The 55,558-nt window shown below is 76.0% G+C and carries 56 protein-coding genes (1 of these 56 cut by a window edge); 28 read left to right on the forward strand and 28 right to left on the reverse strand.

From position 1 onward, the window contains the following. The first annotated feature begins 305 nt into the window (after nt 1–305). Nucleotides 306–974: a 50S ribosomal protein L11 methyltransferase gene (locus ABZ793_RS08170; protein ID WP_350684270.1), complete on the forward strand. Its 669-nt coding sequence runs from the start codon at nt 306–308 to the stop codon at nt 972–974. Between the two features lie 9 nt (nt 975–983). Beyond that, nucleotides 984–2,147, forward strand: coding sequence for a cytochrome P450 (locus tag ABZ793_RS08175; protein WP_357453763.1), 1,164 nt, complete (start codon nt 984–986; stop codon nt 2,145–2,147). A 96-nt stretch (nt 2,148–2,243) separates the two neighbouring features. On the opposite strand, the gene ABZ793_RS08180 is transcribed toward ABZ793_RS08175, so the two are convergent. The 4 genes from ABZ793_RS08180 to ABZ793_RS08195 form a co-directional block, all read right to left on the reverse strand. After that, nucleotides 2,244–2,921, reverse strand: a complete 678-nt coding sequence (locus ABZ793_RS08180; protein ID WP_357453766.1) for a response regulator transcription factor — start codon at nt 2,919–2,921, stop codon at nt 2,244–2,246. Then, complete coding sequence (locus ABZ793_RS08185) at nt 2,921–4,507, reverse strand: histidine kinase (RefSeq protein ID WP_357453769.1); 1,587 nt, start codon at nt 4,505–4,507, stop codon at nt 2,921–2,923. Before ABZ793_RS08185 ends, ABZ793_RS08180 begins: the two co-directional genes overlap by 1 nt. 54 nt (nt 4,508–4,561) lie before the next feature. Next, complete coding sequence (bioD, locus tag ABZ793_RS08190) at nt 4,562–5,266, reverse strand: dethiobiotin synthase (protein ID WP_357454259.1); 705 nt, start codon at nt 5,264–5,266, stop codon at nt 4,562–4,564. A gap of 259 nt (nt 5,267–5,525) precedes the next feature. Further along, a complete protein-coding gene (locus tag ABZ793_RS08195) occupies nt 5,526–6,662 on the reverse strand; it encodes an 8-amino-7-oxononanoate synthase (protein ID WP_357453772.1) in 1,137 nt (378 codons plus the stop codon). A gap of 155 nt (nt 6,663–6,817) precedes the next feature. On the opposite strand from ABZ793_RS08195, the gene bioB reads away from it, so the two are divergent. Genes bioB through ABZ793_RS08210 form a run of 3 tightly spaced genes read left to right on the forward strand, consistent with a single transcriptional unit; the run spans nt 6,818 to nt 8,560 of the window. After that, nucleotides 6,818–7,813 (forward strand): biotin synthase BioB, encoded by a 996-nt coding sequence (gene bioB, locus ABZ793_RS08200; RefSeq protein ID WP_350711677.1) that lies wholly within the window; start codon nt 6,818–6,820, stop codon nt 7,811–7,813. A gap of 7 nt (nt 7,814–7,820) precedes the next feature. After that, nucleotides 7,821–8,048, forward strand: coding sequence for a hypothetical protein (locus tag ABZ793_RS08205; RefSeq protein ID WP_357453775.1), 228 nt, complete (start codon nt 7,821–7,823; stop codon nt 8,046–8,048). A gap of 5 nt (nt 8,049–8,053) precedes the next feature. Then, entirely contained in the window at nt 8,054–8,560 is a 507-nt protein-coding gene (locus ABZ793_RS08210) for a GNAT family protein (RefSeq protein ID WP_350711675.1), read from the forward strand. On the opposite strand, the gene ABZ793_RS08215 is transcribed toward ABZ793_RS08210, so the two are convergent. Further along, on the reverse strand, nt 8,550–8,846 hold the full coding sequence (locus tag ABZ793_RS08215; RefSeq protein ID WP_357453778.1) for a hypothetical protein: 297 nt from the start codon (nt 8,844–8,846) through the stop codon (nt 8,550–8,552). The genes ABZ793_RS08210 and ABZ793_RS08215 overlap by 11 nt on opposite strands. 66 nt (nt 8,847–8,912) lie before the next feature. After that, nucleotides 8,913–9,437, reverse strand: coding sequence for a DUF488 domain-containing protein (locus ABZ793_RS08220; protein WP_357453781.1), 525 nt, complete (start codon nt 9,435–9,437; stop codon nt 8,913–8,915). A 126-nt stretch (nt 9,438–9,563) separates the two neighbouring features. Here ABZ793_RS08220 and ABZ793_RS08225 point away from each other — a divergent pair, with 126 nt between their 5' ends. From ABZ793_RS08225 to ABZ793_RS08235, 3 genes are all read left to right on the forward strand, one after another. Continuing rightward, complete coding sequence (locus tag ABZ793_RS08225) at nt 9,564–10,523, forward strand: hypothetical protein (protein ID WP_357453784.1); 960 nt, start codon at nt 9,564–9,566, stop codon at nt 10,521–10,523. 385 nt (nt 10,524–10,908) lie between these two features. Beyond that, nucleotides 10,909–11,694, forward strand: a complete 786-nt coding sequence (locus tag ABZ793_RS08230; protein ID WP_357453787.1) for an LPXTG cell wall anchor domain-containing protein — start codon at nt 10,909–10,911, stop codon at nt 11,692–11,694. Nucleotides 11,695–12,124: 430 nt separating this feature from the next. Next, the gene (locus tag ABZ793_RS08235; RefSeq protein ID WP_357453790.1) at nt 12,125–13,690 is read left to right on the forward strand and encodes an aldehyde dehydrogenase family protein; all 1,566 of its coding nucleotides are present in this window, start codon (nt 12,125–12,127) and stop codon (nt 13,688–13,690) included. A gap of 57 nt (nt 13,691–13,747) precedes the next feature. Here the strand turns inward: ABZ793_RS08235 and ABZ793_RS08240 are convergent, their stop codons facing one another. Further along, entirely contained in the window at nt 13,748–14,809 is a 1,062-nt protein-coding gene (locus ABZ793_RS08240) for a GNAT family N-acetyltransferase (RefSeq protein ID WP_357453793.1), read from the reverse strand. A 119-nt stretch (nt 14,810–14,928) separates the two neighbouring features. Beyond that, entirely contained in the window at nt 14,929–15,633 is a 705-nt protein-coding gene (locus ABZ793_RS08245) for an amino acid-binding protein (RefSeq protein ID WP_357453796.1), read from the reverse strand. 150 nt (nt 15,634–15,783) lie between these two features. Here ABZ793_RS08245 and ABZ793_RS08250 point away from each other — a divergent pair, with 150 nt between their 5' ends. Both ABZ793_RS08250 and ABZ793_RS08255 read left to right on the forward strand, forming a co-directional pair. Next, the gene (locus tag ABZ793_RS08250) at nt 15,784–16,872 is read left to right on the forward strand and encodes a phosphotransferase family protein (protein WP_357453799.1); all 1,089 of its coding nucleotides are present in this window, start codon (nt 15,784–15,786) and stop codon (nt 16,870–16,872) included. Beyond that, nucleotides 16,872–18,095, forward strand: a complete 1,224-nt coding sequence (locus tag ABZ793_RS08255) for an acyl-CoA dehydrogenase family protein (protein ID WP_357453802.1) — start codon at nt 16,872–16,874, stop codon at nt 18,093–18,095. The genes ABZ793_RS08250 and ABZ793_RS08255 overlap by 1 nt, the downstream gene beginning before the upstream one ends. A 132-nt stretch (nt 18,096–18,227) precedes the next feature. Here the strand turns inward: ABZ793_RS08255 and ABZ793_RS08260 are convergent, their stop codons facing one another. The 3 genes from ABZ793_RS08260 to ABZ793_RS08270 all read right to left on the reverse strand — a co-directional run bounded on the left by ABZ793_RS08260 (nt 18,228) and on the right by ABZ793_RS08270 (nt 21,517). Then, nucleotides 18,228–19,274, reverse strand: coding sequence for a LacI family DNA-binding transcriptional regulator (locus ABZ793_RS08260; protein ID WP_357453805.1), 1,047 nt, complete (start codon nt 19,272–19,274; stop codon nt 18,228–18,230). A gap of 79 nt (nt 19,275–19,353) precedes the next feature. After that, the gene (locus ABZ793_RS08265) at nt 19,354–20,787 is read right to left on the reverse strand and encodes a GH1 family beta-glucosidase (protein ID WP_357453808.1); all 1,434 of its coding nucleotides are present in this window, start codon (nt 20,785–20,787) and stop codon (nt 19,354–19,356) included. 184 nt (nt 20,788–20,971) lie between these two features. Then, a complete protein-coding gene (locus ABZ793_RS08270) occupies nt 20,972–21,517 on the reverse strand; it encodes a plasmid pRiA4b ORF-3 family protein (RefSeq protein ID WP_357453811.1) in 546 nt (181 codons plus the stop codon). A gap of 150 nt (nt 21,518–21,667) precedes the next feature. Here ABZ793_RS08270 and ABZ793_RS08275 point away from each other — a divergent pair, with 150 nt between their 5' ends. From ABZ793_RS08275 to ABZ793_RS08305, 7 genes are all read left to right on the forward strand, one after another. After that, entirely contained in the window at nt 21,668–22,414 is a 747-nt protein-coding gene (locus ABZ793_RS08275; RefSeq protein WP_357453814.1) for a pyrimidine reductase family protein, read from the forward strand. A 143-nt stretch (nt 22,415–22,557) separates the two neighbouring features. Further along, nucleotides 22,558–24,312 (forward strand): ATP-binding protein, encoded by a 1,755-nt coding sequence (locus tag ABZ793_RS08280; RefSeq protein ID WP_357453817.1) that lies wholly within the window; start codon nt 22,558–22,560, stop codon nt 24,310–24,312. Nucleotides 24,313–24,323: 11 nt separating this feature from the next. Further along, a complete protein-coding gene (locus tag ABZ793_RS08285) occupies nt 24,324–25,472 on the forward strand; it encodes an exonuclease SbcCD subunit D (RefSeq protein ID WP_357453820.1) in 1,149 nt (382 codons plus the stop codon). Continuing rightward, nucleotides 25,472–27,946 carry an SMC family ATPase gene (locus tag ABZ793_RS08290; RefSeq protein ID WP_357453823.1) on the forward strand — a complete coding sequence of 825 codons (2,475 nt, stop codon included), beginning with the start codon at nt 25,472–25,474 and terminating at the stop codon, nt 27,944–27,946. The genes ABZ793_RS08285 and ABZ793_RS08290 overlap by 1 nt, the downstream gene beginning before the upstream one ends. Nucleotides 27,947–27,995: 49 nt before the next feature. Then, nucleotides 27,996–28,955 carry a hypothetical protein gene (locus ABZ793_RS08295; protein WP_350711640.1) on the forward strand — a complete coding sequence of 320 codons (960 nt, stop codon included), beginning with the start codon at nt 27,996–27,998 and terminating at the stop codon, nt 28,953–28,955. Beyond that, nucleotides 28,955–29,812 carry a fused MFS/spermidine synthase gene (locus tag ABZ793_RS08300; RefSeq protein ID WP_357453827.1) on the forward strand — a complete coding sequence of 286 codons (858 nt, stop codon included), beginning with the start codon at nt 28,955–28,957 and terminating at the stop codon, nt 29,810–29,812. Before ABZ793_RS08295 ends, ABZ793_RS08300 begins: the two co-directional genes overlap by 1 nt. 103 nt (nt 29,813–29,915) lie before the next feature. Next, nucleotides 29,916–30,836, forward strand: a complete 921-nt coding sequence (locus tag ABZ793_RS08305) for a DNA-3-methyladenine glycosylase 2 family protein (protein WP_357453830.1) — start codon at nt 29,916–29,918, stop codon at nt 30,834–30,836. 61 nt (nt 30,837–30,897) lie between these two features. On the opposite strand, the gene ABZ793_RS08310 is transcribed toward ABZ793_RS08305, so the two are convergent. Then, the gene (locus tag ABZ793_RS08310; RefSeq protein WP_357453833.1) at nt 30,898–31,401 is read right to left on the reverse strand and encodes a DUF1990 domain-containing protein; all 504 of its coding nucleotides are present in this window, start codon (nt 31,399–31,401) and stop codon (nt 30,898–30,900) included. A gap of 77 nt (nt 31,402–31,478) precedes the next feature. Here ABZ793_RS08310 and ABZ793_RS08315 point away from each other — a divergent pair, with 77 nt between their 5' ends. Continuing rightward, nucleotides 31,479–31,970, forward strand: coding sequence for a GNAT family N-acetyltransferase (locus ABZ793_RS08315; RefSeq protein ID WP_357453836.1), 492 nt, complete (start codon nt 31,479–31,481; stop codon nt 31,968–31,970). Here the strand turns inward: ABZ793_RS08315 and ABZ793_RS08320 are convergent. Beyond that, nucleotides 31,945–32,367 (reverse strand): SRPBCC family protein, encoded by a 423-nt coding sequence (locus tag ABZ793_RS08320; RefSeq protein WP_357453839.1) that lies wholly within the window; start codon nt 32,365–32,367, stop codon nt 31,945–31,947. The two genes, ABZ793_RS08315 and ABZ793_RS08320, sit on opposite strands and share 26 nt — an antisense overlap. Before the next feature lie 139 nt (nt 32,368–32,506). Beyond that, entirely contained in the window at nt 32,507–32,719 is a 213-nt protein-coding gene (locus ABZ793_RS08325; RefSeq protein WP_357453842.1) for a hypothetical protein, read from the reverse strand. Nucleotides 32,720–32,855: 136 nt separating this feature from the next. Here ABZ793_RS08325 and ABZ793_RS08330 point away from each other — a divergent pair, with 136 nt between their 5' ends. Next, a complete protein-coding gene (locus ABZ793_RS08330; protein WP_357453845.1) occupies nt 32,856–33,968 on the forward strand; it encodes an ATP-dependent DNA ligase in 1,113 nt (370 codons plus the stop codon). 55 nt (nt 33,969–34,023) lie between these two features. Further along, a complete protein-coding gene (locus ABZ793_RS08335; protein WP_357454262.1) occupies nt 34,024–35,586 on the forward strand; it encodes an alpha/beta hydrolase in 1,563 nt (520 codons plus the stop codon). Here the strand turns inward: ABZ793_RS08335 and ABZ793_RS08340 are convergent. Then, a complete protein-coding gene (locus tag ABZ793_RS08340) occupies nt 35,513–36,025 on the reverse strand; it encodes a potassium channel family protein (protein WP_357453849.1) in 513 nt (170 codons plus the stop codon). The two genes, ABZ793_RS08335 and ABZ793_RS08340, sit on opposite strands and share 74 nt — an antisense overlap. A 73-nt stretch (nt 36,026–36,098) precedes the next feature. Between ABZ793_RS08340 and ABZ793_RS08345 the strand changes: the two genes are divergently transcribed. Both ABZ793_RS08345 and ABZ793_RS08350 read left to right on the forward strand, forming a co-directional pair. Further along, nucleotides 36,099–36,551 (forward strand): GNAT family N-acetyltransferase, encoded by a 453-nt coding sequence (locus tag ABZ793_RS08345; protein WP_357453852.1) that lies wholly within the window; start codon nt 36,099–36,101, stop codon nt 36,549–36,551. Between the two features lie 164 nt (nt 36,552–36,715). Continuing rightward, nucleotides 36,716–37,252, forward strand: a complete 537-nt coding sequence (locus tag ABZ793_RS08350) for a hypothetical protein (RefSeq protein WP_357453855.1) — start codon at nt 36,716–36,718, stop codon at nt 37,250–37,252. 120 nt (nt 37,253–37,372) lie between these two features. On the opposite strand, the gene ABZ793_RS08355 is transcribed toward ABZ793_RS08350, so the two are convergent. The 4 genes from ABZ793_RS08355 to ABZ793_RS08370 all read right to left on the reverse strand — a co-directional run bounded on the left by ABZ793_RS08355 (nt 37,373) and on the right by ABZ793_RS08370 (nt 45,211). Next, a complete protein-coding gene (locus ABZ793_RS08355) occupies nt 37,373–38,191 on the reverse strand; it encodes an ABC transporter ATP-binding protein (protein ID WP_357453858.1) in 819 nt (272 codons plus the stop codon). Between the two features lie 70 nt (nt 38,192–38,261). After that, on the reverse strand, nt 38,262–39,260 hold the full coding sequence (locus ABZ793_RS08360; RefSeq protein WP_357453861.1) for an ABC transporter ATP-binding protein: 999 nt from the start codon (nt 39,258–39,260) through the stop codon (nt 38,262–38,264). Between the two features lies 1 nt (nt 39,261). Continuing rightward, complete coding sequence (locus tag ABZ793_RS08365; RefSeq protein ID WP_357453864.1) at nt 39,262–42,012, reverse strand: FtsX-like permease family protein; 2,751 nt, start codon at nt 42,010–42,012, stop codon at nt 39,262–39,264. Nucleotides 42,013–42,016: 4 nt separating this feature from the next. Next, nucleotides 42,017–45,211 (reverse strand): FtsX-like permease family protein, encoded by a 3,195-nt coding sequence (locus ABZ793_RS08370; RefSeq protein ID WP_357453867.1) that lies wholly within the window; start codon nt 45,209–45,211, stop codon nt 42,017–42,019. 158 nt (nt 45,212–45,369) lie between these two features. Between ABZ793_RS08370 and ABZ793_RS08375 the strand changes: the two genes are divergently transcribed. Next, a complete protein-coding gene (locus ABZ793_RS08375) occupies nt 45,370–45,663 on the forward strand; it encodes a hypothetical protein (protein WP_357453870.1) in 294 nt (97 codons plus the stop codon). Between the two features lie 36 nt (nt 45,664–45,699). Here the strand turns inward: ABZ793_RS08375 and ligD are convergent, their stop codons facing one another. Beyond that, complete coding sequence (gene ligD / locus ABZ793_RS08380) at nt 45,700–46,725, reverse strand: non-homologous end-joining DNA ligase (protein WP_357453873.1); 1,026 nt, start codon at nt 46,723–46,725, stop codon at nt 45,700–45,702. A 47-nt stretch (nt 46,726–46,772) separates the two neighbouring features. Between ligD and msrB the strand changes: the two genes are divergently transcribed. Further along, nucleotides 46,773–47,186, forward strand: a complete 414-nt coding sequence (gene msrB, locus ABZ793_RS08385) for a peptide-methionine (R)-S-oxide reductase MsrB (RefSeq protein WP_357453876.1) — start codon at nt 46,773–46,775, stop codon at nt 47,184–47,186. A 55-nt stretch (nt 47,187–47,241) separates the two neighbouring features. On the opposite strand, the gene ABZ793_RS08390 is transcribed toward msrB, so the two are convergent. The 3 genes from ABZ793_RS08390 to ABZ793_RS08400 form a co-directional block, all read right to left on the reverse strand. Further along, nucleotides 47,242–47,808, reverse strand: a complete 567-nt coding sequence (locus ABZ793_RS08390) for a DUF305 domain-containing protein (protein WP_357453879.1) — start codon at nt 47,806–47,808, stop codon at nt 47,242–47,244. Between the two features lie 66 nt (nt 47,809–47,874). Then, nucleotides 47,875–48,621, reverse strand: a complete 747-nt coding sequence (locus tag ABZ793_RS08395) for a lytic polysaccharide monooxygenase (protein WP_357453882.1) — start codon at nt 48,619–48,621, stop codon at nt 47,875–47,877. Between the two features lie 115 nt (nt 48,622–48,736). Then, nucleotides 48,737–49,012: an isoamylase early set domain-containing protein gene (locus ABZ793_RS08400; RefSeq protein WP_357453885.1), complete on the reverse strand. Its 276-nt coding sequence runs from the start codon at nt 49,010–49,012 to the stop codon at nt 48,737–48,739. 158 nt (nt 49,013–49,170) lie between these two features. On the opposite strand from ABZ793_RS08400, the gene ABZ793_RS08405 reads away from it, so the two are divergent. Beyond that, on the forward strand, nt 49,171–49,431 hold the full coding sequence (locus ABZ793_RS08405) for a Prokaryotic metallothionein (RefSeq protein WP_091096395.1): 261 nt from the start codon (nt 49,171–49,173) through the stop codon (nt 49,429–49,431). Nucleotides 49,432–49,439: 8 nt separating this feature from the next. Here the strand turns inward: ABZ793_RS08405 and ABZ793_RS08410 are convergent, their stop codons facing one another. Further along, the gene (locus ABZ793_RS08410; protein ID WP_357453888.1) at nt 49,440–50,342 is read right to left on the reverse strand and encodes an EamA family transporter; all 903 of its coding nucleotides are present in this window, start codon (nt 50,340–50,342) and stop codon (nt 49,440–49,442) included. Between the two features lie 89 nt (nt 50,343–50,431). Here ABZ793_RS08410 and ABZ793_RS08415 point away from each other — a divergent pair, with 89 nt between their 5' ends. Both ABZ793_RS08415 and ABZ793_RS08420 read left to right on the forward strand, forming a co-directional pair. Beyond that, nucleotides 50,432–50,932 (forward strand): MarR family transcriptional regulator, encoded by a 501-nt coding sequence (locus tag ABZ793_RS08415; protein WP_357453891.1) that lies wholly within the window; start codon nt 50,432–50,434, stop codon nt 50,930–50,932. Nucleotides 50,933–50,951: 19 nt separating this feature from the next. Continuing rightward, nucleotides 50,952–51,413, forward strand: a complete 462-nt coding sequence (locus tag ABZ793_RS08420) for a GNAT family N-acetyltransferase (protein WP_357453894.1) — start codon at nt 50,952–50,954, stop codon at nt 51,411–51,413. Between the two features lie 123 nt (nt 51,414–51,536). On the opposite strand, the gene hemQ is transcribed toward ABZ793_RS08420, so the two are convergent. From hemQ to hemE, 3 genes are read right to left on the reverse strand one after another with little or no spacing between them, the layout of a single operon-like run. After that, entirely contained in the window at nt 51,537–52,238 is a 702-nt protein-coding gene (gene hemQ / locus ABZ793_RS08425; protein ID WP_357453897.1) for a hydrogen peroxide-dependent heme synthase, read from the reverse strand. Then, nucleotides 52,235–53,644, reverse strand: coding sequence for a protoporphyrinogen oxidase (gene hemG / locus ABZ793_RS08430; RefSeq protein ID WP_357453900.1), 1,410 nt, complete (start codon nt 53,642–53,644; stop codon nt 52,235–52,237). The genes hemQ and hemG overlap by 4 nt, the downstream gene beginning before the upstream one ends. A 5-nt stretch (nt 53,645–53,649) precedes the next feature. Then, complete coding sequence (hemE, locus tag ABZ793_RS08435) at nt 53,650–54,747, reverse strand: uroporphyrinogen decarboxylase (protein ID WP_357453903.1); 1,098 nt, start codon at nt 54,745–54,747, stop codon at nt 53,650–53,652. A 196-nt stretch (nt 54,748–54,943) separates the two neighbouring features. Here hemE and ABZ793_RS08440 point away from each other — a divergent pair, with 196 nt between their 5' ends. Continuing rightward, on the forward strand, nt 54,944–55,516 hold the full coding sequence (locus ABZ793_RS08440; protein WP_357453906.1) for a DUF3000 domain-containing protein: 573 nt from the start codon (nt 54,944–54,946) through the stop codon (nt 55,514–55,516). Between the two features lie 18 nt (nt 55,517–55,534). Here ABZ793_RS08440 and ABZ793_RS08445 read toward each other — a convergent pair whose 3' ends face one another. Next, nucleotides 55,535–55,558, reverse strand: the end of a protein-coding gene (locus ABZ793_RS08445) for a hypothetical protein (protein WP_357453908.1). The gene runs 885 nt beyond the window's last position; only the last 24 of its 909 coding nucleotides appear in the window; the start codon falls outside the window, past its right edge; its stop codon occupies nt 55,535–55,537.

Raw genomic sequence — 55,558 nt, forward strand, 5'->3', positions numbered from 1 at the left:
CCTCCACCGCGGTGTCCCTTTGGGTTCCGTGTTGTCCGTGCTGCGCCAGTCCCCCGCGGGCCCCCCCCCCCCCCGGGCGCTCCGGCTGGGGGTCTCGGCGTTGTCCCTGGCGTTCCCCACGGCCCGGCCCGGGGGGCCGGGCCGCCCCCCCGCCCGCCCCCGACGGAAGCACCGCGGGCCGGCCGGCAGACGGGAGTGTCCGCACCAGATCGCCAAGCGCGGGAGCGGATTTCACCGACCGTGGTGAACCGGTCACCGCCGCCCCGCGGCACGCCGGGGCGGGGCGGCGGGAGACAATCGGCGGCGTGTCCGACCTCTCCACCGCCTTCGTCCGGCTGCACGCCCGCCTCGCCCCGGTCGCCTTCGTCCCCGAGGTGCGGCTGCACCAGGCCGACGACGCCATCGGGCTGTGGGAGCTGACCGAGGGCGAGTTCCGCAGCGCGCAGCCGCCGCCGTTCTGGGCCTTCGCCTGGGCCGGCGGGCAGGCGCTCGCCAGGTACGTCAGCGACCATCCCGAGCTGGTCGCCGGCCGTCGGGTGCTCGACCTCGCCGCCGGCTCCGGCCTGGTCGCCATCGCCGCCGCACGGGCCGGCGCCGCCGCCGTCCGCGCCGTGGAGATCGACGAGCTGGCCGTCGCGGCCGTGGCGGTCAACGCCGAGGCCAACGGGGTACGCGTCGACGCGGAGCTCGGCGACATCCTCGACGGCGACGCCGGCGGGGCCGAGGTGGTGTTCGCCGGGGACGTGTTCTACAGCGAGGCGATGGCCAACCGGGTGCTGCGTTTCCTGCTCCGGGCCGCCCGCGCCGGGGCGGACGTGCTGGTCGGCGATCCCGGCCGGGCGTTCCTGCCCCGCGACCGCTTCGACGAGCTGGCCGCGTACGACGTGCCGGTGCCCGAGACGCTGGAGAGCGTACGGGTGAAGCGCACCACGGTGTGGCAGTTGCGGGCCGGGCTGCCGGGAGCCGCCCGATAGCGTGTCGACGTGCTGTTCCGGAGCTGGGCGCAGACCACCGACGCGCACTGGCCGGACGTGGCCCGGGTGGCCGACCACGCGGGTGTCGAACACCTGGTGGTGACCCGGCACGCGCTGGTGCGGGAGGTGCTGACCGACCCGGTCACGTACCGGCCCGACAACGCGCTGGACGCGGTGACCCCGATCCCGGTGGCCGCCCTGCGGGTGCTGGCCGGGCACCGGTTCCGGCTGCCGCCGACCCTGGCGAACAACGGCGGCGCCAGCCACCCGCAGATCCGGGCGATCGTCGCCGAGGCCCTGCACCCGACCCGGGTCGCCGCGCAGCGACCCTGGCTGACCGGACTGGTCCGGGAACGCCTCACCACGATCGACGCCGCCCTGGACGCGGGCGCACCGGTCGACCTCTACGCCGAACTCGCCGCCGACCTGCCGCTGCTGGTGCTGGCCCGGCTGGTCGAGCTGCCCGACGCGCCGGTCGGGGCCGTGAAGGAGTTCGCCCGCGCGGCGCTGGAGCTGTTCTGGGCGCCGCTGGACGCCGACCGCCAGGCGGCGCTCGCGGCCGAGGTGGGCCGGTTCCACCGGGTGCTGCGGGAGTTCGCCGAGACCGGGGGCGGGCTCGCGGGGTCGTTGCGGGCCGCCGGGCACCCGCCCGACGTGGTGGTCGGCGCGCTGTTCTTCCTGCTCGTCGCCGGCCAGGAGACCACGTCGCAGTTCCTCACCCTGCTGCTGCACCGGCTGGCCGGCGAGCCGGCCGTGCTGGCCGGCCTGCGGGCCGGCACCGTCGCGGTCGCCGACGTGGTCGAGGAGGGGCTCCGGCTGGAGCCGCCGATCGTCACCTGGCGACGGGTGGCCGCCGTGGACGCCACGCTGGGCGGGGCGGCGGTGCCGGCGGGCACCAGCATCGTGCTGTGGTTGGCCCGCGCCGGCCGGGACCCGGCCACCGTGGAAGCGCCCGACGAGTTCCGGCCCGGACAGCGCGGATCCCGCCGGCACCTGGCCTTCGGGGCAGGCGCGCACCGCTGCGTCGGCGACCAGCTCGCCCGGATGGAGGCGGCGGTGGTGGTCGGCGAGACGGCGCCACTGCTGGACGGGGTCGCCGTCGTCCGCGAGCCGTGGTGCCCCGACAACCTCACGTTCCGGATGCCCGACGCCTTCGTCGTCCGACGCGGCTGAGCCGCCGGGGTGGCGGCGGGTGGTCGGGTGCCGGGTGGCGACCGGGAGGTGCCGCGCCCGGTGGCGCCACCCTGGGCGCGTGCGGGCCCGGGCGGGTCAGCCGCCGGGCTCGACCAGCCCCGCCTCGTACGCGAGGATCGCCGCCTGCACCCGGTTGCGCACCTCCAGGCGGGTGAAGATGCTGGTCAGGTAGCTCTTCACGGTCCCCTCGACCAGGTACAGCCGGCGGGCGATCTCGGCGTTGGACAGTCCCGCCCCGACCAGTGCGAGCACCTCCCGCTCCCGCTCGGTCAGCCCGGCGAGCCGGTCCCGCGCCACCGGCCGGCGGGCCACCCGGTCCCCGCCCAGCTCGATCACCCGGCGGGCCACCCGCGGCGACAGGTACGCGCCGCCGTCGGCGACGGCGTGCACCCCGGCGATCAGCTCGCGCGGGTCGCCGGCCTTGAGCAGGAACCCGCTGGCCCCGTGCCCGAGCGCCCGGGCCACGTGGTCGTCCTCGCCGAAGGTGGTCAGCATGACCGTCGCCGTCTCCGGCACGAGGCGACGGATCTCGGCGGCCGCGCTGAGCCCGTCCAGCCTCGGCATCCGGATGTCCAGCAGCGCCACCCGGGGCCGGTGCGCCCGGACGAGGTCCACGGCGGCCCGGCCGTCGGCAGCCTCGCCGATCACCTCGATCCCCGGATCGGTGGCCAGGATGGCCCGGACACCGGCCCGGATCATCGCCTCGTCGTCGGCGAGAACGACCCGCACCGGGCCACCCGTGTCGGCGTTCATCACTCGATCCGCTCCTTGCTGACCAGCCGGCCGTCGGCGAAGCAGAGCCGCCAGGTCGGCTCGGCCAGGGGGAAGTTCCCGTCGGTGTAGTACTCGCAGCCGGGCCCCGCCGGCTCGGCGGGCGGGTCGAGCTGGCGCCGGGGCAGCCCGGTCAGCGCGGCGCGCTCCGCGCCGAGGGGCATCCGCGCGAAGGCCTCCGCGTGAAGCACCGTACCGGCGGTGGCGACCGGGTAGTAGACCAGCGACAGGACGAGGGCGAGGCCCACCGGGGCGCCGAGCGCCGTCAGCAGGCTACGCCGGACCCGCCGGCGGGCGGCGCGCAGCCGCCGCTCGGCCTCGGCCGGCCGAGGGCCGCCGGCAGGGTCTGGGCCGCCGGCGGGGCCTGAGGCGTCGCCGGGCGGGAGGACGGCGTCGGCGCCGGAAACGCCGCCCAGCGGCAGCCGGGCGCGGACGGCGAAGCCGCCACCGTCCAGGGGGCCGGCCGTCAGGGCACCGCCGGCGAGGCGGACCCGCTCGGCGAGGGCGAGCAGGCCGGAGCCGCTGGACGGCGGGCCGGGCAGCGGTCCGGCTGGCGGCGGCGCGTTGACGACCGACACCTCGACCCGGTCTCCGTCGTGGGCCAGGGCGACGGTGACCGCCGCGCCGGGCGCGTACCGGGCGGCGTTGGTGAGCGCCTCCCGGACAACCCGGTGCAGGGTGCGCGCGGTGGCCCCCGGCAGGTCCGGCAGCCCGCCCGGCGGGTCCACGTCGACCGCCATGCCGGCCTCCCGGGCCCCGTCGACCAGGTCCGCGACGGTCTCGTCGGCCGGCCGGGTGGTGGCCGTTCCGCCCTCGTCCCGGAGCACCCCGATGATCCCGTGCAGCCGTTCGGTGGCGGCCGCGACGCTGGCTCGCAGTTCGCCGGCGGCGGCCCGGTGCGCCGGGGCGAGGTCGTCGGTGACCTCCAGGGTGGCCGCGCGCAGGGCGATCAGGCTCAGGTCGTGCCCGAGCGAGTCGTGCATCTCCTGGGCGATGCGGGCCCGTTCCCGCAGCCGGATCCGCTCCGCGGCGCCCCGCTGCTCGCGGTCCCGGGCCTCGGCGTGCCGCCGGCTGGCGTCGGCCAGGGCGGCCTGCTGGCGCCGGTACCGGCCGACGAGCCACGGGAACACCCCGGCGAAGAGCAGCACCGAGGCGAGCAGGAACCAGGTGGCCGCGCCGGTGCCGAGCAGCCCCAGGTTGAGCGCGGTGCCGCCGGCTGCGATCGCGGCGAAGGCGAGAGCAGCCGGCACGGCGGTGGCGCTGCGGCGGCCGGCCAGGTAGCTGAACACCGGGATCGCGAAGAGGAAGTTGCCGTCCAGCAACGAGCCGAGCACCGCCGCGACCAGGGCGGCCACCGGCCACCGCCGGCTCACCGCGACCGCCGCGGTGAGCAGCAGCAGCGCGCCGGCCGTCACGGCGACGGCCCGCCCGGAGTGCGGCGGCGTGACGCCCGCGTACGCGATCGGGGCGGCGGTCACCAGCCACAGGAGCAGGTCACCGGTCCACCGCCGGACGCCCGCCCGGGCCGCCCGTCCACCGCCCGCGAGCGCGGCCCACCAGCTCTCCACGGCGGCCAGGCTACCCACGCCCGACCCGGGCGGGCACCGACGAAAGTCAGGTGCTCAGCTGATCTCCTCGGCCCAGGCACGCCAGTCGTCGAGCACCCCGTAGAGCGCCGGGGTGAGCCAGCCGGGCGCGGACCGCCGGAACACCCCCGGGTCCATCGCGCCGGCACCCGCCGGCAGAGCGCCCAGCAGGTGCGGCACCAGCTCGGTGAGGTTGGCCCAGTGCACCAGCTCCGGGTCGGCCGGCCACGCGCCGATCACCACGCCGGCCGGCACCGCCCGGCGTTCCAGTGCCTCCAGGGTGAGCGCCGTGTGGTTCAGGGTGCCCAGCCCGGCCCGGGCCACCACCACGGCCGGGGATCCCAGCGAGACCGCCAGGTCGGCCACCGTCCAGGGCTCGCCCGACGGCCGCAGCCCCATCGGTACGAGCAGCCCGCCGGCGCCCTCCACCAGCACCAGGTCGTGCTTCTCGGCCTCCTCGCGGATTGCGTCGACGGCGGTGTAGAGCTCCAGCGGCTCCAGCTCGGCGACCCGGGCCGCGGCCAACGGGGCGAGCGGGTCCGGGAAGCTGGCCAGGGTGCGGCCGGTCAGCGGGGCGGCCAGCCGGGTGACGGAGTCGACGTCGCCGGGCTCGCCGGTGGCCGTACCCGTCTGGCCGGGCTTGACCACCGCGACGCGCAGGCCGGCGGCCTGCGCCGCGGCCGCGATCGCGGCGGTCACCACGGTCTTGCCGACCTCGGTGTCGGTGCCGGTCACCAGCACCGGCCCCCGCCACGGCTTGGTCACTGTGCCACCTCAGTTCGCGACTGCGGGACTCGCAACACCGGCTCACTCCTCGCGCTCACGAGTGCCACCTCAGTTCGCGACTGCGGGGCTCGCAACACCGGCTCACTCCTCGCGCTCACGAGTGCCACCTCAGTTCGCGACTGCGGGGCTCGCAACACCGGCTCACTCCTCGCGCTCACGAGTGCCACCTCAGTTCGCGACTGCGGGGCTCGCAACACCGGCTCACTCCTCGCGCTCACGGTGCACACTCCACGATGACCTCCAGGGCCCGCTCGAAGTCCCGCCGGGGCACCCCCGCGCTGATGGTGAGGCGCAGCCGGGACCGGCTGTCCGGGGTGGACGGGGGGCGGAAGCAGCCGACGGCCACCCCGCGGTCGCGGCAGTCGGCCGCCCACGCGGTCGCCGCCTCGGGCCCCGGCGCGGTGACCGAGACGACCGCGCCGTCGGGGTCGGAGACGGCCAGGCCGGCGGCGGTCAGCCGGCGTACCGCGAGGGCGGCCCGCTCGGCCAGCTCGGCGCGGAGGTCGTCGCCGGCGCGGGCCAGCCCGACGGCGGCGTGGACGCCGGCGGCGACCGCCGGGGGCAGCGCGGTGTCGAAGATGAACGTCCGCCCGGTCTCGACCACGTGCCGGACGAGCGCGGCCGGCCCGGCGACCAGGCCGCCCGCGCCGCCGAGCGCCTTGGACAGGGTCGCGGTGACCACCACGTCGGGCTGGCCGGCGAGACCGGCGGCGGCGACGCCCCCGGCGCCCGCCGGGCCGGTCACCCCGAGGGCGTGCGCGTCGTCGACGAGCAGTATCGCGCCGTGCTCCCGGGCGACGGCGTGCAGTCGGGCCAGCGGGGCGAGGTCGCCGTCGACGGAGAAGACCGACTCGGTGACGACCACCGCCGGCCGGCCCGGCGCGGCGGCGAGCGCGGCGGCCACCGCCGCCACGTCGGCGTGCGGCGTCACCACGGTCTCCGCGCCGGAGATCCGGCAGCCGTCGATCAGCGACGCGTGGTTGTGGGCGTCGGAGACCAGGAGCGTACGCGGTCGCACGAGCGCCCGGACCGCCCCGAGGTTGGCCAGGTAGCCGGACGAGAAGACCAGCGCCCGGTCGGTGCCGAGCCAGTCGGCGAGGGCGTCCTCGAGCGCGTGGTGGGCGTCGGTGGAGCCACGCACCAGCCGCGACCCGGTGGCCCCCAGCCCGTACGCGGACAGCGCCCGCGCCGCCGCGGCGGTGACCTCGGGGTGGGTGGCCAGGCCGAGGTAGTCGTTGCCGGCCAGGTCGACCACGGCGTCGCCGGCGGCCCGGGGCAGCAGCGTGCGGGTCAGCCCCGCCTTCGCGCGCAGCTCGGCGCGGCGGTCGAGCGCCGCCAGCCAGTCCGCCACCGTCACCCCCACGCCGCCCGGGCCGCTCGTCGTCGGCTGCTTCCGCCGGGCGAAATTACCACCCGCCGGACCTGGCCCGGCGCGTCCACCCCGGCGCCGCCGGCCCGGCACGCTGGCCGTTTCTCCCGGCCGGGCGGCCTTGTAGGGTACGAGCCATGCCAGAGATCCTCGACCAGGCCCGAACCCAGGTGCTGGAGAACGGCGTCGGTCTCGACGAGGCCGGCGTCCTCGCCGTGCTGAACCTGCCCGACGAGCACCTGCCCGCCGCGCTCCAGCTCGCCCACGAGGTGCGGATGCGCTGGTGCGGCCCCGAGGTGGAGGTCGAGGGGATCGTCTCGCTGAAGACCGGCGGCTGCCCGGAGGACTGCCACTTCTGCTCGCAGTCCGGCCTGTTCACCTCGCCGGTGCGCTCGGTCTGGCTGGACATCCCGTCGCTGGTCGAGGCGGCCAGGCAGACGGCCGCGACCGGGGCGACGGAGTTCTGCATCGTGGCCGCCGTGCGCGGCCCGGACGCCCGGCTGATGAAGCAGATGCGCGAGGGCGTCGCCGCGATCAAGGCCGAGGTCGACATCCAGGTGGCCGCGTCCCTGGGCATGCTCAGCCAGGAGCAGGTCGACGAGCTGGTCGACATGGGCGTGCACCGCTACAACCACAACCTGGAGACCTGCCGCTCCTACTTCCCGAACGTGGTCACCACGCACTCCTGGGAGGAGCGCTGGGAGACGCTGCGGATGGTCCGCGAGTCCGGCATGGAGGTCTGCTGCGGCGGCATCCTCGGCCTCGGCGAGACGGTGGAGCAGCGGGCCGAGTTCGCCGCGCAGCTCGCCGAGCTGGACCCGCACGAGGTCCCGCTGAACTTCCTCAACCCCCGGCCCGGCACCCCGCTCGGCGACCGGCCGGTGGTGGAGGGCAAGGACGCGCTGCGCGCCATCGCCGCCTTCCGGCTCGCGATGCCGCGCACCATCCTGCGGTACGCGGGCGGCCGCGAGATCACCCTCGGTGACCTGGGCACGCGCGACGGCCTGCTGGGCGGCATCAACGCGGTGATCGTCGGCAACTACCTGACCACCCTGGGCCGGCCGGCGACCGCGGATCTCGAGCTGCTCGACGACCTGAAGATGCCGGTCAAGGCGCTCTCCGCGACGCTGTGAGCGCCCGGTGACGACGAGCGACGCGGTGCCGGCGGCGGGCGGCGGGGTGACCGCCGACCCGTGGTGCGACCGGTGCGGCGAGCCGGCCGACGCCGGTGCCCACGCGGCCTGCCTGGCGGCGCGCGAGCTGGAGCCACCGCGGTACTGCGCGCGCTGCCGCCGCCGGATGAAGGTGCAGGTGCTGCCGGTCGGCTGGGCGGCGGTCTGCGTCGAGCACGGCGAGATCCGGGGCTGAGGGGAATGCTGCGGGGCAAGGCGGTCACGCTGCGTCCGGCCACCGCGGCCGACGTGCCGGCGCTCGCCGCGATCCGCGCCACCCCGCAGGTCCGGCGCTGGTGGCGCGGCGGCGACGACCTCGCCGCGGCCGTGCGGGCCGACCTGGCCGACGATGACCTGTCGGTGTACGCGATCGAGCACGACGGCCGGGTGGTCGGCGCCATCCAGTGGTACGCCGAGGACGACCCCGACTACCGGCACGCCAGCCTGGACGTCTTCCTCGACCCGTCGGTGCACGGCCGGGGGCTCGGGCCGGACGCGATCCGCACCCTGGTCCGGCACCTGGTCGAGGCGCACGGGCACCACCGGTTCACCATCGACCCGGCGGCGGCGAACACCCCGGCCGTGCGCAGCTACGCCAGGGTCGGCTTCCGTCCCGTGGGCGTGCTGCGCCGCTACGAGCGCGGCGAGGACGGCCGCTGGCACGACGGGCTGCTGATGGACCTGCTCGCCGACGAGCTCACCGACTGACCGCCCGGCGCCGGCGCCACCACCGCACCGCCCCGGCGACCCCGCCGACCACCAGCAGCACCGGCACGGCCGGCAGCAGGACGAGCGGCCGGGCCGGGAACGGACGCGGGTCGGGGGCCGTGGCACCGAACCGGCCTGCCTCCATCAGGTGGCGCGCCACGTCCATCGCCCGCACGCCGTCGGGCGGGTCGAGCAGCACCTGGACGCGCTGTACATGGTGCGCCGCGCGGGACAGCGCCGCGATGCGCCCCGACACGTACGCGCGGAACGACTCCTCAGGGTCCACACCCCACCTCCCGACCGGGACCACGCCCGGCGACGCCCCGAAGGGTGGGTCCGGTGGGACATTTTCTCAGCCGTCCCAGACGAGGTCGCCGCCGTCGATCCGGCGGGCGCCGGCGGCGGGCCGGTGCGGGGCGAGCCGGCCGTCGGGCATCAGGTGGACCGCCGGCACGCCGCGCCCCAGCGCGGCCACGTCGGCGATCAGCCGCCGGTGGCAGCGCCACCAGACGCTCTCGCTGCACATCACCGCCGTGGTCCGGGCCGCCGCGTCGGCGAGCACCGCGTCCAGCGCCGCCCGGAAGTCGGCGGTACGGGTGTACGCCGCGTACGCCCGGAAGGCGGCGACGGTCCACCAGCTGTCCGGCTCGGCAGCGCCGGCCGGGGTGTGCCGCCGCCCGCCGAGGCGCTGCTCCCAGCGGTAGTCGATCCCGGCCGCCGGTAGCCAGCGCGCCAACTCCTCCCTCCGGACGTCGGGGTTGGTGCGGCTCGCGGGGAACCGCCGCACGTCCACGACGAGGGCGATCCCGGCGCCGGCGAGCAGTTCGCCCAGCCGGGTCCGGTCCGCCGCCCCGTGCCCCACCGTCAGCAGTTCCACGTGGAGGGGATGCCCCGAATCCTGGACAGTTACCGTCCTCGGGAAACGGAAGCTGTCCAAGATCCGCGGGCCGGGCGGTCGGGGATCCGGCGGCGCGGGGCCGGACGGGCGGCGATGGTGGGACGGATGTGGCCCATCCTTCCCGCCGACGAGGCCGACGCGCTCGACTGGCTGGCGTTCGACCAGGCCGGCGTCGTCACCACCGCCCAGGCGACCCGGCTGCTGACCGAGGGCACCGTACGCGGACACGTCCGCTCCGGGCGCTGGCGCTCGATCTGCCGGGGCGTCCTGCTCACCGGCAACGGCCGGCTGACCCGGGACCAGCAGTTGTGGGTGGCCGTGCTCGCCACGGGTCCCGGGGCCGTGCTGGCCGGCGCGACGGCTGCCGCCGAGGCGGGCGTACGCGGGCTGCGGCCTGATCCTCTGCACGTGCTCGTGCCGGCGCACCGGCGGGCGGGCCGCACCGTGCTGGGCCGGCTGCCGATCGACATGCCGGCGGTCGTCGTGCACCGCACGTCGGTGCTGCCGGCGGCGCATCTCCAGCGCGCCCGTCCGCCGCGTACCTGCACCGCCCGGGCACTGGTGGACGCGGCCGGCTGGGCCCGTACGGTCGATCAGGCGCAGGCGACGCTGGCGGCGGGCCGTCAGCAGCGACGGGTCACGCCGGAGGAATTGTCGGCCGTGGTGGAGGCGCTGCCCCGAGCCCGTCGGCGGGCTTTGATCCGGCAGACCGTGGCCGACATCTCCGGCGGCGCGGAGGCGCTCTCGGAGCTCGACTTCGTCCGGCTCTGCCGCCGCCACGGCCTGCCCGCGCCCGGTCTCCAGCAGCGGCGCGCCGACGCCTCCGGGCGCACCCGGTGGCTCGACGCGTACTGGCGGGAGTGGGGGCTGCACGTGGAGATCGACGGGGCGCACCACATGGACGTCCGGCACTGGGCAGCCGACATGAAGCGCCAGAACCACGTCTGGACCTCCGGGGACCGCATTCTCCGCTTCCCGGCGTGGCTGGTCCGCGCCCGCCCCGACGAGGTCGCCGAGTCCGTCCGCCGTGCCCTCGTCGCCGCCGGCTGGCGACCCACGAAGTAAATCTTGGACAGTTCCCGCACTTCGCGAACGGGTACTGTCCAAGATCCGCGTGAACCGGCGAGCGTCAGGGGACGGCGGGGTGCCGGCGGGCTCGGGTCCGGGGCGGTGTGGGGTCGTGTGAGAGCCTCGGCGGGCCGGGGCTCGGGGTGGTGTGGGTGCCGTGACGGGCGGCCAGGAGGTACCGGTCCCGGTGCGGGCGCCGGGAGGGAGCGTCGGCGGGGCCGATCGCGTTACGTCGACACGCCTGCGAAGAGTGAGGAATTCGAACGCCGAGCCGCTCTATCTTGCCACGTCGCCGCTGCTCAGGCCGATCGACCGATGTCCACGACCGTCACGCGTTGTGCGATCATGTGCTGTCCCCTCGATCAACTCCAGAGGAGTCCTCATGGCACACCGTCGGCGCGTGGTGCGCGCTGCCGTTTCCACCGTCGCCACCACGGCCTGTCTCGCGCTCGCCACCCCCGCCTGGGCCAGCAGCACGGCCCCGCTCCACCCGGCCCACCAGGGCTCGACGGCGGCCGCCTTCCAGCAGGAGTGCGACGACGAGCGCTTCGACGACCTCGCGGCCGGCCAGGACGGGTGGCACTTCGTGCTTCCCGGCGGCGGGAAGTCCGGGAGCTTCGAGAGCATCACCCTGACCTTCGACAACGGCACCGGCCCGGTGACCGTGAAGGTGCCGGACGCCTCCGATGCCTACCCCGACTACTTCTACTCCGCTGGCGGCCGGGTCATCCACGCCTACGTGTTCACGCCGGCCGGATGGACCCTGGTCGACGGCACCGCCACGATCAGCGGCGAGGCCGACCGGTTCAACCTGAGCCACACCTGCGCCGGCACCGCCCCGACGCAGTCGCCGTCCCCCAGCCCGTCGGTGCCGACCTCCCCGTCGCCGTCCACCTCGGTGTCGCCCTCGACGTCGGTGTCCCCGTCGGAGTCCACCTCCCCGAGCGGGTCCGTCTCGCCGTCGGAGTCGGTCTCCCCGTCGGGCTCCGTCACGCCGTCGGAGAGCACCGGCGGCAGCGGTGGCGGCAACGACGACGAGAACGAGGGCGGCCTGCCGCTGACCGGCGTGGCGACGACCAGCATCGCGCTGGGCGGCCTCGTCCTGATCGGCGGCGGCGCGCTGCTGATGCTGCGCCGCCGGCGCGACAACATCACCTTCACCAGCTGATCCCACCCAGCACCCGACCGGCCGCCGGACACCTCGTCCGGCGGCCGGTCGCCGTTTCGGTCCGGCCAGCCGCCGTTGCGCCCGTCGGCCGGCGCCACTTCCGGCTCGACGGCCGGCGCGTCGAGCCGCCGGAACCGCTCGCGCCCGGCCTGGCGCCGGCCGGCTCCGACGAGCACTGACGGCAGGCCCGGTGGGCGCCGCCCGGACGTTCATCACATCATCTACGTTTATGGATTCCTTGTCCGCGTACGCCCTGCTCAGGGACGTGGTCGGCGGACGGGAGGTCGCGCCACGGCCGGCCGGGCGCGGGCCGGGCGTTCCGGCATACGAACGTACGGTTGCCGCGCCGCTTTCCGGCGCGCGACAGTACGCGACACCAGCGGTGCCATCGACGCCGCCGCTCCCCCGGCCACACCCTGAGGAGATCGCGATGGCTCTACGACTTGCCGACGGCACCGCCTGGTCCGACACCCTCGCCCGCGCGGTCGCCGCCGCACCGGAGGCGTTCGGCGCCCCGGTCGACGGCGTCACCACGCTGCACAACCTCGTGCGCGGCGACTGGCACGCGGTGGGCACGCCCAGCCCGGTCCGCACCCCGGTCGACAACACCGTGCTGGTCAACCTGCCCCGCCTCGACGCGGAGACCGCCCGCGCCGCGGTCGCGCACGCCGCCGCCGCGCACCGCGCCTGGGCCGACACCCCGCTCGCCGAGCGCAAGGCCCGGGTCACCGACGCGCTGGACGCCCTCACCGCCCACCGCGACCTGCTCGCCCTGCTGCTGGTCTGGGAGATCGGCAAGCCGTGGCGGCTGGCCTGCGCCGACGTGGACCGGGCGCTGGACGGCGTCCGCTGGTACGTCGGCGAGATCGACCGGATGCTCGCCGACGGCCGGGAGCCGCTGCCCGGACCGGTCAGCAACATCGCGTCGTGGAACTACCCGATGAGCGTGCTCGTGCACGCGGAGCTGGTGCAGTTGCTCGCCGGCAACGCGGTGATCGCCAAGACCCCGTCGCAGGGCGGCGCGGTCTGCCTCACCGTCGCGCACGCCCTGATGCGCCGGGCCGGGCTGCCCGCCACGCTGGTCTCCGGCGGCGGCGAGGAACTCTCCGAGGTGCTCGTCCGGGCCCCGGAGGTCGGCGCGGTGGCGTTCGTCGGTGGCCGCTCCAACGGCGGCAAGGTGGCCGCCGCGCTGCTCGACTCCGACAAGCGGCACTTCATCGAGCAGGAGGGCCTCAACGCCTGGGGCATCTGGGACTTCTCGCAGTGGGACCTGCTCGCCGGGCACCTCAAGAAGGGCTTCGAGTACGGCAAGCAGCGGTGCACCGCGTACCCGCGCTTCGTGGTCCAGCGGGACCTCGTCGACGAGTTCCTCGACATGTACCTGCCGGTGGTGCGCTCGGTCCGGTTCGGACACCCGCTCGCCGTCGGCGACGACTGGACCGCCGGGGACCCGCTGCCCGAGCTGGACTTCGGCCCGCTGATCAGCGCCGCCAAGGCCGACGAGCTGCGCCGCAAGGTCGACGAGGCGGTACGCGGCGGCGCGGTGCCGCTGCACCGGGGCAAGCTCGCCGGCGCGCCGTTCCTGGACGGGCAGGACACGTCCGCGTACGTGGCGCCGTCGGTGCTGCTGGCCCCGCCCGGCCGGTCCCGGCTGATGCACGCCGAGCCGTTCGGCCCGGTCGACACCATCGTGGTGGTGGACACCACCGACGAGCTGCTGGCCGCGATGAACGCCTCCAACGGCGCGCTGGTCGCCTCGCTGGCCTGCGACGACGAGGAGCTGGCCGGGAAGCTGGCGGTGGACCTCCAGGCGTTCAAGGTGGGCATCAACAAGCCGCGTTCCCGGGGCGACCGGGAGGAGCCGTTCGGCGGCCGGGGCGCGTCCTGGAAGGGCGCCTTCGTGGGCGGCGACCTGCTGGTGCAGGCGGTCACCCAGGGCGGCGACGGCCGCCTCTACGGCAACTTCCCCGACTACAGCAGCTACCCGACGACCTGAGGTGTAGGGAAGGGCCCCCTGTCGACGCCTGGCAGGGGGCTTCCCGCAGCGGAGGCGTCAACACGGTGCCCGTCCCTGCACGGGGGCGCCGGCGGCGAGCGGGACGGTCACGGTCACCAGGCCGCCGTCCCGCTCGGTCGGGGTGGGCCGGCCGAGCCGCCGCACGGTGCGCAGCATCGGGGCGTTCTCCGCGTGGACGTGCAGCACCAGGGCCGCGTACCCGGCCTGGTCGGCGTGCCGGACCAGCCGGCGCAGCAGGGCCGAGCCGAGACCCCGCCGCTGCCAGTCGTCGCGGACCAGCAGCGCCACCTCCGCCTCGTCACCCTCGGCGAGCAGGTTCGCCATCGCCAGCACCGTCTCCGCCGCCCCGGCGTCACCGCCGGCCGTGGCGAGCAGGGTCAGGCCCCGGGCCGGCTCCAGCAGCCGGCGCAGCCGGGCCGGCGAGGGCGCCGCCGCGCCGCCCAGGTAGCGGCGGTACCGGCCGCGCGCCGAGCACGCCTCGTGCAGCTCGACCACGCCCGCCAGGTCGTCGGCACCCGCCGGGCGTACGGCCGCCTCGGTCCCGTCGGGCAGGACCAGGGTGACCTGCTCGGCGGCCCGACGTGCGGCCGTGGCCGACAGCTCCAGCAGGGCCTGCGCCCGGGCGTACTCGGCCGGGGTGAAGTCCGGGGCGACGCGGCGCAGGGTGAACGCGCCGCCGCCCGGGTCGGCCAGCAGCATGGTGGTGCCGGTGATCCCGGCACCGGCGCCGGCCGGCGCGGGCCGCCAGGTGACCGTGTCCGCGCCGAGCAGGGCACGCAGCGCCTCCCCGGCCGCGTCCGGGTCCCGCACGAGGCGGTTGGCCAGGCCGAGCACCCGGGTGGGCTGGTCGGCCAGCCCGCGCGCCTCGCTGCGCGCGACCCAGCAGTCCCGGCCCCGCCCCCGCTCCACGGCGGCGACGAGGTCGGCCTCGTCGAGCGCGTCCGGCGCGTCGACCAGGAAGTCGTCGACCGCGCCCCGCTCGGTGGTGTGCACCTGCACGGCGAGGATGTTGACCCCGCGCAACGCCAGGCTGGCCGTGAGCACGGACAGGTAGCCCGGCCGGTCGTCCACGGTCGCCCGGATCCGCCACAACGTCATGGTTGCCTCCCTTCCCCGTACGACCCTCGCCGCCGGCTGTTGCGGGCCGGTTGCCCCGGGGTGACGGCCCGGATCGGCCGCCGCGACCTGCGCCACAGTGACCGCCGGGCGGGCCGGGCTCAGGGGTTCGCCGCCGCCGGCGGAGTCCCGACCAGGTCGAGCCGGTCGCCGAGGATCACCGCGCCGGCCCGGACGAGCTGCGCCAGCCGGTCCACCTCGGTGGCGTGGAACGCCGCCGCGGCCGGCGTCCCGGTGCGCTCGCGGGCCACCACCAGCACCAGGCCGGCCCGGCCGAACGGCGCGACCGCGAAGTGTCCACCGTCGGGCGCGGTCATCGCCCGGGCTCGCAGCGGGGTCACCTCGGGCAGCCGCGCCGGTACGGGTGCGCGCCAGCTCGCGTAGCCGACGGTCGCCTCCCCCGTGGTGCCGGTCCGCGCGGCCCAGTCCACGGGCACCACCGCGGCCACGGCCCAGTCGGCGGCGAGCAGCCCGGGCACGGCGTCGACCAGGGTGGCCACCCCCTCGGCGGGGTTCGCCGCGACCTGGGCCAGCAGTTCGGCGTCCTGCCCCGTGGTGGTGGGCGCGCCGATCGCCCGCCACACCCCGTCCACCCGGACCCCGGGGATCGCGGCCAGGCCGGCCAGCAGCCGCTCCACCCGCGCCGCGCCCGGCCAGACCACGGTGAAGTCGTCCACCGCCCGACCGCCGAGCCGCTCCAGGACGACCACCTGGACGATGTCCGCGCCGCACACGCCCATCGTGCGCGCCACCTGACCGAGCGTGCCCGGACGGTCCGGCAGGGTGACCCGAACTCGCAGCAACATGTCTGAACCCTCCGCTCGGCGGGCCGGCACCGCTGGCCGGCAGGCTGGGCACCAGCCTGACCCGTGGCCGTTTCGCCCCTGTTGCAGCGGCATGTCCCGAGGGTCAAATCCGACCTTGACAACCCGACGGAGCTGCCATCAACTAGTCGGATGACCGAGCCGGCCGTCGACGCGTACGGGCCGGGAGACAGCCCCGCCCCCGCCACCTCGCCCCGCGGGTTGGATCTCGACCGGCTCGCCGGCTACCTGGCGCAGCACCGGCCCGAGCTGGCCGGCGGTCCGTTGCGGGCCCGGCTGATCGCCGGCGGCAAGTCCAACCTGACCTACCTGCTGCACGCCGGCGGGCAGGAGGTCGTGCTGCGCCGCCCGCCGCTCGGGCACGTGCTGGCCACCGCGCACGACATGGCGCGCGAGCACCGGGTGATCTCCGCGCTGGCGCCGACCGACGTACCGGTGCCGCGGGCGCTGCTGCTGTGCGAGGACCCCGAGGTGATCGGCGCGCCGTTCTACCTGATGGAGCGGGTACGCGGCGAGGTGTACCGCACCCGCGCCCAGACCGACCCGCTCACCGCCGGCCAGCGGCGGGAGCTGGCGATGGCGATGATGGACACCCTCGCCGCCCTGCACGCCGTCGAGCCGGCGTCGGTGGGGCTGGGCGACTTCGGCCGGCCGGAGGGCTACCTCGCCCGGCAGGTCCGCCGCTGGTCCGGCCAGCTCGACCGCTCCCGCAGCCGGCCGCTGCCCGGCATCGAGGAGCTGCGCGACCGGCTCGCCGCCACCGCGCCGGAGGGCGCCAACGCGGGCCGGATCGTGCACGGCGACTACCGGCTGGACAACCTCCTCGCCACCGTCGACCCGGTGGCCGTCCGGGCGGTGCTCGACTGGGAGATGGCCACCCTCGGCGACCCGCTGGCCGACCTCGGGCTGCTGCTGACCTACTGGGACGTGCTCGGCGGCAGCGACGCGGCCGCCGGCAACCCGGTCGCCGACGGGCTCGGCCCGCGCGCCGGCTTCCCCACCGGGTCGGAGCTGATCGAGCGGTACGCCGGGCGCGGCGACGTCGACGTCGGGCCGCTGCACTGGCACGTCGCGCTCGGCTGCTTCAAGCTCGCGGTGATCTGCGAGGGCATCCACTACCGGCACACGCTCGGGCAGACGCTCGGCGAAGGCTTCGACCGGATCGGCGACATGGTGGCACCGCTGGTCGAGCACGGGCTGACCGCCGCCGGGGAGCGGTGATGGACTTCGCGTACGACGCCCGCACGGAAGCGCTGCGGGCCGAGCTGACCGACTTCCTGGAGCAGCACGTCCATCCCGCCGAGCCGGTGCACGCCGCGCAGGTCGCCGCCGCGGGCGACCCGTGGGCGCGGCCGCCGGTGCTGGCGGAGCTGAAGGCCGAGGCGCGCAGGCGCGGCCTGTGGAACCTCTTCCTCCCCGACCCGCGCCACGGCGCCGGGCTGACCAACCTCCAGTACGCCCCGCTGGCCGAGCTGACCGGGCGCAGCCCGCACCTCGCGCCGGAGGCGGTCAACTGCGCCGCGCCGGACACGGGCAACATGGAACTGCTCGCCGAGTTCGGCTCGCCGGAGCAGCAGGAGCGCTGGCTGCGGCCGCTGCTGGAGGGCGAGATCCGTTCGGCGTTCTGCATGACCGAGCCGGAGGTCGCCTCCTCGGACGCGACCAACATCGCCACCCGGATCATCCGGGACGGCGACCACTACGTGGTCAACGGGCGCAAGTGGTGGTCGTCGGGGGCGATGGACCCGGCCTGCGAGATCTTCGTCGTGATGGGCAAGACCGACCCGGGGGCCGACCGGCACCGCCAGCAGAGCATGATCCTGGTGCCGCGGGACACCCCCGGCGTCACGGTGCGCCGGGGCATGACCGTGTTCGGCTACAGCGACGCCCCGCACGGCGGGCACGCCGAGATCGACTTCACCGACGTCCGGGTGCCGGCGGAGAACCTGGTCGGGGCGGAGGGTTCCGGCTTCGCGATCGCCCAGGCCCGGCTCGGCCCCGGCCGGATCCACCACTGCATGCGGCTGGTCGGCATGGCGGAGCGGGCCCTGGAACTGCTCTGCCGGCGGGTGACCGAACGGGTGGCGTTCGGCCGGCCGCTGGCCGAGCAGGGCGTGGTGCGCGAGTGGATCGCCGAGTCGCGGGTGCGCATCGAGCAGGCCCGCCTGCTGGTGCTCAAGACCGCCTGGCTAATGGACACCGTGGGCAACAAGGGCGCGCACACCGAGATCCAGGCCATCAAGATCGCCACGCCGGCGATGGCCGAGTGGGTGATCGACAAGGCCATCCAGGCGTACGGCGGCGCCGGCGTCAGTCAGGACACCCCGCTGGCCGCCCTCTGGGCCCAGGCCCGCACCCTGCGCCTGGCCGACGGCCCGGACGAGGTGCACCGTGCCAGCCTCGCCAAGCGCGAACTCCGCCGCTACCCCCCTGCCCGGCCCTGACCCCACCCACCCACCGCGCTCCCCACCCCCGCTCACCTCGTTGATCATGAAGTTGTTGCCGCGACACGCCGATGTCATCGCCAACAACTTCATGATCAACGGCGCGGGCCCCCGGGGGGTGGGGGCCGGGGGTCAGGAGGTGGCGCGGTGGATGAGGGTGGTGGTCAGGAGGAGGTGGGGGGACGGGAGGATCTCGCCGCGGATGCGGGAGACCAGCAGGCGGGCCATCTGGCGGCCCATCTCCTCCACCGGCTGGAAGACCGTGGTCAGCGGCGGGTCGGACTGCCGGGCGATCGGGGCGTCGTCGAAGCCGACCACCGCCACGTCCTCCGGCACCCGCCGGCCCGCCTCGCGCAGCGCCCGCAGCGCGCCGAACGCCATCAGGTCGGAGGCGACGAAGACGGCGTCGAGGTCGGGGCGGACCTCCAGCAACCGGCGCATCCCGGCCGCCCCGCTGTCCTCGCTGAAGTCCCCGTACGCGATCAGGTCGGGGTCGACCCCGCCCCCGGCGGCCTGGACCGCCTCCTTGTAGCCGGTCAGGCGGCCCAGGCCGGCGCCCATGTCCTGCGGGCCGGCGATGGTGGCGATGCGCCGCCGCCCCCGGCCGGCCAGGTGTTCCACCGCCTGGCGGGCGCCGCCGACGTTGTCCACGTCGACGTAGTACGCGGGCTGCGCGCCGGGACGGAGCATCCGGGCCGGCCGCCCGCCCAGCACGGTGGGCAGGCCGCGCTCCTCCAGCAGGGTGGGCAGCGGGTCGGAGTCGTGCAGCGACAGCAGCAGGACCCCGTCGACGTGCTGGTTGGTCAGGTGGTGCTCGACCCGCTCCCGCTCGATCGGCGACTGCACCATGGCGAGCCAGAGCTGCAACGGGGTCTCCAGCAGCCCCGAGCTGACGCCCCGGACGATGCCGGCGAAGAACGGCTCGGTGAAGACCCGGTCGCCGGACTCGGAGACGACCAGGGCGATGGAGTCGGTGCGCTGGGTGACCAGGGCGCGGGCGGCCCGGTTCGGCACGTACCCCAGCTCGGCGATGGCCTGCTGCACCGCGGCGCGCGCCTCGGGGCTCACCTGCGGTGAGCCGTTGACCACCCGGGAGACCGTCCCGCGGCCGACGCCGGCGCGGGCGGCGACGGCGTCGAGGGTCGGGCGCCCGAGCGACCGGGTGCGCTGCGTTGTCATCGTCTGCTCCTCCGACGGCGGGCCGGCCCCGGCCCCGGGCGGGTGGTTGCCGGGCCGCCCGTTGCTGGCTGCGCCTCGCCTATTGTGCGGCCAGACCGTTGCGTCGGATCACCTCGGCGTACCACCTGGCGCTGGACTTGGGGATCCGGGCCTGGCTGTCGTAGTCGACGTAGACCATCCCGAACCGCTTGGTGTAGCCCCAGGCCCACTCGAAATTATCCATCAGCGACCAGGCGAAGTAGCCGCGCAGGGGAACGCCGGCCTCGATCGCCTCGTGCGCGGCGCGCAGGTGGGCGTCGAAGTACGCCACCCGGTCGACGTCGTCGACCCGCCCGTCGACCACCGCGTCGACGAAGGCGGAGCCGTTCTCGGTGACGTAGAGCGGCAGGTCCGTGTACTCCTCGTGAACCCGGCGCAGCGTCTCCACCAGGCCCGGGGCGTCGATCTCCCAGTCCATGTCGGTGACCGGGACGCCCCGGGTGACGAAGCGGACGTCCTCGCTGCCCGGCCAGCAGGACGGCGCCCGCCAGTACGGCTCCGGCTCGGCGCCCGCCACCGGGGCGGCGACGACGTGGCGGCTGTAGTAGTTGACGCCGACCAGGTCCAGCGGGGTGGCGATGGTCGCCAGGTCGCCCTCGCGCACGTGCCGGAAGTCGGTGACCCGGGCGAGGTCGGCCGTCAGGTCCGCCGGGTACGACCCGCGCAGCAGCGGGTCGAGGAAGAACCGGTTGGCCAGCCCGTCGATGCGCCGCGCGGCGTCGACGTCGGCGGGCGCGTCGCTGGCCGGGGTGACCGGGTAGAGGTTGACCGTCACCCCGACCTCGGCGGCCGGCCGGGCCGCGCGCAGCGCCCGCACGGCGAGGCCGTGGCCGAGCATCAGGTGGTGCCCGGCCCGGACGGCGTCCGCCCCGTCGGAGCGGCCCGGCGCGTGCACCCCGGAGCCGTAGCCGAGGAACGCCGAGCACCACGGCTCGTTCAGCGTGGTCCAGTAGCGCACCCGGTCGCCGAGCGCGTCGGCGACCAGCGTGGCGTAGTCGGCGAACCGCGCGGCCGTGTCCCGGGCCGGCCAGCCGCCCGCGTCCTCCAACGGCTGCGGCAGGTCCCAGTGGTAGAGGGTGAGCCAGGGCTCGATCCCGTGCGCCAGCAGCTCGTCGACGAGCCGCCGGTAGAAGTCCAGCCCCTCCTCGTTGGCCGGGCCGGAGCCGCCCGGCTGCACCCGGGGCCAGGAGACCGAGAACCGGTACGACCTCAGCCCCAGCTCGGCCATCAGCGCGACGTCCGGCCCCAGTCGGTGGTAGTGGTCGCAGGCCACGTCGCCGGTGTGCCCGGCGACCACCCGGCCGGGGGTGTGGCTGAAGGTGTCCCAGATCGACGGGGTCCGGCCGCCCTCGGCCGCCGCGCCCTCGATCTGGTACGCGGCGGTCGCCGCGCCCCAGAGGAAGCCGGGCGGGAAGGTCAACGGCGGGCGGTCGGCGAGGACGCCGACGGCGGGCGGGGTGGCGGGGTTGCTCACGACGTGACGGCACCTTCCATGATCCCGCGCGGTGTCGCGGGAGGACGACGGGAACCCGGGGGCCTGCGGCGCTGCCACGAGCATGTCGGGGGCCGTCGGGGGTGTCAACGAACGAATGGGAGCGTTCCCAGATCGTTACCGCGGCCGTCGCCCCGCGACTCGGAGCCGGCCGGCGGCGGGGCGTTCAGCAGAAGCGGCGCAGCAGGGTGGCGACGCGGCCGGCGTCGAAGGCGGCCGGGTCGAAGCTCTCGCCCACCCAGTCCCGCATCGACCGGTGCTCGGGGTGGCCCGGGTCGGCCAAGGCGGCCAGCAGGGCCTGGTAGCCGACCGGCCCGCCCACGTCCTCCGGCGGGCACGCCCGCTCCCCGTCCAGACAGGACGGGTAGCGCTCGTCGGGGTCGGCGGTGAAGGCGTCCTCCACCACCAGGTCGTGCTCCCACCAGTCGCCGAAGTCGTAGGTGTAGTGGAACCGGCTGCCCTTGCCGACCACCGCGTCGAGCCGGACGTCCAGCTCGTCGCGCAGGGCCAGCTCGCCGTCGGCGTCGGGCTCGCCGTACTGCCGGCCCTCGATCTCGAACGAGTGCAGGTGGCAGTCCCGCCAGCCCATGCCGTGCTGCACCACCCGGTGCACCCGGTCCAGCGTGTAGCCGCCCGGGACGAGCACCCGGCGCCAGACGGACGGCCGGACCCCGGCCAGGGAAATCTTCAGCTGGAAGATCTGACGCGGCATGTTGTCCCATCCTTCCTCGGCATAGGCTGCGAGCATGATCTGCCGAGCGTGCCGGGCGAGGCGGCACGACGACTGTCCGGGGCGGAACTGGTGCGACTGCCAGCACCGTACCCCCCGACCCACCCCTCCGGTCACCGGTCCGGCCGGCGAATGAGCGTCGGAATCCCGATTTCGGCGCTCTGGCCCGACCCGTCGGCGCAGCCGCTGGACGACGCCGCGCTCACGGCCCGCTACGGGCGCCCGGACCGCCCCCACCTGCGGGTGAACTTCGTGACGAGCGTCGACGGCGCGGTGGCCGTCGACGGTTACTCCGCCGGGCTCTCCGGCGAGCCGGACAAACGCGTCTTCGGCCTGCTGCGGATGCTCTGCGACGCCCTCGTCGTGGCCGCCGGCACCCTGCGGCACGAGGGCTACCGCGCGGTCCGGCTCGACGAGCGGCGCCGGGCGTGGCGCCGGGAGCACGGGCTGCCCGAGTACCCGACCCTGGTCGTCGTCTCCGGCTCGCTCGACCTCGACCCGGCGCAGGCCGCGTTCGCCGACGCGCCGACGCGGCCCGTCGTGCTCACCCGGTCCGACGCGGCGGCGCCGCCCGGCCTCACCGACGTCGCCGACGTGGTGCGCTGCGGCGACGACCGGGTGGACCTCGCCGCGGGCCTGGCCGAGCTGCGCCGCCGCGGCTTCGACCAGCTGCTCTGCGAGGGCGGGCCGCGGCTGTTCGGCGCGCTCACCGCCGCCGACATGGTGGACGAGGTCTGCCTCACCGTCGCCCCGCTGCTCGCCGGAGCGGGCCCGGGGCGGATCACCGCCGGGCACGCCAGCGAGGTGCGCCACCTGCCGCTGCGGCACGTGCTGGCCGCCGCCGACGGCGTCCTCATGCTCCGCTACGCCCGCGACTGAGCGTGGTCGGGCACGCACCCTGCGACGGGGTGGCGGGCCGGGTGCGTGGCGTCCGCCGCGTCGCGTGGCAACCTGTCGTACTCCTGCGGCAGGATGCACCACGTGTGCCCCGACCGCGACGACCAGCCGACCGGAGTTGCCCGATGACTGACGACGGGTTCGACGGCCCGGGCGAGGAGGTCGGCCGGGTGCTGGGCACGGCCGACGCCACCCCCCTGCAGTTCTGGACGGCGGTCTCCCCCGGCAGCTACCTCCAGCTCGACGACGTCGTGGTGACCCGCCGGGAGCTGCCCGACCGCGAGCCGGTGACGATCGCCGGGGTGGTCACCCAGGTGCGCGCCCGGCACGAGGGCGCCCAGTTCGACTCCGACGTCTTCGCCATCGCCGACGGCACGCTGCCGGCGCAGGTGCAGGAGGCCGCCGAGATCACCACCACCCGCGTCGACCCGGAGCTCTACGTGCCGCCGTCGCCCGGCGCCGTGGTGCACCGCGCCGAGGGCGACGCCCGGGCGCGGGCGCTGCACTTCGACCGGATGGAGCGGCGGATCCCGATGGGGATGGGCCGCGACGGGGTGCCGGTCTACCTCAACGCCGACTTCCTCGACGGCAGCCGGGGCGCGCACGTGTCGATCTCCGGCATCTCCGGCGTCGCCACGAAGACGAGCTTCGCCACCTTCCTGCTCTACTCGGTCTTCCGCTCCGGCGTGCTCGGCGGCGACGCCGTCAACGCCAAGGCGCTCATCTTCAACGTCAAGGGCGAGGACCTGCTCTTCCTCGACCACCCCAACACCCGGCTCGACGACGCCACCCGCGCCGCGTACGCGAAGCTCGGCCTGACCGCCGGCGCGTTCCCCGACGTGCGGGTCTACGCCCCGCCCAGGGCCGGCGACTCCTCCGGCACGCCCGACGTGAGCAGCCGGCTCACCGGGGTGGACAGCTTCTACTGGACGCTCGCCGAGTTCTGCGCCGACCGCCTGCTGCCCTACGTCTTCGCCGACGCCGACGACGAGCGCCAGCAGTACACGATGGTCGTGCACTCGGTCGCCGCCCACCTGGCCCGGCACGCCCAGCCCGCCGACGGCGGGGTGAGCATCGACGGGGTGCGGCTCGGCTCGTACGCCGACCTGGTCGACCACGTCGTCGAGCAGCTCAACGACGACGAGACCCGCTCCGACTGGGCCGGCAGCGCGGTCGGGCTGGGCACGGTCAACGCGTTCGCCCGCCGGCTGATCGGCAGCAAGAAGGACCTGTCCCGGCTGATCCGGGGCGACCTGGCCACCCGCCGCCCGCACTCGATCAACACCGCCGAGAGCGCCCAGGTCACCGTGGTCGACCTGCACAACCTGCCGGACCGCGCGCAGCGGTTCGTGGTCGGCGTGACGCTCAAGAGCGAGTTCGAGCGCAAGGAGAAGGCCGGCACCGCCAAGCCGCTGCTCTTCGTGGTGCTCGACGAGCTCAACAAGTACGCCCCCCGCGAGGGCTCCTCCCCCATCAAGGAGGTGCTGCTCGACATCGCCGAGCGGGGCCGCTCGCTCGGGGTGATCCTGGTCGGCGCCCAGCAGACGGCGAGCGAGGTGGAGCGGCGGATCGTCACCAACTCGGCGATCCGGGTGGTCGGCCGGCTCGACCCGGCCGAGGCGTCCCGCCCGGAATACGGCTTCCTGCCGCCCGCCCAGCGGCAGCGCGCGCTGCTGGCCAAGCCCGGCACGATGTTCGTCAACCAGCCCGACATCCCGGTGCCACTCTGCCTGGAGTTCCCGTTCCCGGCCTGGGCCACCCGGGTCTCCGAGGCCGGCCGGGCGCCGTCGGAGACGCTCCGGTCGATCACCCAGTCCGTCGACCCGTTCGCGGTGGTGGGCTCCGGCGGCGGCGCCAGCGACGACGACATCCCGTTCTAGGGGGAGAACCCGTGAAGATCCTGCACACCTCCGACTGGCACGTCGGCAAGGTCCTCAAGGGCCAGTCGCGGGCCGAGGAGCACAAGCAGGTCCTCGCCGGGGTGATCGACGTCGCCCGGGCCGAGCGGCCCGACCTGGTCATCGTCGCCGGCGACCTCTACGACACCGCCGCGCCGACGCCCGAGGCCACCCGCCTGGTCACCCGGGCCCTGACCGCGCTGCGCCGCACCGGCGCCGACGTGGTGGCGATCGGCGGCAACCACGACAACGGCCAGGCCCTCGACGCGCTGCGCCCCTGGGCCGAGGCGGCCGGGATCACGCTGCGCGGCGGCGTCCGGGAGAACCCGGACGAGCACGTCGTCGACGGCACCACGGCCGGCGGCGAGCGCTGGCGGCTGGCCGCGCTGCCGTTCCTCTCCCAGCGCTACGCCATCCGGGCCGTGGAGATGTACGAGCTGACCGCCGCCGAGGCCACCCAGACGTACGCCGACCACCTGGGCCGGGTGCTGGGCCGGCTGACCGAGAGCTTCACGGAGCCGGACCGGGTGCACCTGGTCACCGCCCACCTGACCGTGGTCGGCGCGACGACCGGCGGCGGCGAGCGGGACGCGCACACCGTGCTCGGCTACGCCGTGCCGGCGACCGTCTTCCCGGGCACCGCGCACTACGTGGCGCTGGGCCACCTGCACCGGTCGCAGCGGGTCCAGGGCCCCTGCCCGATCCGCTACAGCGGCAGCCCGCTCGCCGTCGACTTCGGCGAGCAGGAGAACGTGCCCTCGGTGACAATCGTCGAGGTCACCGCGACCACGGCGGCGCAGGTCCGCGAGGTGCCGGTCGTCGCGGCGGCCACGCTACGCACGGTCCGGGGCACCCTGGCCCAGCTCGCCGAGATGGACGTGCCGGACGCCTGGCTGCGGGTGTACGTGCGGGAGCAGCCCCGCGCCGGGCTGCGCGAGGAGGTGCAGGAGCTGCTGCCCCGCGCCCTGGAGATCCGCATCGACCCCGAGCTGGTGCCCGCCCCGGGCGGCGGCGCCCGGGTGGCGCAGCGGGCCGGCCGCTCGCCCCGGCAGCTCTTCGCCGACTACCTGGACAGCCGGGGGCACACCGACGACGGGGTGCGGAAGCTCTTCGACGAGCTGTTCGAGGAGGTCGGCCACTGATGCGGCCGATGCGGCTGGACATGGCGGGCTTCACCGTCTTCCGGGACGAGACGACGATCGACTTCACCGACGCCGACTTCTTCGCCCTGGTGGGGCCGACCGGCTCGGGCAAGTCGACGGTGCTGGACGCGATCTGCTTCGCCCTCTACGGCACGGTGCCCCGCTGGGGCGGCACCCGGGGGCTGGCCAACGCCCTCGCGCCGTCGGCCACCGAGGCGCGGGTGCGGCTGGTCTTCGAGTCCGGCGGGTCCCGCTATGTGGCGACCCGGGTGGTGCGCCGGGACGGGCGGGGCAACGTCAAGACGGCCAACGCCGGGTTGCAGCTCATGCCGGCCGGCTTCGACGTGACCAAGCTCGACACGGGGCTGAGCCCCGACGACCTCGGCGAGGTGGTCGCCGGCACCCCCGCCGAGATGGAGCAGGCGGTGCTGGAGGCGGTCGGGCTGCCGTACGAGCAGTTCACCAGCTGCGTGGTGCTGCCGCAGGGGCAGTTCGCGGACTTCCTGCACGCCAAGCCGGCCACCCGGCAGCAGATCCTGGTGAACCTGCTCGGTCTCGGGGTCTACGAGGAGGTGCAGAAGAAGGCGACCGCGCGGGCCGCGCAGGCCGAGGCGAAGCTGGAGGCGGTCGACCAGGCGCTGGCCGGGCTCGCCGACGTCGACGACGCCGCGCTGGCGGCGGCGACCGGGCAGGTCGACCGGATGCGGGAGCTGGTCGGGGCGGTGGCGGCGGCCGTACCGGAGCTGGCGGCGGCCCGGGAGGCGGCGCGCGAGGCGGGCGCGGCGCTGGCCGCGCTCGACGCCGACCTGGCGGTGCTGTCCGCCGTGCGCGCGCCGGACGGGGTGGCCGAGGTGGCCCGGGCGGTGGCGTCGGCGCGGGCGGGCGCGGACGAGGCGGCGACGGCGGTGTCGCTGGCCGAGGAGCGGGAGGAGAAGCTCCGCGGCGAGCTGGCCGCGGCCGGCGACGAGAGCGCGCTGCGGCTGCTGCTGCGGGCGTACACCGACCGGGAGAAGCTGGCCGGCGAGGCGGAGACGGTCCGGGCGGCGGTGGACACGGCGGCGGGCGAGCACGCGGCGGCGGTGACCGCGCTGACGCAGGCGCGGGCGGCGGCCGAGCGGGCCGAGGCCGAGTTGGAGGCCGCCTTCCGGGCCCACGAGGAGGCCAAGGCGACCGACCAGGCGGTGGCGCTGCGGGCGCACCTGCGCGACGGGGCGACCTGCCCGGTCTGCGAGCAGACGGTGGCCCGGGTGCCGGCGGTGCCGGCGGACTCGGCGGTCGCCGCCGCCACGGCGGCGGGCCGGGCGGCGCGGGCCGCCACGAAGGCCGCACAGGCGGCGGTGGCGGAGCGCGACGCCGCGGCCCGCGAGCTGGAGCGGGTGCTGGTGCGGGCGCGGGCCCGGCAGGACCAGCTGGACGCCCGGCTGGCCGAGCTGGACGGGCAGTTGGCCGGGGCGGCGGAGCCGGCGGTGCTGCGCCGCGAGCTGGACGACCACGCGCGGCTGCGCCGGGCGCTGGAGGAGTCGGCGGCGGCGGTGCGGGCCGGCCGGGAGGCGGCCCGGCGGGCCCGGGCGGCCGTGGACGCCGCCGAGGAGCGGCTGCGCGCGACCTGGCGGGCGTTCGACGCCGCCCGCGACGGGCTGGCCCGGTTCGGGCCGCCGGCGGCCGACCGCGACGACCTCGGCGCGGCGTGGGCGGCCCTCACCGGGTGGGCCGGCGCGGAGGCGGAGCGCCGCCGCGCCGAGCGGGCGGGGCGGGCCGCCGCGGTGGCGGAGGCCGAGGCGCTGGCGGCCGGCGTCGGCGAGCGCATCGCGGGCATCTTCGCCGCCGCCGGGCTGCCGGCCACCGACGATCCGGTACGCGCCGCCGACCGCGCCCTAGAGCGGGCCGAGGGCGACCTGCGCGAGCTGGAGCGCCGCCGCGAGCAGGCCGGCGGGCTGCGCGAGCAGCGGGCCGGGTACGAGCACGAGGCGCAGGTGGCCCGGGCCCTCGCGGGGCACCTGCGGGCCAACAACTTCGAGCGGTGGCTGCTGGCCGAGGCGTTGGACCTGCTGGTCGACGGCGCGTCGGGCATCCTGCGGGAGCTCTCCGGCGGGCAGTACGACCTGGTGCACGACAAGGGCGAGTTCTTCGTCGTCGACCACCACGACGCCGGGCTGCGCCGGGGCGTGCGCACCCTGTCCGGCGGCGAGACCTTCCAGGCGTCGCTGGCGCTGGCGCTGGCGTTGTCCGAGCAGCTCGCCGGCATGTCCACCACCGCGGCGAGCCTGGAGTCGATCGTGCTCGACGAGGGCTTCGGCACGCTCGACGCGGCCACCCTGGACACGGTGGCCGCCACCCTGGAGAGCCTGGCCGCCCGGGGCGACCGGATGGTCGGGGTGGTCACCCACGTGCCGGCGCTGGCCGAGCGCATCCCGGTCCGCTACGAGGTCAGCAAGGACGCCCGGTCGGCCCGCGTCGAGCGGACCGGCCGGTGAGCGGGGGCCGCCGTGGCGTCCCCCGGGCCACGACGGGAGGCTCGCCCCGGTGACCGATCCCCGGTTCTTCGTCGACGCCTGGGACCCGGCGTACGGGGCCTCGTTCGAGGCGTCCGGCGGCGGTCCCGCCGCGCCGAGCAGCGCCCAGGTCGACGCGGACGCCGAGCTGCCCGCGGTGGACTGGCGGGCCATCGGGCCCCGCCCCGGGGTACGCGCCCCCGACGTGGTGCTGCTGGTCGACGGGGTGCGCCGGATCGACGCGAGCGTGTGGACGGCGGAGGACGACGGCGCGTCCTTTCCCGGCCTGGCCGCCTCGTACGCCGCCGGCGTGGTCCGGTGCGACCTGGAGCGCGGCGCGGCGCGGCTCGCCGGCGCGAAGGTCGGCCGGGGCCTGTTCACCGCCAGCCCGTCGGCGGTGGACGTGGTCGCCGGCAGCGTCCGCTACCCGGTGCACCGGGTCAGCGGCACGGGCGAGCTGAACAAGCTCCCCGCCGCCGTGCAGGGGCCGCTGACCGCGCTGGAGGTGGAGGTCTCCGGGGCGGCCCGCACCGACGGCGACCTGCTGGTGGTGGACGGCCCGCTGCGCAACCGGCGACAGCTGCCGCGCACGCTGGGCTACATCAAGACGCAGCACAGCCAATACCTGGACGCCCGGCTGACCGCGGTGGTCACCGGGCTGGCGGCCGGCGAGCGGTCCCCGGTGTTCCGGCTCGGCACGGCATGGGGCGGCTGGTCGTGGTATTTGCGGCTGCCGGTGGCCCTCGGGGCGCCGTGGGCGGGCATCGTCCGGATGGAGTGCTCCGCCGAGCTGGGCATCGACGAGGCGGTGGAGCTGGCCGACCTGTCGCTGGTGACGCTGCCCCGGTTCGCCTCCACCCCGTACAAGGACCCGCGGGCACCGCAGAACCTCATCCCGATCGCGGGCCTGGAGCGCCGCCTGCGGGCGCTGCTCGGCGACGCGCGGCTGCTGCACCGGGTGCTCACCGCCGCCGCCCGGGCCCGCCGCTGATGGGGCGCAGGCGGGGCGCCGAGACGGTGGCCGCGGGGGTGGACACCGGGCTGGCCGAGCTGGTGCCGGATCCGGACCGGCCGGGGTCGTGGACCCTGCTGCTGGACGGCGCGCCACAGTCGCACGTGGACCTGGCCGACCCCACGCACCTGGAGTTCGAGTACGTCCGGCGGCTGGCCGCCGCGATCGACCTGGTGGCCCCGGCCGGTGCGCCGCTGCGGGTGCTGCACCTCGGCGGCGGGGCGCTGACCCTGCCCCGCTACGTGGCCGCCACCCGGCCCGGCTCCACCCAGCGGGTGGTCGAGGTGGACGGTGCGCTGGTGGAGCTGGTCCGCCGCGCCCTGCCGTGGCCGGCGGACTTCCGGCTCAAGGTGCGGGTGGCCGACGCCCGCGCGGTGCTCGCCGCCAGCCGGGACGCCGGCTACGACGTGGTGGTCGCCGACGTCTTCGCCGGCGCGCGCACCCCGGCCCACCTCACCTCGGTGGAGTACGCCGCCGAGGTGGCCCGGGTGCTGCGCCCCGACGGCTGCTACCTGGCCAACGTCGCGGACGGCCCGCCGCTGCGTCACGCGCGGGCGCAGGTCGCCACGGTCCGGTCGGTGCTGCCCCGGGCCTGCCTGGTCGGGGACGCGGCGGTGCTGCGCGGGCGGCGCTACGGCAACCTGGTGCTCGTGGCGAGCCGCGTCGAGCCGCCGGTGCCGGAGCTGACCCGGCGCGCCGCCGGGGACTGGTTCCCCGGCCGGGTGCTGGCCGGCGCGGAGCTGGACCGGTTCGCCGGCGGGGCCCCGGTGGTCCGCGACGCCGACGCCACCGACTCGACCCCGCCGCCGCCCGGAATCTTCTCCGTGCGTCGTTGATCCGTTCGCGGGGGCCCGCCGGGCGGGGACGACCGGCGTACCGGGGACGCCGCGCCCCGGCGGTGCCGCCGGTCACGGTACCGGGACGTGGCAGCATGGGCGGGTGACCGGGACCGAACCCTCCGCCCGCCGGGAGCTGCGCCCGCCGGCCGGCTACCGGCTGGCCGCGTCGGTCCGGGCGTTGACCTTCAGCGCGTACGACCCCTGCGCGCGCGTCGCGGCGGGCACCTTCTGGTGGGCCACCCGCACCCCCGACGGGCCGGCCACCCTCGCCCTGCGGCCGGCCGGCGGCGACCTGCTCGCCGAGGGCTACGGCCCGGGCGCCGACTGGGTGGTGGAGCGGGCGGACGCGGTCGCGGGGCTGCGCGACGACCTCAGCGGGTTCGCGGAGCTCGCCGCCGGCCACCCCGTGGTGGCGCGGCTGGCGGCCCAGCAGCGGGGGCTGCGGATGCCGGCCACCGGTCAGGTCTTCCCCCGGCTGCTCCGGGCGGTCCTCGAGCAGAAGGTGACCGGCAAGGAGGCGTACCGCGCGTACGCCGCGACGGTGCGGCACTTCCGCGAGGCGGCGCCCGGGCCGATGCAGCCGCTGCTGCTGCCGCCGGAGCCGGCGGCGGTGGCCGCCACCCCGTACTGGGTGTTCCACCCGTTCGGGGTGGAGCAGCGCCGGGCCGACACGCTGCGCCGCGCCGCCGCCGTCGCGGAGCGGTTGGAGCGCTGCGCGGACTCCGCCGAAGCCACCCGCCGGCTCACCGCCATCGCCGGCATCGGGCCGTGGACCGCCGCCGAGGTGGTGCGGATCGCGTACGGGGACCCGGACGCGGTCAGCGTCGGCGACTTCCACGTGCCGAACACGGTGGCCTGGGCGCTCGCGGGCGAGCCACGTGGCGACGACGCCCGGATGCTGGCGCTGCTGGAGCCGTTCCGGGGGCACCGGGGCCGGGTCTGCGTGCTGCTGGAGGCCGGGGGCGTCCAGGCCCCGAGGTACGGCCCCCGGATGCCGATCCGCTCCTTCGCCCGGTTCTGACCGGCCGCCGCCGCGCGCGCCGCCGTTCTGGCCCGCGGGGCGGTGCCGTGGACGGGCGCGGTCAGGACCGGGCGCAGAGGCGGCGCAGGGTGCGGCCGAGCCACCAGGCGTACGCGTGCTGGAAGGCCCGGCCGGCCGGGCCGGCCACCCGCATGATCCAGCGGTCCGGGCGGCTGAACGCGACCACCTCGAACCAGACGCGGCCGGCGGCGTCGCGGCTGACCACGAACGCCTCCTCGCCGCTGGCCGGGTGCCCGGGCAGCGTGCCGTACCCGAAGCCGGCCCGCCGGTCGTCGTCGACGGCCCAGACCACCTCGCAGGGCGCGGCCAGCCGCAGCGGGCCGACGCCCAGCCGGGAGACCACCCGCACCCCGGGCGCGGCTCGGTCGGCCGCCGCGTCCATCCGGATGCCGGCCGCCCGGTGCAGGCGCCAGCCGAGCACCGCCGCCCCGGCGGCGGCGAAGCAGGTGTCGGGCAGCCGCACCCGGTGCCGCACGTGCCGCCAGCCGGGCGGCAGGTCCCCGACGCGGGTGGCGCCGACGTGCGGATAGGTCAGTGCCGGCACGGCGCGCACCCCCGGGGCTCGACGGATCACCGCAAGCGTACGGGCGGCGCGGCGGGGCCGTGTGGTTGGCTGTCGGCGTGATCGAGCCGCGCATCGCCCCCGCCGACGTCCCGGACGCGGGCGAGATCCTCACGGTGCAGCGCGCCGCGTACCTCGTCGAGGCCCAGCGCTACGCCGACCCGTTCCTGCCGCCACTGACCGAAACCCTGGAGGAGGTGCGGGCCACGCTGGCGGGGCCGGCGACGGTGCTCACCGCCCGGCTCGGCCACCGGCTGGTCGGCTCGGTGCGGGCGCACGTCGACGGCGACACCGCGCACGTCGGCCGCCTCGCCGTCGCCCCCGACCAGCAGGGCCGGGGCGTCGGCGGGCGGCTGCTGCGGGCGGTCGAGGCGGCCTGCGCCGCCCGCGTGCGCCGCTTCGCGCTCTTCACCGGGGCCGACAGCGAGCAGAACCTGCGGCTGTACCACCGGCACGGCTACCGCGTGGTCGGGCACCGGCCGGACCCGAACGGCCACCGGCTGGCCCTGCTGGAGAAGGCCGTGGTCAGTCCCGCTCGCAGCGACGCCTGAGCCCGTCGGCCTCCATCCGCAGGTAGCGGCGGATCAGGTCGCCGTAGAGCCAGCCGACCGGACCGGCCAGCGGCCCGGACTGCGCGAGCACCAGCTCGACCCGGCTGCGCCCGTCGGCCAGCGGCAGCACCCGGTGCTCGGCGAGGGTGCGCACGCCGGGGCTGCGCGAGACCCAGGCGAAGGAGCGCCCCTCGGTCAGCTCGGTGACCCGCCAGACGGCCGGCCGCAGCTTCGGCTGTTCCAGCCCGGCGGTGGCGCCCACCGCGAGCGGCCCCGGCTCCCCCCGCCGGGCCCGGCGCACCGAGGGCGTCCACTCCGGCCACCGCTCGACGTCGACCAGCACCGCCCAGACCCGTCCGGGTTCGGCGGCCACCTCCGTACCGGCCTCGAACCGCATCGCGCCCCCTCCCGGGCGGCGCCCCGCGCGCCGCGCCCACCGGTGACGACGCTGCCCGCCGGATCGTGACCGCGGCATCCGCCGGCCGGTCGGTCGCCGCCGGTCCGGCCGGTCACCGCCGGGCGCGGGCGCCGCCGGGTCAGGCGGCCTCGCGCAGGTCGGCCAGCCCCAGGGGCGTACGCCGGCGCAGCAGCTCCTCCAGCTCCGCCACCGAGCCGACCTCGCCGAGCACGTCCTTGCCCCCGCCGAAGCGGGCGGGGTAGCGGCGCACGAGCCGGTAGCGGTGGCGGCCCCGGATCAGCTCGACGCTCACCCGCCACCGACCGCAGCACCCGCAGACCCACTCCGACACCCCGCGAAAGTAGCTCTGAGCTGCGGTTTTCTGATTCGCCCGGGCGGGGATGAGGGGCGCGCGGGGAGACACGCCGCCCGCCGACCGGCCGTGATCTGCCTCACGACTGTCGGTGCGGTCTGGTTGACTTGTCGCCGTGAAGCTGCCGATCAGTCCACCGGTCGAGCCGATGCTGGCCAAGAGCGTCCCGCGGATCCCCACCGCGTCCGGGATGACGTACGAGCCGAAGTGGGACGGCTTCCGGTGCATCGTGTTCCGCGACGGCGACGAGGTCGAGCTGTCCAGCCGGGGCGGCAAGTCGATGACCCGCTACTTCCCGGAGGTGGTCGAGCAGGCCCGCCGTCAGCTGCCCGAGCGGTGCGCGGTCGACGGCGAGCTGATCGTGATCCGGCGGGACGGCCCGGGCGGGCAGCCCCGGCTCGACTTCGAGCTGCTGGCCCAGCGCGTCCACCCGGCCGCCTCCCGGGTGAAGCTGCTGGCCGAGACCACGCCGGCCGACTTCGTCGCCTTCGACCTGCTCCTCCTCGACGACGAGACCCTGCTCGACCAGCCCTATCCGCAGCGGCGGGCCCGGCTGGAGGCGGCCCTGGCCGGGGTCCGCCCGCCGGTGCACGTCACCCAGGTCACCACCGACGTCGACACCGCCCACCGCTGGTTCGACGTCTTCGAGGGCGCCGGCCTGGACGGCCTGATCGCCAAGCCGGCCGACCTGCCCTACGAGCCGGGCAAGCGGCTCATGTTCAAGGTCAAGCACGCCCGCACCGCCGACGTGGTGGTGGCCGGGTTCCGGTGGCACAAGTCGGGCCCGGTGGTCGGCTCGCTCCTGCTCGGGCTCTACGACGACGCGGGCGTCCTGCACCACGTCGGGGTGAGCGCCTCGTTCACCATGGCCCGCCGCGCCGAGCTGCTGGAGGAGCTGGAGCCCTACCGGGACGCCGGCGCCGACCACCCGTGGGTGCACGGCGACCACGAGCGCGGCCAGCGCCTGCCCGGCGGGGTCAGCCGCTGGACCGGCACCCGCAACCTCGAGTGGGAGCCGCTCCGCCCCGAGCTGGTGGTCGAGGTCGGCTACGACGCGATGGAGGGCGACCGGTTCCGGCACACCGCCCGTTTCGTCCGGTGGCGGCCCGACCGCGAGCCCGGCTCCTGCCGCTACGACCAGCTCGACCGGCCGGTCCGGTTCGATGTGGACCAGGTGCTCCGCGGCGACCCGACGGTGACCGTGGGCTCCGGGGCGGGCCCGGCGTAGCCTGGCCGTCGAAATCGATCACGGAGGCCCGCTCGTGACCCGCACTTCCGCCCGGATCCGCCGGTTCCGGCTCACCCTGGCCGGCCTGGCCGCCGCCGCGCTGCTCGCCGCCGGCTGCACCCTCCCGGCGTTCGCCCCCCGGACGGACGTCGAGGGCGAGGCCGCCGCGCCGGGCGCCGCGCCGACCTGGCGGCCCTGCCCGGAGGTGGCCGAGGAGTTGGTCGGGCGGAGCGCGCCGAACATGCGCTACGAGTGCGCGCGGATCAAGGTGCCGCGTGACTGGGGCATGGGCGGCGCGGCCGGCACCGGCCCGGGCGCCGGGCAGACCTTCGAGATCGCGCTGCTGCGCGCCCGGTCGACGAAGCAGCGCGAGCGGATCGGCTCGCTGGTCGTCAACCCGGGCGGGCCGGGCGGATCCGGGGTGGACACGGCGGTCTACCTCTCCTACGGGCCGGCGTTCGGCGGCCTGCCCGCCTCGATCACCGACCGGTTCGACATCGTCGGCTTCGACCCTCGCGGGGTGTCCCGCTCCAGCCCGGTGAAGTGCATTCCGGACGCCGACCTGGACGCGAGCTTCGGCTACGACCCCGACCCGCGCAGCCAGGAGTCCTTCGACGGGTTCGTGGCGCTCAACCAGCGGATCGGGCGCGGCTGCGGCGACCGCTACGGCGACCAGCTGCCGCTCTACGGCACCGAGCAGGCCGCCCGGGACATGGACGCGGTCCGCGCGGCCGTCGGCGACGACAGGCTGACCTACCTCGGCTACTCCTACGGCACCCTGCTCGGCGCCACCTACGCGCAGCTCTACCCACAGCACGTCCGGGCGATGGTGCTCGACGGCGCGATCGACCCGAGGCAGGGTCTGGTCGCCGGCTCGGAGAGCCAGGCCAAGGGCTTCGAACGGGCCTTCGACAACTTCACCCGGTGGTGCGCCGCCAACGCCGGCCGCTGCCCGATCGCCCCGGACGCCCGGGCGGCGGTCACCTCGGCGATCGACAAGGCCCGGGTGTCCCCGGTGCGCGGCGACGACGGCCGGGAGGCCACCCCGGGCTGGGTCTTCTACGCGATCATCTCCTCGCTCTACACGGAGCAGGGGTGGCAGGAGTTGGCCCGCGCCATCGACGAGCTGGAGGGCGGCGACCCGACGGACGTGTTCCGCCTCGCCGACGCGTACGCCGACCGGGACTCCGACGGGCACTACTCGAACCTGTTCGACGCCAACCTGGCCGTCAACTGCGCCGACGAGGAGGAGAAGCCGACCCGGGAGCGGATCCGCCAGCTCCAGTCGCAGTGGCGGGCGAAGTACCCGCTGTTCGGCCCGTCGCTGGCCGTCGGCATGCTCTCCTGCACCGAGTGGCCGGGCGGCCGCGACCCGTACCCGACCGGGCGGGCCGACGGGGCGCCGCCGATCCTGGTGGTGGGCACCACCGGCGACCCAGCGACGCCCTACGAGCAGACCGGCGAGCTGGCCGAGATGCTCGGCGTCGGCCGGGTGCTCACCTGGGAGGGCGAGGGGCACACCGCCTACCCGCAGACCTCCTGCATCACGGAGGCGGTCGACGCCTACTTGACCGACCTGACCGTGCCCAGAGAGGGGCTGCGCTGCCCGGCCCGCTGACCGGCCGCTCTGGCGGCAGGTCGGGCAGCTCGATGCCCTGCCGCGCGGCGATCTCCTCCAGCAGCGCCCGCATCCGCCGGACGTCGGCCTTGAGTTCCTCCTGCTCGTCGTGCTCGAAGGCGTCGTCGTCGACGATCAGCTGGCTGGCGAAGTGCGCGGTGATCAACGGGATGACCAGCAGCACCATGGTCGAGATGAGCAGCGCGGCGAGGGCCCGGCCCTGCCAGCTGACCGGTGAGATGTCGCCGTACCCGACGGTGGACGCGGTCACCACCGCCCACCAGACCGCGTCCGCCGCCGTTCGGTTCTCCACCTGGCCGTAGATGACGCCGGCCACCACGATCATCAGCAGGTAGGAGATGATCAACGTCCGGGGCGAGTTGGCGAACCAGACCAGCGCCCGGTAGATCCACCGGAACGGCAGCAGCAGGACGTCCATGAGCCATCATGCTGCCCGGTGCCGGCAAGCGCCGCCCCCGCATCGCCCCACATCGTTGTGTCACGCTGGCGGCATGAGCGACGTGACCTTCCGGGAGGCGGTCCGGGCCGACCTGCCCGCCGTGCTGGCCCTGCTCGCCGACGACATGCTCGGGAAGTCCCGGGACTTCACGGAGGTCGACGACGCGTACGAGAGGGCGTTCGCCGACATCGCCGCCGATCCGCGCAACCAGCTGATCGTGGCCGACGCGGACGGTGAGGTGGTCGGCTGCATGCAGCTCACCTACATCCCCGGGCTCGGCCGGCACGGCGCGGAGCGGCAGCTCGTCGAGGCCGTCCGCGTCCGCTCGGACCGGCGCGGGCGGGGCCTCGGCCGGCAGATGATGACCTGGGCCGTCGACCAGGCGAGGCAGCGCGGCTGCGCCCTGGTGCAGCTCACCACCGACAAGACCCGCCACGACGCCCACCGCTTCTACCTCAGCCTCGGCTTCGTGGCCAGCCACGAGGGCATGAAGCTTCCGCTCTGACCTCGGGGCCCGGCCCGCCGCCCCCGCCTTCCGCGAGCCGCACGGTGGCCCGGGACCGGGGGACGCTCCCCCGCGTCGGGGAGCCGGTTCACCCACCGGCGGGGTGGCGGGCCGTCCTCGGCCGGCGAGGCTGGAGCAGCAGCCGCCGAGGAACGGAGTCTGTCATGAGCACCGCAACCGCCATCGCCCCGTCGGGTCACGCCCGGGACGGACGATCGGCACCGCGGTGGGCGGTGCGGACCGCCCACCTGATTCCCCTGGTCACCCTCCCGTCGGGGCTGTGGCGCATCGCACTGGTGGCCGGCGTCCCGATCGGCGCGTTCGCGAACGGCGAGCCGGTCCGGGTCGGCGGTTGGGAGGCCGTCTACATCCTGTCGCTGAGCGTGGTCCAGGAGGCGCTGGCGCTGCTCTCGATCGGACTCGTCCGGCAGTGGGGCGAGATCTTCCCACGCTGGCTGCCGCTGGTCGGCGGTCGGCGGGTGCCGCCGCCGTTCGCCGAGACCGCGGCCACCGCGGGCGGCGTCGCGCTCATCCTGATCTGGGGGTACGCCGCGATTGGCGGGCTCCCGCGCGGCGGCGACTTCGGCTTCTCCCCTGGCGGGGCGGCGTTGCTGTTGGCCTGCTACCTCCCGCTGCTGCTCTGGGGTCCGCTGCTGCTCGCGCTCACCGTGGCCTACCACCGGCGTCGCTGCCGGGACTGAGTGCGCGCCGCGCTCGACGAGCCGGCCACCGGCCCCGACCCGCGCGGCCCGGGCGCCTCGTTCGCCCCGGTCGCCGGCGCCCGGGGGTCCGCACCGCACGTCGGTGCGGACCCGCCCCGGTCAGCCGTCGACCAGGCGGCCGTCGCGGAGGGTGAGGACGCGGTCGGCGAGGTCGATCAGGGCCGGGTCGTGGGTGGCGACCAGCGCGGTCATGCCCCGAGCGTGCACGACCGCCCGGATCAGGTCCATGATCGAGCGGCCGGTCTCCGAGTCGAGCTGGCCCGTGGGCTCGTCGGCGATCAGCAGGTCGGGCTCGTTGGCCAGGGCCCGGGCCACCGCCACCCGCTGCTGCTGCCCGCCCGACAGCTCGTACGGCCGCTGCGCGGCGTGCCCGCCCAGGCCGACCAGCTCCAGCAGCACCGCCACCCGATCCTCCCGCTCGGCCGCCGGCACCCGCGCCAGCCGCAGCGGCACACCGACGTTCTCGGCGGCGGAGAGGATCGGCACCAGCCCGAAGGTCTGGAACACGAAGCCGACGATGCCCCGGCGCAGCTCCAGCAGCTCCCGCTCGCCGACCCCGGTCACGTCGTGCCCCGCCACCACCACCTGGCCCGAGTCGGGCCGGTCCAGCCCGCCGACGAGGTTCAGCAGGGTGGTCTTGCCCGCCCCGGAGCGTCCCCGTACGGCTACCAGCTCGCCCCGCCCGGCGGAGAAGGACACCTCCCGCACGGCGTGCACCGCGTGCTCGCCGCGGCCGAACGTGCGGCTGACCTCCGTCACCCGGACCACCTCGTCGGTGACCGCGACGCCCGCCACGCTTGCGCCGGGCCGCCCGTCCGCGACGTCCCCGGAGCGCCCGTCCGTCACCGTCCCGCCGGAGCGCCCGTCGACCGTCGCCCCGTCGTACCGGCCGTCCGCCATCACGTCCCGCTCGCTCATGATCCCGCCCCGCTGCGCTCGGCGCGGCCGACCGGCTCGGCCACGCGGTACCGACTGATTCCTGGCCCGCTCACTGCGTCGCCTCCCGCTCGTCCCGCGCCCGGTCGCCCGGCCGCACCTCCACGTGGTCCGGCTCCAGGTTGAGCCGCACCCGGTCCCGCAGCGACAGGGCGTCGACGAAGGACGCCGGCAGCTGCATCCGGCCGGTGCGGTCGAGCACGGCGTACTCCTCGCTGACCAGCTCGGTGCTGCCGTCCGCGCCGATCCGAGCGGTCCGGCGTACCTCGGAGGCGGTCCGGCCGTCGCGGATCGCGACGGTCCGGCGGACCTGGGTGGCCACGGCGTGGTCGTGGGTGACCACCACGATGGTGACGCCGAGTTCGGCGTTGATGGTGCGCAGCGCCCCGAACACCTCGGCGCCGGTCGCCTCGTCCAGCTCACCGGTCGGCTCGTCGGCGAAGAGCACCTCGGGGTCGTTGGCGACCGCCACCGCCACCGCGCAGCGCTGCTGCTCGCCGCCGCTGAGCTGCCCCGGCCGCCGGTCGGCGCAGTGGCCCACGCCGACCAGGTCGAGCAGTTCCCGCGCCCGCTCGCGGTTGGCCCGCCGGCCGCCCCGCCGGCCGGCCAGCCGCATCGGCAGCTCGACGTTCTCCAGCGCGGTCAGGTACGGCAGCAGGTTGCGGCCGGTCTGCTGCCAGACGAACCCCACCATGTCACGCCGGTAGCTCAGTCTCCGCCGTGCGGAGAGGTTGAGCAGGTCGTAGTCGCCCACGCGGGCGATGCCGGCGGTGGGGGTGTCCAGCCCGGAGAGGACGTTCAGCAGGGTCGACTTGCCGGAACCGGAGGCGCCCACGATCGCCACCAGTTCGCCCCGGTCGATGACCAGGTCGAGCCCCTGCAGCGCGACCACCTCCACCCCCTCGGTCTTGAAGATCCGGACCAGCCCGTCGCAGACGATGTGCCCGCGCAACAGGTCCCGGCCACCGGCCCGCTCCGCCGCACGCTCGGCGGCCCGCTGTTGCAGGGCGGCCAGGTCCGGCACGGCGGTGGTCTCCGCGGTAGCGGTCATGTCAGCTCTCCTCTCCGAGCCGGAGCACCTCGCCGAGGCGCATCCGGCGGTTGTTCAGGGCCTCGACGGCGACCGCGAAGCCGAGGGCGACCGCCCCCAACGCGACGACCCCCGCCGCCAGGCCGGGCTCGAACGCCACCCGGACCTCCACGCCGTCGGTGAAGGCGGACAGGCCGAGCACCGGCGTGAGCAGCAGCGGCAACACCGTGCCGACCAGCGCGCCGGTCACCACCGAGACGCCCACCAGCGGGGCCAGTTCCACCACCAGCAGCCCGCGCCACTGGCGCCGGGACAGGCCGAGGGTGCGCAGCCGGGACAGCACCTGGCCGCGCTCCCGGGCGCCGGCGAGCACCGTGAAGGCGATCGCGAGCAGGCCGAGCGCCGTCCCGCCGGCCGCGCCGGCGACGAACCCGAAGGCGAGCACCCCGTTCGCGCCGCCCTCGCCCACCTGCCGGCGGGTGTCCGCGAAGGTCAGCACCTCCACGCTGCGCGTGCGCTCCCGGCCGGTGACGGTCCCGCCCGTCTGGAAGCGGGACTGCCCGGCGTCGCCGACCCGGCGCAGCGCCTCGACGTCCAGCCCGTCGCCGACGACCAGGAAGCCGGTCGGCACGGCGGCGTAGTCCCGGCGGGGCAACGACTGCCAGGGCAGGATGACGAACCGGCTGCTGCCCGCGCGCAGCAGCGGGAAGCTCTCCGTCCGCTCGGCGACCCGGAACTCGTACCGTTGGCCCTGGGCGCTGACGAAGGCGGAGCCGTCCAGTCCGGCGGCGGTCAGCTCGGCGGCGACCGTCGGGGAGACCACCGCGGGCAGCGGGCCGGTTCCCCCGGCGGGGGTGCGCAGCGCCGCGGGCACCGTCACGTCGACGCCGGCCTGGCTGACCATCCGGGCCAGGGCGGGGCCGTCGACCATGAGCACGGTGACGCTGCCGAGCATGGTGTCGGTGCCGATCGCGTCCTTCGTCAGGCGCTGGCCCGCCTCGTGCAGCACGGGACTCGCGGCGCGCACCCCCGGCAGCCGCTCCAACTCGGCGCCCGTGTCCGGGGCGATCCGCTCCCCCAGGATCAGGGCGTCGGCGGGGACCGCCCGGCTGGCGGCCCGGTCCCGGCTCGCCTCGATCCCGGCGGCCGTCACCGCGCAGAACGCCGCCGTCGCGATGGCCAGCACGACGACCACCAGCGGTACGGCGACGACCGACCGGCCGGCCCGGGCGGTACCGAGGAAGGCGACGCTGCCCCGGGCGCGGGCCGCGAGCCGACTGACCAGCCGCAGCGGCCACGGGTACAACCGCATCGCGACCACCGCCGCGGCGACGGCCAGCAGCACCGGGACCGAGACCAGCAGCGGATCGACCTCGCCGGGAGTGAGGCCACGGCGGCGCAGCAGCACGACCGCGAGACCCGCGAGGACCAGCAGCGCCGCCTCCGCCGTGAGCCGACGCGCGGAGGGGCGCGCTCGGACCAGGTCACGCCGCCCGGTGCCGCCGGTGGAGACGGCGAGGGTGGCCACCGGCAGCGCCGACGCCACCAGGACGGTCGCGACGACGGCGAGCCACCAGGTCTCCCCGGGCGCCCCGGGAGCGAGGCCGCCGAGCAGCCAGCCGAGCGCGGCGGCGGGCGGCACCACCAGCAGCGCCTCGGCCAGGCTGCGGCCCGCGTTCGTGGTGGCCGCCCCGCCCCGGGCACGCAGCAGGATGAACTCCGCCCGGCGCCGGCGCACCAGCAGCCCGGCGGCCAGCGCCACGAGGCCGGCCAGCGTGGCCAACACGCCCGCGGCGATCACCCCGAGCACCGTCCGGGCGCTGTCCACCTCGGCGGCGAACTCCCGCAGCGGGATGTCCAGCCCCTGGATGATGTCCCGGCCGGCCGTCTCCCGGGTCGTCTGCTGGAGGCCGTCGATCACCTGGTCCAGCTCGCGGACGTCGATGCCGTCGGCACCCAGCCGGTAGCGCCAGCTGAACGACATCGGCCAGCCGGCGACAGCCTGGCGGTCCAGCGCCGCGCCGTCGACGACGCCGACGATGATGAAGGGTTCGCCGTCCCCCTCCGGCTCGACGATCCGCAACAGCGGCGGCAGGCCGTCCCAGAACCCGTCGGTGCCGGCGCGGGGCTGGAAGAGACCGACCACGGCGACCTGGACGGGGGGCATGGATTCGAAGGGTGAGCCGGCAGTCGGCGCGGCGAGGGTGAGCCGGCTGCCGAGCCGCAGGTTCAGCTTGCGGGCGACATCCTCGGCCAGCGCCACCTGCACCGGCTGGCCCTTCGGCGCGTCGGCCGGCCAGCGCCCCTCGACCAGGGTGCCGGCCTCCTCGACCCCCGGCACGGCCCGCAGGCCGAGGTCGACCAGGAGGTTCTTCGCCGCCAGGTCCGGGCCTCGCACCCGGCTGGCCGCGGTCTCCGCGGTGAACCACCGCTGTTCGACCATCCGGCGTACGACCGGCGGCAGTCCGGCCTCCAGCTTCGCCAGGTCGCCCTGGTGCGTGGCCACCAGGGAGGTGTCTGTGTCCGTGTCGACGAGCGGCCCGGTCGAGTACGTCACGTCGCGCTGCTGCGGCGGCACGGCGCCCAGGTGGGACCGCAGGCCCTGCTGGGCGTGATCGTTGACGATCCTCGGCACGCCGCTGATCACCAGCATGGCGACCAGCGTCAGCGCCGCGAGCAGCAGGAACTGTCCGCCGTACGCCCGTACCCGCCGGGCGACCGCCCCGATGCTCACCACGCCCCGTCTCCGCTCCTGGTCGTCCCTACGCTCCACCCGGTCACCGGTCTCCCCCGATCCGCAGCTGCGCCACGGCCACCCGCTGCCGGATGCCGAGGGCGATGAACGCGCTGAAGGCGAGTGCCGCCAGCAGCAGGCCGAGCGCGGTCAGGCCGATGGGCAGCCAGGGCACCACGAAGGCGGCCTCCGGCACCGGCCGACCGGCGGACGGCGTGAGGATGACCAGCGGGGCCATGGTCGCGCCGACCGCGGCGCCCAGCAGCAGGCCGACGCCGACGCCGATGCCGGCCAGGAAGGTCTGCTCGGCCAGCAGCGCCCGGGCCAGCAGCCGGGGGCTGGCGCCGAGCGTGTGCAGCACGGCGAACTCCCCCAGCCGGTGCCGGGCGGTCGCCCAGACGTCGACGACCAGGCCGACCAGCGCCAGCAGCACCGACCCGAGCGCGGCGGCGAGCAGCCCGGTGCGGGCCCCCTGCCAGTACGGGTCGCCGGCGGCCCGCTCGGCCACCTCCCGCCGGTCGAGCAGCGTGGTGCCGGCCAGTTCGGCCGCCCCGCGGGCCGCCTCGGCGTGGCCGTCGCCGTCGGTGCCCAGCCACCACTCCGCGACCGGCCGGACGGCGCCCCGGTCCCGGATCAGCCAGTCCGTCGCCGCCGGCAGGTCCAGCAGCACGCCCTCGCCGGCCGTGGACGGCACCTCGTCCAGCTCGCCCACCAGCGTGACCGGCAGCGTCGCGCCGGACAGCACGAGGTCGACCGTGTCACCGGTGCGCAGACTCAGCGCGTCGCGCACCGCCGGGGTCATCAGCGCGGGTACCGGCCGGTTCTCGGCGGCCGGCACCAGGGCGAAGCGGCTCGACGGCTGGAACGCGAACCGGCCCCCCGCCAGGTATTCGACCTCCCGCTCGGCGCTCAGGCCGGTGGCCGTGACGTTCGCGCTGACCGGTTTCCCCTGGCCGTCGGCGGCCACCCACCCGCCGGCCAGCGACGCCGGCTGGGCCGCGCCGTCCGCGCCGACCAGCCGCAGGTCCGACACCTCCAGGCGGTACGCCCGCCCGCGCGCGTCCCCGCCGTCGATCTCGAAGCCGGACAGCCGCACGGCGCCCGCCCCGTCGGGGACGGCGACGGTGAACGGCACCGGCCGGCCGTCGCTGCCGCTGCTGCCCGCCGGGATCCGGAAGGCCAGCCCGTCCGCCCGGGTCAGCAGCACCCAGAGACCGATCTGGTGCGGCGTGACGGCGCCCCGCACGGGCGTACGCACGGTGCCGGTGAGGGAGCGGGTGCCCGCGGGCAGGTCCATGCCGGCCGGCGCGCCGCGCGCCCGGGTCAGCCGGTCCAGCAGCGCCGGCACCGGCTCGTCGGCCAGTCGCTCGTTGAGCCGCAGCACGCCGGCCGCGCCCGCGGCGTCCAGGCTCACCACCGTCGTCGGCAGGTCGTCGCGGCCGAGGCGGATCTCGTCCCGCCAGGCCGGCAGCACCCCGTCGACGCCGGGCAGCACGCCGAGCTGACCGGCCCGGTCGTCGGGCGCCGCGCCGGTACGCTCGACGACCCGCAGGTCGGCGCCGACGGTGTGCTCGGCCTGGTCGGCCTGCGACCGCTCCCCCGTCGTCACCAGCGACCAGGCCAGGGTGCTGCCGCCGACGGCGAGGGCGAGCAGCAGCACCGGGCCGGCGTGCGGGCGCCGGCCGGCCTGCCACATGCCGAACATCGTCGCCGTCCACGGCCGGCGGTCGACGAACCGCTCGGCGAACCGGGTCGCGGGCGGCAGCAGCCGCAGCGCCACGACCGCGCCGGCGAGCACGCCCAGCGTCGGCGCGGCGACCAGCAGCGGGTCGACCCCGAGCCGCCCGCCGGCCCCGGTGACCGGCGAGGAGTACTGGCGCAGCTGCGTCCAGGCCAGCACGGCGAAGCCGACCAGCACCAGGTCGAGGCTGGCCCGCTGGACGGTCGCGGCGCGGGTGGGACGGGACCGGGCCGCCATGTCGGCGACGTACGTGCCGGCCCCCCGCAGCGTCGGGACGACCATCGCGACCAGGCAACCGGCGGCGGTGGCGGCCGCGGCGGCCCAGACCAGCGTGGTGTTTCCCGAGGAGAGCGCCAGCGGGGCGGCACCGTCGGTGCCCACGTGCCGCAGCGCCTCGCCGGCGATCAGGGGCCCCAGCACGCCGGCGGGCAGGACGACCAGCGCCGCCTCCCGGGCCGCCAGGCCGGCCAGTTGCCGCCGGGCGGCGCCGCGGGCCCGGAGCAGGGCGGTCTGGCCCCGCCGGTCCTCGTGCAGCAGCGCGGCGACCAGCACCAGCGCGTACCCGCCGAGGACCACGATCAGCAGCAGCGGGGTGGCCAGCGAGGAGCGCCCGACCAGGTCGGCCCGGGCGACGCGGTCGAGCAGCCGGTCGATCGCCGTGACGGTCTGGGCCGAGGAGCCCAGCCCGGCCGCCTCGGGCACCTCGGCGACGGCGGCGCTCAGCGCCGCCCGCACGTCGAGCAGCCGGCCGGCGCGGGCCACGGCCGCGAGGTCCGGCTCGACCACCCAGGACGCCGACACCGCGCCCGGGTAGGTCGCGACGAAGTCGGCCCGGTCCAGCACGAAGGGCCCGTACGAGGTGCCGGAGTCCGCCGCGCTGCCGGCGCCCACCCCGGGGGCCAGCAGCCAGTACGGGTCGGCCGCGTCGCGCGGGCGCCACGTCCCGACGAGCACCACCTCGCTGCTCCGCTCGGACCTGCGGTCCAGCATCGGCACCCGGTCGCCGGTGGCCATCCCGAGCGCGCCGGCGACCTTCTCCGGCAACGTCACCTGCATGGGCGACGCCCCGGGGGTGGGCCACGCGCCGCTGCTCAGCTCCGCGTGACGGGGCAGGTCGTCGAGGGTCGCGAGGCTGGCGAAGACCGGGTCGTCGCCCTCCCGGACCACCGGGCCGAGGTCGCCGGTCAGCTCGCGGCCACCGCCGTAGCGGGCGGCGTCGACGGTGATCGGCGCACCGCCGAGACCGGCGGCGAAGCCGTCGCGGACCGCCCGGTCCCGGGTGGCGAACTCGGTCGCGTCCCGGCCGGCCGCCCCGCTGACCAGGACGCTGCGCTCCTCGAAGGACGCCCCGGTGAGCAGGGCGCGCTGGCCGGCCTCGACGGCTCGGCGGTTGTAGTCGGAGAGGCCGGTGACCAACGCGACCGCCACCAGGGCCGCGACCACCGCGGCGAGCAACAGCCCGCGCGCCTCGTGGGCCCGCCTCCACACCAGCTTCATCCGATGCCCTCCCCTGGCCCCGTGTCGGGCCGACGATCAGGGAGAGGGGTGACGGTCCGGGAAAGGTTCGCGCCCGTTACTTGATCGTTACCAGATCGGCGGCGGTCCATCATCGGGCGCGGGCGGACGGGATGGCGGCGCTGTGCTTCCATCGCCGGATGGAGATCGTCCTCACCGTGCTCGTGGTCGCCGTCGTCGCGCTGCTCGCCGCCCAGGTGCCCGGCAGGGCCGAGCAGGCGCGGACCGCGTACCGGCTCGCCGAGATCGAGCGCCGGCTCACGCTGGTGATGGACCACCTGGGCGTGGTGGACGCCGCGCCCGTGCCGCCGGGGGTCCGGGAACACCTGGTCCGGGGCGACAAGATCAAGGCGATCGCCGCGTACCGGAAGGCGACCGGCGCGGACCTGCGCTCGGCCAAGGAGGCCGTGGAGGCGTACGCCGACCGGCGGTGACGGCCACGCCGCCGGGCGGCAGCCGGCGCGGGCCGGTCAGCGGGGGCGGTCGCGGTCCTTGGAGGGCTGCACCCGCTTCGGCTCGCCGGGCATCTTGGGGTGGTCCGGCGGGTACGGCATGTCGCCCTGCCCGGCGGCGGCGTCCCGGTCGGCCCACTCCAGCAGCGGGGTGATATCCCACGCCGAGTCGTCGATGCCGACGTGCGGGTCGCCGCGTTCGGCCAGCCGGGCCGGGACGCTGCGCAGGTCGAAGTCGTCCGGGTCGACGTCGGGCAGCTCGTCCCAGGTGACCGGGGTGGAGACGGTGGCCCGGGCGTTGGCCCGCAGCGAGTACGCGCAGGCGATCGTGCGGTCCCGCGCCATCTGGTTGTAGTCGACGAAGACGCGGGTGCCCCGCTGCTCCTTCCACCAGGCGGTGGTGACCAGCTCCGGCCGGCGCCGCTCCAGCTCGCGGGCGAGCGCGATGGTGGCCCGGCGCACCTCGGTGAACGTCCAGCGTGGCGCGATCCGCAGGTAGACGTGCACGCCGCGACCGCCCGAGGTCTTCGGCCAGCCGGGGACGCCCAGCTCGTCGAGGAGCCCGCGCAGCTCGCCGGCGGCGGCGACCGCGTCGGCGAAGTCGGTGCCCGGCTGCGGGTCGAGGTCGATGCGCAGCTCGTCGGGGCGGTCGACGTCGGCGGCGCGCACCGGCCACGGGTGGAACACGATGGTGCCCATCTGGGCGGCCCACGCCACGTGGGCCAGGTCGGCCGGGCAGAGTTCGGCGGCGCTGCGACCGCTCGGGAAGCTGATGGTGGCCGTCTCCACCCACGCCGGCACGCCCCGCGCGGGCACCCGCTTCTGGAAGAACGCCTCCCCCTCGACTCCCTCGGGGAAACGCTGCAATGTGGTGGGACGCCCGCGCAGCGCGCGCATGATGCCGTCGCCCACGGCGACGTAGTAGTGGAAGACGTCGGCCTTGGTGAAGCCGCGCTGCGGGAAGATGACCCGCTCCGGGCTGGTCAGCCGTACGGTGTGCCCGGCCACCTCGATCTCTTCGGCCGCGGCCTTCGTGCCACCCATGGCGCGACCATATGCCACACCCCCGACGTCCGGCGTACCGTTGGCGGGTGAGTCTTGACGAGAGCGAACTGCCCCGCACCGAGGAAGAGTGGCGGGTCCGGCTCAGCCCCGAGGAGTTCCGGGTGCTGCGGGAGGCCGGCACCGAGCGCCCGTGGACCGGCGAGTACGTCGACACGAAGACGCCGGGGATCTATCGCTGCCGGGCCTGCGGCGCGGAGCTCTTCCCGAGCGACACGAAGTTCGACTCGCACTGCGGGTGGCCCAGCTTCGACGACGCCATCCCCGGCGCGGTCAAGGAGGTCGAGGACCGCAGCCTGGGGATGAGCCGCACCGAGATCCGCTGTGCCCGGTGCGACAGCCACCTCGGTCACGTGTTCCGGGGCGAGGGCTTCACCCCCAGGGACACCCGGCACTGCGTCAACTCGGTCTCCATCCGACTGGAGCCGCGCGCCGACGCCTGAGGCGGGGGCGCCGCCGGGTCGGGCGGCCGGGCGACCCCGACCACGGGCCGCCGGGTCAGCGCCGGGCCGCCGCCAGCCCGGCCAGGAGCGAGACCTCGGCCGTACGCGAGCGCTCGACGCGTCCGGCGAGGTCGCGCACCCTCGGGTCGCTGCCGACCGCCAGGTGCGCCCGGGCCAGGTCGGCCGCCGCGCCCTGGTGGGCGCCGAGCACGTCGAGCAGGACGCGGTCGACCTCGCCGTCCGGGGCGGCCCGCAGGCGTGCCAGGTCCCCGGCGGCGGTCCCGTGGTCGTGGTCGTGCCGGTGGGCTGCCCCGGCGGCGGGCCCGGCGTCCCGCAGCCAGCCGCGCATCGTGGCGAGCTCGTCGGACTCGGTGACCTCGATGGCGGCGACCAGGGTACGCAGCTTCCGGTCGGTCACCCGGTCCCGGCCGAGCCGCACCATCTCCAGCGTCTGCTCGGTGTGCGCCGCCATGGTGGTCAGGAAGACCACGTCCAGCCCGCTCAGCGCGCTCCCGGTGGCCGCGGTCGTTGCGGGCGCGGGCGGCGCCGGGGGTGTCCCCCCGCCGCAGCCGGGCGCCAGCAGCAGGGCGGCGAGCAGGGCGACCGTGCGCAGCCGTCGCATGGCGTACTCCGATCCGGGGGGTGGTGACGGGTGCGGCGCGCGCCGGGGCGGGCCGCACCCGTACGGTCAGACCTGGGTCCAGAGCGCCGGCACGTAGGGCGGCTCCCAGCCGGGGATCGCGGTGTGCGCCTGCCGGCAGCGGTACGTCAGCCCGCCGTAGGTGACCTGGTCGCCGGCCTGGTACGCCCGGCCCGCCGTCCAGCTGCCGCCCGGGGCGGGAGGGGTGGTCGGGGAGGCGGTGGGGGTCGGGGTGGGCGACGGGGCCGGCGGCGTCGGGCTCGGCGTGGGCGACGGGCCGCCGCCCCCGCCGACCTCTAGGTCGACGCAGGAGTAGAAGGCGTTGGCGGTGTCCGCGATGTTCCACACGGCGAGCACCTTCTGCCGTCCGGGCCAGCCGCTCAGGTTGACGGTGTGCGAGACGGTGGCCCCGGGCTGCCGCCCACCGCCGTCGAAGACCGCCACCCGGGTGCCACCGACGAAGTACTCCCAGTTGCTGGTGGCGTGCCGGGCGGTGTTGGTCCAGGTGAAGGTCACCGAGGAGCCGACCGCGGTGGCGGGCCAGCCCCGGCTGTCGTCGTTCAGGACGGCGAAGTGGGCGATCCCGGCGTGGCAGCTGCGCAGCCCCTTCGGGCCCTCCACGCTCTGCGGCTCGTACTTGATCTGCCCGCAGTCCGGGACCCGGCCCTGGGCGCAGAGCGCCTGGCGGCTCGGCGGCCCCGACACGTAGCCGTGGGCCTGGGCGGGCGCCGCGACGGCCAGGGTGGAGACGACGGCGCCCGTCGCCACGAGCGGGATGGTGATTCTTCGGCGCATGGTGGCAGCTCCTTCGGACTTCGGGCTGGTGAGGTGCCACCCAACATAAATTAAACCTTCTTAACAGTAAAGACTCCTGTCGATAAAAACATCGATGACCCTCAGCGCTCAGCCCTCAGAGCAACAGCAGGCCGCCCCGCTCGTCGATCCGGTCGGCGGAGTCGTCGTCCAGCCACACACCCCCGCTGGCGAGATAGCGGAAGCGGTACTCACCCGGGCCGAGCCGCACGGTGACCGTACGGGTGCCGTCGCGGCGCGGGACCAGCTCGTGCCGCCCCGGCTCCCAGCCGTTGAAGCAGCCGACCACGCTGACGGCGCCGGGCGGGGTGTCGCGGGGCAGGCTGAACGTGACCCGGGTCTGGTTGCCGAAGAGCTTGTTCCGCTTGATCATGTCGTCGTTCCTCCGGTCGCACGCGGTCACCCCGTACAACGGCCGACACGCCGGGGGCGACACGCCGCCGGACCCGACCAGCTCGACCGTTTCGACCGCCAGAGCCGCGCGCGTACTGCAGGCTTGGGAAAACGTGTCCTGTTTCGGGGGGTTATGTCGTGGCAACCTGCGAGGTCTGCGGTAACGACTACTGGATGGCGTTCGAGGTGCGAACCGTCAGCGGCGACGTGCACACCTTCGACTGCTTCGAGTGCGCCGTGCACAAGATGGCGCCGATCTGCGAGCACTGCCAGATCAAGATCGTCGGGCACGGGGTGGAGGTGTCCGGCCGGTTCTTCTGCTGCGCGCACTGCGCCCGCGCCGAGGAGGGCGCCCAGGGCGCCGAGATCCGCGACGCGGTGGGCGCCCGCCCCGCCTGACGCGGGTTTCACCGGGGGGCCGCCGCCGACGGGGCGATGCGGCGCGGCGATCGGGCCGGGCGGGACGCCCGGGACTGCACGACGATGGCGGCGAGGACGACCAGCCCGCCCGACAGCTGCGCCGGGGTGAGGTCCTGGGCGAGCACGAGCCAGCCCAACGCCGTCGCCACCAGCGGGCTGAGCAGGCCGAGGAAGGTGACCGTGGTGGGCGTGAGGGCGCGGATGCCACGGAACCAGAGGGCGTAGGCGAGGGCGGAGCCGACGAGCGTGAGGTAGCCGTACCCGATCAGGTTCCCGGCTGTCAGCACCGCCGGCGGGGGACCCTCGACCAGCACGGCGACCGGAAGGAGCAGCAGGCCGCCGGCGGCGAGCTGCCAACCCGTGGTGGCCAGCAGCGGCGCGGGCGACGACCACCGCTTGCTGAGCACCACGCCGCCGGCCATCACCACCGCGCCGCCGAGCGCGGCGGCGACGCCGACGGCGTCGAGGCGGGCGTCCGCCCGCAGCACCAGCAGCCCGACCCCGGCCACCCCCGCCGCGCCGGCGAGGACGGTACGCGGGGTCAGCCGGTCGCCGAGCACGCCGGCGGAGAGCGCGGCGACCAGGAGCGGCTGCACCGCGCCGACGGTCGCGGCGACCCCGCCCGGAAGCCGGTACGCGGCGACGAACAACAGCGCGAAGAAGAAGCCGATGTTCAGGGCGCCGAGCACCGCCGCCCGCCACCACCACGCGCCCCTGGGCAGTTGCCGGGTGACCGCGACCAGGAGGAGACCGGCGGGCAGGGCACGCACCACCGCGGCCAGCAGCGGGCGCTGCGGGGGCAGCAGCTCGGTGGTGACGAGATAGGTGGTCCCCCAGATCGCCGGGGCCAGCGCGGTCACGCCGAGGACGAGCGTTCGGTTCTTTAGCACTGAGATAATTTAGCTGAGCGCTAAGGTAAATCCCGCGACGCCCGCCGTGAACTACCTCACCGCTAAGGCACCGCTGCTAGGGTGATCGGATGGCCGATCACGTCGACCGGGTGCTGGCGCAATGGGCCGCCCAACGACCGGATCTGGACGCCTCCCCGATGGGGGTGTTCGGTCGCCTGTCCCGGCTCTCCCGGCTCGTCGGGGCGGAGCTGCACCGCACGTTCAGCGCGCACGGCCTCGATGCGGCGTCCTTCGACGTGCTCGCCACGCTGCGCCGCAGCGACCCGCCCCACCGGCTGACCCCGACCCAGCTGATGCACTCGTCGATGGTCACCTCCGGCGCCGTCACCCAGCGGCTCGACCGGCTCGAGGCGCGCAACCTGGTGACCCGCACCCGCAGCGACACCGACGGCCGCGCGGTGCAGGTCGGCCTCACCGACGAGGGACTGGCGCTCATCGACCGGGTCCTGCCCGACCACGTCGCCACCGAGAACCGACTGCTCGCCGCGCTCACCCCGGCGCAGCGCGACACCCTCGCGGACACCCTGCGGACCCTGCTGGAGTCACTCGGCGACACGCGCAGCCCGTGAGTCGATCTACCATCGCCGCATGCCGCAGCAGAACCTTCCGATCCGGGTCGCCTCGTTCGCCGACCTGGACGCCCGCACCTTCCACGACCTGCTCCGGCTCCGGATCGACGTGTTCGTGGTCGAGCAGGCGTGCCCGTACCCGGAACTCGACGGGCGGGACGTCGAGCCCGGCACCCGGCACCTGTGGCTCGACGACGGCGGCGCGCCGGCGGCGTACCTGCGGATCCTCGCCGACCCGGGCGGCGTGGCGCGGATCGGGCGGGTGGTGGTCACGCCGCGGGCGCGCGGCGGCGGGCACGCCGGCCGGCTGATGGCGGCGGCCCTGGAGGTGGTCGGCGACCGTCCGTGCGTGCTGGAGGCCCAGTCCCACCTCGTCGGCTTCTACGCCCGGCACGGCTTCGCCGTCAGCGGCCCCGACTACGTCGAGGACGGCATCCCGCACACCCCGATGCGCCGGGAAGGCGTCGACCGGATCCGCTAGCGGGCAACCTCCGCCCGGGGCGGCCGCTCGCCGTTGCCGCGACCGAATGCGGCAGCGACCCACCCCCGCCCCACCCGGCGGGGCAGCTCGACAGCGCGGTGCGGGCCGGTCCCGGGCCCTACGTCAGACGAGGCCGTTGACGATGTCGGCGACCGAGCGGCGGCGGCCGGTGTAGAAGGGGATCTCCTCCCGCACGTGCCGGCGGGCGCCGGAGGCCCGCAGGTCGCGCATCAGGTCGACGATCCGGTGCAGCTCGTCGGCCTCGAAGGCGAGCATCCACTCGTAGTCGCCGAGCGCGAACGAGGCGACCGTGTTGGCCCGCACGTCGGGGTAGCCGCGGGCCAGCTTGCCGTGCTCCGCGAGCAGCTCGCGCCGCTCGGCGTCCGGCAGCAGGTACCACTCGTAGGAGCGGACGAACGGGTAGACGCACACGTACGAGCGGGCCTCCTCGCCGGCGAGGAACGCCGGGATGTGGCTCTTGTTGAACTCCGCCGGCCGGTGCAGGGCCATCTGGGACCAGACCGGGGTGAGCGCCCGCCCCAGGGTGGTGCGACGGAACCGCAGGTACGCGTCCTGGAGGGCGTCGCTGGAGGCGGCGTGCCACCAGATCAGCAGGTCCGCGTCGGCGCGCAGGCCCGAGACGTCGTACGTGCCGCGGACGACCACGTCCTTGCCGGCCAGCTCCTCGAAGAGGGTCTCGACCTCGCCGGTGACGTTCTCGCGCAGCGACGGAAGCGGGCTGCTGGCCCGGTACACCGACCACATGGTGTAGCGGATGCTGGCGTTGAGCTCCCGCAGCCGGGCCGCGTTGGTCTGCTCGGTCATGTCCCCGATCCTCCCAGTGCTGTGATGATCTCTTCGGCCGCCGTCTCGCCCGAGCGGACGCAGACCGGGATGCCGACGCCGTCGTACCCGGCGCCGGCCAGGACGAGCGTCGGGTGGTGCGCCCGCAGGACCGCCCGCGCGGCGGCCACCCGGTCGGCGTGACCCGGGGCGTACTGCGGCAGCGACCCGCCCCAGCGCTGCACGTGCCCGGCGACCGGGGCGGGCAGCGGCACACCGAGCACCGCCGACAGTTCCCGGTGCACGGTGGCGGCCAGGTCCTCGTCGGTGCGCTGCACCTGCCGCTCCTCGCCGTACCGGCCGACGGAGGCGCGGACCAGCGCCAGCCCGTCCGCCCGACGCAGGTGCCCCCACTTGGTGGTGAAGAAGGTCGACGCCTTGATCAGCAGCCCCTCGGTGCCGGGCACCAGGAAGCCGGACAGCTCGGGCAGCTCCGGCTCGGGCAGCGCGAGGGTGACCAGCGCGACGCTGGCGTAGTCCAGTTCGCCGACGCGCTCGGCCGCCGCCGGCGCCGGACCGCCGAGCAGCCGCGCCGCCGGCCGGGCCGGCACGGCCAGCACCACGGCGTCGACGTCGACCAGCTCCGGGTCACGGGTCGGGCCGACGGTCAGCCGCCACCCGGGCCCGGTCGGGGTCAGCTCGCGCACGGCCGCGTCCCGCCGGATCGTCGCCCCGCTCGCCGCCGCCGCGGCCCGGACCAGCGTGCTGAGCCCACCGGCCAGGGTGCCGAAGACCGGCGTACCCGGCGACCGGGGAGCGGCGGCCTGCGCGGCGCGCACCGCCCCCACCAGGGTGTGCTCCACCCGGGCGGCCCGGGCCAGCGCCGGCATGGTGGTCACCAGCGACAGGTCGTCGGCCCGGCCCGCGTAGACGCCGCCGAGCATCGGTTCGACCAGCCGGTCGACCACCTCGTCGCCGAACCGGGCCCGGACCAGCGCGCCGACCGAGACGTCGTCGTCCGCACCGAGCAGCGGCCGGCCCGCGTCGGTGTCGGCGTCCGCCGCCGGGCGCGCGACCGTGGTCACCCGCTCCAGGTCCCCCGGTACGCCCACCAGCGTGCCGCCGGGGATCGGGCGCAGCGCGCCGTCGACCACCAGCGCGGCCTGCCCGACGGTGGGGTGCACGATCCGTTCGCCCAGGCCGAGCCGGCGGACCAGGGCCACGGCGGCGGACTCGCCCCCGGCCGGGTCGCGCATCAGGAACGACTCCGCCCCGAACTCCACCGCCGAGCCGGCCAGCTCGCCGGTGCGCAGCTTGCCGCCAAGCGTGCCGGACTGCTCGTACACGGTGATCTCGGTGTCGGCGGGGGCGCGGTCACGCAACCGGACCGCGGCGGCCAGCCCGGCGATCCCGCCGCCGACCACCGCCACCCGCCACGGCGCCCGCATGCCGCTCAGCCCCGGTCCGCCGGCTGGGCGGACAGCTCGTGCACCAGGGCCACCACCCGGGTCAGCACGTCGGGGTCGGTCTCGGGCGGCACGCCGTGCCCCAGGTTGAACACGTGCCCGGGCGCGGCCCGGCCCTGCTCCAGGATCCGCCGCACCTCGCCCTCCACGACCGGCCACGGCGCGAGCAGCACGCACGGGTCGAGGTTGCCCTGCACGGCCTTGTCCGGGCCGATCCGGCGGGTCGCCACGTCCAGCGGCGTACGCCAGTCGACGCCGACCACGTCGGCGCCGGCCTCACCCATCGCGCCGAGCAGCTCGCCGGTGCCCACCCCGAAGTGGATCCGGGGCACGCCCGCGTCGGCCAGCCCCGCGAGCACCGCGGCGGAGTGCGGCAGCACGAAGCGGCGGTAGTCGGCCTCGGACAGCGCGCCGGCCCACGAGTCGAAGAGCTGCACCGCGGAGACCCCGGCGGCCACCTGGACCCGCAGGAACCCCAGCGTCACCTCGGCCAGCCGGCGGCAGAGCGCGTGCCACAGCTCCGGCTGGCCGTACATGAGGGCCTTGGTCTTCGCGTGGGTGCGCGACGGGCCGCCCTCGACCAGGTAGCTGGCCAGGGTGAACGGCGCGCCGGCGAAGCCGATCAGCGGGGTGTCGCCCAGCTCGGCGACGAGCAGCCGGACCGCCTCGTCCACGTAGGAGACGTCGTCGCGGGTGATCGGCCGGATCCGTTCCACGTCGGGCAGGGTGCGCACCGGCTCGGCCACCACGGGGCCGGTGCCGGGCACGATGTCCAGGTCCACCCCGGCGGCGGCGACCGGCACGACGATGTCGCTGAACAGGATCGCGGCGTCCACCCCGTGCCGGCGTACCGGCTGGAGGGTGATCTCGGTAACCAGCTCGGGGCGGCGGCAGGACTCCAGCATCGCCACGTTGGCCCGGATCTCGCGGTACTCCGGCAGCGACCGGCCGGCCTGCCGCATGAACCAGACCGGGGTGTGCGGGACGGGCCGACGCCGGCAGGCCCGGACGAAGGGCGAGTCGGCCGGTCCGCCGGAGCGGAGGTCTTCGTCTCGGGCGTCGTCGCCCGTCGTGGTGGTGGTCATCGCGGCCATCGTGCCACGCGGCATGCGCGCGGCAGCGGGCAGCGCCGCCTTTTGTGACCCCCGTCAGCCCGCCGGGACGAAGGTGCTCCGGCGGGGCCTCCCCGGCCCGCCGGGCCGTCGCACGCGGGCCGCGGGAGGGCCGGCTCCCGGCGTGCCGTTTCCGGCAGCGACGGGTCGCCGGGCATAGGCTGCCGGCATGGCCCCCCCGATCGCGCTCCCGGAGACCTTCGCCCGCGCGGTCGCCGGGCTGCGGTCCGCGGCACCCCGGTCGGAGATCGTGCTGGAGGAGGTCGGCGCGCCGCAGCGCCTCGCCCCGTACACCTTCGCGCTCTCCGCCACCGTCGTACGCAACGGCGACGAGGTGGCCTCCGGGCGGCTGATCCTGCTGCACGACCCGGCCGGGCACGAGGCGTGGCGGGGCAACCTGCGGCTGGTCACCTACGTGACGGCGGAGCTGGAGGTGGACCTGGCCGCCGACCCGCTGCTGCCCGGAGTGGGCTGGACGTGGCTGACCGACGCCCTGGACGCGCAGGACGCCGGCCACACCGCGATCGGCGGCACGATCACCCAGACCATGTCGACCCGGTTCGGCGACCTGGCCGGGCCGCCCGCGGCCGGCGACATCGAGATCCGTGCCTCCTGGACGCCGGTCGACGACGACCTCGCCCCGCACCTGCTCGCCTGGTGCGCGCTGCTGGCCTCGACCGCCGGGCTGCCCCCGCCCGGGGTGACCGCGCTGCCGGAGCGTCGCCCCGCCGGCGCGGCCTGACCCCCGCGACGGGTCACCTCACAGATACTTCTCGGCCTCGTT

Origin of the sequence: Micromonospora sp. NPDC047465, from assembly GCF_040643125.1 — a bacterium.
Lineage (GTDB): Bacteria > Actinomycetota > Actinomycetes > Mycobacteriales > Micromonosporaceae > Micromonospora.

Bases quoted from the DNA above. Each gene is read 5' to 3' on its own strand.
- ABZ793_RS08290 (WP_357453823.1), top strand. From the start codon at position 25,472: ATGCGGCCGATGCGGCTGGACATGGCGGGCTTCACCGTCTTCCGGGAC.
- ABZ793_RS08355 (WP_357453858.1), bottom strand. From the start codon at position 38,191: ATGAGCGAGCGGGACGTGATGGCGGACGGCCGGTACGACGGGGCGACG.
- hemQ (WP_357453897.1), bottom strand. From the start codon at position 52,238: ATGACCGAGCAGACCAACGCGGCCCGGCTGCGGGAGCTCAACGCCAGC.
- ABZ793_RS08320 (WP_357453839.1), bottom strand. From the start codon at position 32,367: ATGCGGTTCGAGGCCGGTACGGAGGTGGCCGCCGAACCCGGACGGGTC.
- ABZ793_RS08395 (WP_357453882.1), bottom strand. From the start codon at position 48,621: ATGCGCCGAAGAATCACCATCCCGCTCGTGGCGACGGGCGCCGTCGTC.
- ABZ793_RS08345 (WP_357453852.1), top strand. From the start codon at position 36,099: ATGAGCGACGTGACCTTCCGGGAGGCGGTCCGGGCCGACCTGCCCGCC.
- ABZ793_RS08235 (WP_357453790.1), top strand. From the start codon at position 12,125: ATGGCTCTACGACTTGCCGACGGCACCGCCTGGTCCGACACCCTCGCC.
- ABZ793_RS08275 (WP_357453814.1), top strand. From the start codon at position 21,668: ATGAGCGTCGGAATCCCGATTTCGGCGCTCTGGCCCGACCCGTCGGCG.
- ABZ793_RS08400 (WP_357453885.1), bottom strand. From the start codon at position 49,012: ATGATCAAGCGGAACAAGCTCTTCGGCAACCAGACCCGGGTCACGTTC.
- ABZ793_RS08370 (WP_357453867.1), bottom strand. From the start codon at position 45,211: ATGAAGCTGGTGTGGAGGCGGGCCCACGAGGCGCGCGGGCTGTTGCTC.
- ABZ793_RS08375 (WP_357453870.1), top strand. From the start codon at position 45,370: ATGGAGATCGTCCTCACCGTGCTCGTGGTCGCCGTCGTCGCGCTGCTC.
- ABZ793_RS08255 (WP_357453802.1), top strand. From the start codon at position 16,872: ATGGACTTCGCGTACGACGCCCGCACGGAAGCGCTGCGGGCCGAGCTG.
- ABZ793_RS08225 (WP_357453784.1), top strand. From the start codon at position 9,564: ATGTGGCCCATCCTTCCCGCCGACGAGGCCGACGCGCTCGACTGGCTG.
- ABZ793_RS08180 (WP_357453766.1), bottom strand. From the start codon at position 2,921: ATGAACGCCGACACGGGTGGCCCGGTGCGGGTCGTTCTCGCCGACGAC.
- hemG (WP_357453900.1), bottom strand. From the start codon at position 53,644: ATGCGGGCGCCGTGGCGGGTGGCGGTGGTCGGCGGCGGGATCGCCGGG.
- ligD (WP_357453873.1), bottom strand. From the start codon at position 46,725: ATGGGTGGCACGAAGGCCGCGGCCGAAGAGATCGAGGTGGCCGGGCAC.
- bioB (WP_350711677.1), top strand. From the start codon at position 6,818: ATGCCAGAGATCCTCGACCAGGCCCGAACCCAGGTGCTGGAGAACGGC.
- ABZ793_RS08240 (WP_357453793.1), bottom strand. From the start codon at position 14,809: ATGACGTTGTGGCGGATCCGGGCGACCGTGGACGACCGGCCGGGCTAC.
- ABZ793_RS08270 (WP_357453811.1), bottom strand. From the start codon at position 21,517: ATGCCGCGTCAGATCTTCCAGCTGAAGATTTCCCTGGCCGGGGTCCGG.
- ABZ793_RS08280 (WP_357453817.1), top strand. From the start codon at position 22,558: ATGACTGACGACGGGTTCGACGGCCCGGGCGAGGAGGTCGGCCGGGTG.
- hemE (WP_357453903.1), bottom strand. From the start codon at position 54,747: ATGACCACCACCACGACGGGCGACGACGCCCGAGACGAAGACCTCCGC.
- ABZ793_RS08415 (WP_357453891.1), top strand. From the start codon at position 50,432: ATGGCCGATCACGTCGACCGGGTGCTGGCGCAATGGGCCGCCCAACGA.
- ABZ793_RS08250 (WP_357453799.1), top strand. From the start codon at position 15,784: ATGACCGAGCCGGCCGTCGACGCGTACGGGCCGGGAGACAGCCCCGCC.
- ABZ793_RS08210 (WP_350711675.1), top strand. From the start codon at position 8,054: ATGCTGCGGGGCAAGGCGGTCACGCTGCGTCCGGCCACCGCGGCCGAC.
- ABZ793_RS08340 (WP_357453849.1), bottom strand. From the start codon at position 36,025: ATGGACGTCCTGCTGCTGCCGTTCCGGTGGATCTACCGGGCGCTGGTC.
- ABZ793_RS08440 (WP_357453906.1), top strand. From the start codon at position 54,944: ATGGCCCCCCCGATCGCGCTCCCGGAGACCTTCGCCCGCGCGGTCGCC.
- ABZ793_RS08260 (WP_357453805.1), bottom strand. From the start codon at position 19,274: ATGACAACGCAGCGCACCCGGTCGCTCGGGCGCCCGACCCTCGACGCC.
- ABZ793_RS08360 (WP_357453861.1), bottom strand. From the start codon at position 39,260: ATGACCGCTACCGCGGAGACCACCGCCGTGCCGGACCTGGCCGCCCTG.
- ABZ793_RS08350 (WP_357453855.1), top strand. From the start codon at position 36,716: ATGAGCACCGCAACCGCCATCGCCCCGTCGGGTCACGCCCGGGACGGA.
- ABZ793_RS08420 (WP_357453894.1), top strand. From the start codon at position 50,952: ATGCCGCAGCAGAACCTTCCGATCCGGGTCGCCTCGTTCGCCGACCTG.
- ABZ793_RS08390 (WP_357453879.1), bottom strand. From the start codon at position 47,808: ATGCGACGGCTGCGCACGGTCGCCCTGCTCGCCGCCCTGCTGCTGGCG.
- ABZ793_RS08300 (WP_357453827.1), top strand. From the start codon at position 28,955: ATGGGGCGCAGGCGGGGCGCCGAGACGGTGGCCGCGGGGGTGGACACC.
- ABZ793_RS08230 (WP_357453787.1), top strand. From the start codon at position 10,909: ATGGCACACCGTCGGCGCGTGGTGCGCGCTGCCGTTTCCACCGTCGCC.
- ABZ793_RS08245 (WP_357453796.1), bottom strand. From the start codon at position 15,633: ATGTTGCTGCGAGTTCGGGTCACCCTGCCGGACCGTCCGGGCACGCTC.